The organism is Pseudoponticoccus marisrubri (assembly GCF_001482405.1).
Classification (GTDB): domain Bacteria; phylum Pseudomonadota; class Alphaproteobacteria; order Rhodobacterales; family Rhodobacteraceae; genus Pseudoponticoccus; species Pseudoponticoccus marisrubri.
On sequence record NZ_LPXO01000002.1, the window covers coordinates 1 to 54505 of the forward strand.

Annotated in this window: 56 protein-coding genes (1 of these 56 cut by a window edge); 29 read left to right on the forward strand and 27 right to left on the reverse strand. The window is 66.5% G+C overall.

Annotation, left to right across the window (positions count from 1 at the left end; translation table 11 throughout):
• Nucleotides 1-1295: 1295 nt before the first annotated feature.
• Complete coding sequence (locus tag AVJ23_RS03715; protein ID WP_058860823.1) at nt 1296-2837, reverse strand: helicase HerA-like domain-containing protein; 1542 nt, start codon at nt 2835-2837, stop codon at nt 1296-1298.
• A gap of 434 nt (nt 2838-3271) precedes the next feature.
• Between AVJ23_RS03715 and AVJ23_RS03720 the strand changes: the two genes are divergently transcribed.
• A complete protein-coding gene (locus tag AVJ23_RS03720) occupies nt 3272-3886 on the forward strand; it encodes an invasion associated locus B family protein (RefSeq protein ID WP_058860824.1) in 615 nt (204 codons plus the stop codon).
• Nucleotides 3887-3958: 72 nt separating this feature from the next.
• On the opposite strand, the gene AVJ23_RS03725 is transcribed toward AVJ23_RS03720, so the two are convergent.
• Together AVJ23_RS03725 and AVJ23_RS03730 are read right to left on the reverse strand one after the other, a co-directional pair.
• Nucleotides 3959-4207: a DUF6552 family protein gene (locus AVJ23_RS03725; protein ID WP_058860825.1), complete on the reverse strand. Its 249-nt coding sequence runs from the start codon at nt 4205-4207 to the stop codon at nt 3959-3961.
• Nucleotides 4197-4901 (reverse strand): SDR family oxidoreductase, encoded by a 705-nt coding sequence (locus tag AVJ23_RS03730; RefSeq protein WP_058861249.1) that lies wholly within the window; start codon nt 4899-4901, stop codon nt 4197-4199. Before AVJ23_RS03730 ends, AVJ23_RS03725 begins: the two co-directional genes overlap by 11 nt.
• Before the next feature lie 117 nt (nt 4902-5018).
• Here AVJ23_RS03730 and AVJ23_RS03735 point away from each other — a divergent pair, with 117 nt between their 5' ends.
• Nucleotides 5019-5909 (forward strand): LysR substrate-binding domain-containing protein, encoded by an 891-nt coding sequence (locus AVJ23_RS03735; protein ID WP_058860826.1) that lies wholly within the window; start codon nt 5019-5021, stop codon nt 5907-5909.
• Between the two features lie 17 nt (nt 5910-5926).
• Here the strand turns inward: AVJ23_RS03735 and AVJ23_RS03740 are convergent, their stop codons facing one another.
• A complete protein-coding gene (locus AVJ23_RS03740; RefSeq protein ID WP_058860827.1) occupies nt 5927-6907 on the reverse strand; it encodes a DUF808 domain-containing protein in 981 nt (326 codons plus the stop codon).
• 58 nt (nt 6908-6965) lie between these two features.
• A complete protein-coding gene (locus tag AVJ23_RS03745; protein WP_058860828.1) occupies nt 6966-7331 on the reverse strand; it encodes a DoxX family protein in 366 nt (121 codons plus the stop codon).
• A 204-nt stretch (nt 7332-7535) separates the two neighbouring features.
• Between AVJ23_RS03745 and gap the strand changes: the two genes are divergently transcribed.
• Nucleotides 7536-8540, forward strand: a complete 1005-nt coding sequence (gene gap, locus AVJ23_RS03750) for a type I glyceraldehyde-3-phosphate dehydrogenase (protein ID WP_058860829.1) — start codon at nt 7536-7538, stop codon at nt 8538-8540.
• A gap of 133 nt (nt 8541-8673) precedes the next feature.
• Here gap and AVJ23_RS03755 read toward each other — a convergent pair whose 3' ends face one another.
• From AVJ23_RS03755 to purS, 5 genes are read right to left on the reverse strand one after another with little or no spacing between them, the layout of a single operon-like run.
• On the reverse strand, nt 8674-10008 hold the full coding sequence (locus AVJ23_RS03755) for a sigma-54-dependent transcriptional regulator (RefSeq protein ID WP_058860830.1): 1335 nt from the start codon (nt 10006-10008) through the stop codon (nt 8674-8676).
• Between the two features lie 8 nt (nt 10009-10016).
• Nucleotides 10017-11789 carry a sensor histidine kinase gene (locus AVJ23_RS03760; protein WP_437176746.1) on the reverse strand — a complete coding sequence of 591 codons (1773 nt, stop codon included), beginning with the start codon at nt 11787-11789 and terminating at the stop codon, nt 10017-10019.
• Nucleotides 11790-11826: 37 nt separating this feature from the next.
• Entirely contained in the window at nt 11827-12492 is a 666-nt protein-coding gene (gene purQ / locus AVJ23_RS03765) for a phosphoribosylformylglycinamidine synthase subunit PurQ (RefSeq protein ID WP_058860831.1), read from the reverse strand.
• A gap of 41 nt (nt 12493-12533) precedes the next feature.
• Complete coding sequence (locus AVJ23_RS03770) at nt 12534-13577, reverse strand: alcohol dehydrogenase catalytic domain-containing protein (RefSeq protein WP_058860832.1); 1044 nt, start codon at nt 13575-13577, stop codon at nt 12534-12536.
• 25 nt (nt 13578-13602) lie between these two features.
• A complete protein-coding gene (purS, locus tag AVJ23_RS03775; RefSeq protein ID WP_058860833.1) occupies nt 13603-13833 on the reverse strand; it encodes a phosphoribosylformylglycinamidine synthase subunit PurS in 231 nt (76 codons plus the stop codon).
• 145 nt (nt 13834-13978) lie between these two features.
• Between purS and AVJ23_RS03780 the strand changes: the two genes are divergently transcribed.
• Nucleotides 13979-14161, forward strand: a complete 183-nt coding sequence (locus tag AVJ23_RS03780; RefSeq protein WP_058860834.1) for a hypothetical protein — start codon at nt 13979-13981, stop codon at nt 14159-14161.
• Nucleotides 14162-14261: 100 nt separating this feature from the next.
• On the opposite strand, the gene AVJ23_RS03785 is transcribed toward AVJ23_RS03780, so the two are convergent.
• From AVJ23_RS03785 to purC, 6 genes are all read right to left on the reverse strand, one after another.
• The gene (locus AVJ23_RS03785) at nt 14262-16457 is read right to left on the reverse strand and encodes a right-handed parallel beta-helix repeat-containing protein (RefSeq protein ID WP_058860835.1); all 2196 of its coding nucleotides are present in this window, start codon (nt 16455-16457) and stop codon (nt 14262-14264) included.
• Between the two features lie 96 nt (nt 16458-16553).
• Complete coding sequence (locus AVJ23_RS03790) at nt 16554-18602, reverse strand: right-handed parallel beta-helix repeat-containing protein (RefSeq protein WP_058860836.1); 2049 nt, start codon at nt 18600-18602, stop codon at nt 16554-16556.
• Nucleotides 18599-20590, reverse strand: coding sequence for a right-handed parallel beta-helix repeat-containing protein (locus AVJ23_RS03795; protein ID WP_058860837.1), 1992 nt, complete (start codon nt 20588-20590; stop codon nt 18599-18601). The genes AVJ23_RS03790 and AVJ23_RS03795 overlap by 4 nt, the downstream gene beginning before the upstream one ends.
• A gap of 90 nt (nt 20591-20680) precedes the next feature.
• On the reverse strand, nt 20681-21175 hold the full coding sequence (locus AVJ23_RS03800; protein WP_157772606.1) for a hypothetical protein: 495 nt from the start codon (nt 21173-21175) through the stop codon (nt 20681-20683).
• Nucleotides 21176-21237: 62 nt separating this feature from the next.
• Nucleotides 21238-22629: a trypsin-like serine peptidase gene (locus tag AVJ23_RS03805; RefSeq protein ID WP_058860839.1), complete on the reverse strand. Its 1392-nt coding sequence runs from the start codon at nt 22627-22629 to the stop codon at nt 21238-21240.
• Between the two features lie 67 nt (nt 22630-22696).
• Nucleotides 22697-23458 (reverse strand): phosphoribosylaminoimidazolesuccinocarboxamide synthase, encoded by a 762-nt coding sequence (gene purC, locus AVJ23_RS03810; protein ID WP_058860840.1) that lies wholly within the window; start codon nt 23456-23458, stop codon nt 22697-22699.
• Nucleotides 23459-23638: 180 nt separating this feature from the next.
• Between purC and AVJ23_RS03815 the strand changes: the two genes are divergently transcribed.
• Nucleotides 23639-23953: a DUF1476 domain-containing protein gene (locus tag AVJ23_RS03815; RefSeq protein ID WP_058860841.1), complete on the forward strand. Its 315-nt coding sequence runs from the start codon at nt 23639-23641 to the stop codon at nt 23951-23953.
• 338 nt (nt 23954-24291) lie between these two features.
• Here AVJ23_RS03815 and AVJ23_RS03820 read toward each other — a convergent pair whose 3' ends face one another.
• A complete protein-coding gene (locus AVJ23_RS03820; protein WP_058860842.1) occupies nt 24292-25200 on the reverse strand; it encodes a LysR family transcriptional regulator in 909 nt (302 codons plus the stop codon).
• A gap of 72 nt (nt 25201-25272) precedes the next feature.
• Here AVJ23_RS03820 and AVJ23_RS22145 point away from each other — a divergent pair, with 72 nt between their 5' ends.
• Genes AVJ23_RS22145 through AVJ23_RS22150 form a run of 6 tightly spaced genes read left to right on the forward strand, consistent with a single transcriptional unit; the run spans nt 25273 to nt 29246 of the window.
• Entirely contained in the window at nt 25273-25887 is a 615-nt protein-coding gene (locus AVJ23_RS22145) for an NADPH-dependent F420 reductase (RefSeq protein ID WP_084794276.1), read from the forward strand.
• Nucleotides 25887-26507 (forward strand): glutathione S-transferase family protein, encoded by a 621-nt coding sequence (locus tag AVJ23_RS03835; protein ID WP_058860845.1) that lies wholly within the window; start codon nt 25887-25889, stop codon nt 26505-26507. The genes AVJ23_RS22145 and AVJ23_RS03835 overlap by 1 nt, the downstream gene beginning before the upstream one ends.
• Before the next feature lie 18 nt (nt 26508-26525).
• Entirely contained in the window at nt 26526-27239 is a 714-nt protein-coding gene (locus AVJ23_RS03840) for a type 1 glutamine amidotransferase domain-containing protein (protein ID WP_058860846.1), read from the forward strand.
• A gap of 23 nt (nt 27240-27262) precedes the next feature.
• Nucleotides 27263-28048: an alpha/beta fold hydrolase gene (locus AVJ23_RS03845; RefSeq protein WP_058860847.1), complete on the forward strand. Its 786-nt coding sequence runs from the start codon at nt 27263-27265 to the stop codon at nt 28046-28048.
• 30 nt (nt 28049-28078) lie between these two features.
• Nucleotides 28079-28525 carry a DMT family transporter gene (locus AVJ23_RS03850; protein ID WP_058860848.1) on the forward strand — a complete coding sequence of 149 codons (447 nt, stop codon included), beginning with the start codon at nt 28079-28081 and terminating at the stop codon, nt 28523-28525.
• A 10-nt stretch (nt 28526-28535) separates the two neighbouring features.
• Entirely contained in the window at nt 28536-29246 is a 711-nt protein-coding gene (locus AVJ23_RS22150; RefSeq protein ID WP_084794278.1) for an SDR family NAD(P)-dependent oxidoreductase, read from the forward strand.
• A 193-nt stretch (nt 29247-29439) separates the two neighbouring features.
• On the opposite strand, the gene AVJ23_RS03855 is transcribed toward AVJ23_RS22150, so the two are convergent.
• Nucleotides 29440-29832: a hypothetical protein gene (locus AVJ23_RS03855; RefSeq protein ID WP_058860849.1), complete on the reverse strand. Its 393-nt coding sequence runs from the start codon at nt 29830-29832 to the stop codon at nt 29440-29442.
• Between the two features lie 86 nt (nt 29833-29918).
• On the opposite strand from AVJ23_RS03855, the gene AVJ23_RS03860 reads away from it, so the two are divergent.
• The 10 genes from AVJ23_RS03860 (at nt 29919) to AVJ23_RS03905 (ending at nt 39411) form a co-directional block, all read left to right on the forward strand.
• The gene (locus AVJ23_RS03860) at nt 29919-30455 is read left to right on the forward strand and encodes a TetR/AcrR family transcriptional regulator (protein ID WP_157772607.1); all 537 of its coding nucleotides are present in this window, start codon (nt 29919-29921) and stop codon (nt 30453-30455) included.
• A 210-nt stretch (nt 30456-30665) separates the two neighbouring features.
• Complete coding sequence (locus tag AVJ23_RS03865) at nt 30666-31541, forward strand: DMT family transporter (RefSeq protein WP_058860851.1); 876 nt, start codon at nt 30666-30668, stop codon at nt 31539-31541.
• Nucleotides 31542-31651: 110 nt separating this feature from the next.
• Nucleotides 31652-32890, forward strand: coding sequence for an outer membrane protein transport protein (locus AVJ23_RS03870; RefSeq protein WP_058860852.1), 1239 nt, complete (start codon nt 31652-31654; stop codon nt 32888-32890).
• A 179-nt stretch (nt 32891-33069) separates the two neighbouring features.
• Nucleotides 33070-33978: a DMT family transporter gene (locus AVJ23_RS03875; protein WP_058860853.1), complete on the forward strand. Its 909-nt coding sequence runs from the start codon at nt 33070-33072 to the stop codon at nt 33976-33978.
• Between the two features lie 56 nt (nt 33979-34034).
• On the forward strand, nt 34035-34901 hold the full coding sequence (locus AVJ23_RS03880; protein WP_058860854.1) for a hypothetical protein: 867 nt from the start codon (nt 34035-34037) through the stop codon (nt 34899-34901).
• A 69-nt stretch (nt 34902-34970) separates the two neighbouring features.
• Nucleotides 34971-35900 (forward strand): homoserine O-succinyltransferase, encoded by a 930-nt coding sequence (locus tag AVJ23_RS03885; protein WP_058860855.1) that lies wholly within the window; start codon nt 34971-34973, stop codon nt 35898-35900.
• Between the two features lie 34 nt (nt 35901-35934).
• Nucleotides 35935-36909, forward strand: a complete 975-nt coding sequence (locus AVJ23_RS03890) for an alpha/beta fold hydrolase (protein ID WP_058860856.1) — start codon at nt 35935-35937, stop codon at nt 36907-36909.
• A 72-nt stretch (nt 36910-36981) separates the two neighbouring features.
• On the forward strand, nt 36982-37851 hold the full coding sequence (ppk2, locus tag AVJ23_RS03895) for a polyphosphate kinase 2 (protein WP_058860857.1): 870 nt from the start codon (nt 36982-36984) through the stop codon (nt 37849-37851).
• Between the two features lie 87 nt (nt 37852-37938).
• On the forward strand, nt 37939-38556 hold the full coding sequence (locus AVJ23_RS03900; RefSeq protein ID WP_058860858.1) for a TetR/AcrR family transcriptional regulator: 618 nt from the start codon (nt 37939-37941) through the stop codon (nt 38554-38556).
• A 156-nt stretch (nt 38557-38712) separates the two neighbouring features.
• A complete protein-coding gene (locus tag AVJ23_RS03905) occupies nt 38713-39411 on the forward strand; it encodes an FkbM family methyltransferase (protein ID WP_058860859.1) in 699 nt (232 codons plus the stop codon).
• A gap of 104 nt (nt 39412-39515) precedes the next feature.
• Here AVJ23_RS03905 and AVJ23_RS22155 read toward each other — a convergent pair whose 3' ends face one another.
• Nucleotides 39516-40664 (reverse strand): glycosyltransferase family 4 protein, encoded by a 1149-nt coding sequence (locus AVJ23_RS22155; RefSeq protein WP_169795924.1) that lies wholly within the window; start codon nt 40662-40664, stop codon nt 39516-39518.
• A 184-nt stretch (nt 40665-40848) separates the two neighbouring features.
• On the opposite strand from AVJ23_RS22155, the gene AVJ23_RS03915 reads away from it, so the two are divergent.
• Nucleotides 40849-41871 carry a glycosyltransferase family 2 protein gene (locus AVJ23_RS03915; RefSeq protein WP_058860861.1) on the forward strand — a complete coding sequence of 341 codons (1023 nt, stop codon included), beginning with the start codon at nt 40849-40851 and terminating at the stop codon, nt 41869-41871.
• 148 nt (nt 41872-42019) lie between these two features.
• Here AVJ23_RS03915 and rpsI read toward each other — a convergent pair whose 3' ends face one another.
• Both rpsI and rplM read right to left on the reverse strand, forming a co-directional pair.
• Nucleotides 42020-42520 carry a 30S ribosomal protein S9 gene (rpsI, locus tag AVJ23_RS03920; RefSeq protein WP_058860862.1) on the reverse strand — a complete coding sequence of 167 codons (501 nt, stop codon included), beginning with the start codon at nt 42518-42520 and terminating at the stop codon, nt 42020-42022.
• Nucleotides 42520-42984: a 50S ribosomal protein L13 gene (gene rplM, locus AVJ23_RS03925; RefSeq protein WP_058860863.1), complete on the reverse strand. Its 465-nt coding sequence runs from the start codon at nt 42982-42984 to the stop codon at nt 42520-42522. The genes rpsI and rplM overlap by 1 nt, the downstream gene beginning before the upstream one ends.
• Before the next feature lie 395 nt (nt 42985-43379).
• On the opposite strand from rplM, the gene speD reads away from it, so the two are divergent.
• Nucleotides 43380-43895, forward strand: a complete 516-nt coding sequence (gene speD, locus AVJ23_RS03930) for an adenosylmethionine decarboxylase (protein WP_058860864.1) — start codon at nt 43380-43382, stop codon at nt 43893-43895.
• 84 nt (nt 43896-43979) lie between these two features.
• Nucleotides 43980-44825: a polyamine aminopropyltransferase gene (gene speE / locus AVJ23_RS03935; RefSeq protein ID WP_058860865.1), complete on the forward strand. Its 846-nt coding sequence runs from the start codon at nt 43980-43982 to the stop codon at nt 44823-44825.
• Nucleotides 44826-44878: 53 nt separating this feature from the next.
• Here speE and AVJ23_RS23460 read toward each other — a convergent pair whose 3' ends face one another.
• Both AVJ23_RS23460 and AVJ23_RS03940 read right to left on the reverse strand, forming a co-directional pair.
• Nucleotides 44879-45013, reverse strand: coding sequence for a hypothetical protein (locus tag AVJ23_RS23460; RefSeq protein ID WP_276203205.1), 135 nt, complete (start codon nt 45011-45013; stop codon nt 44879-44881).
• An 84-nt stretch (nt 45014-45097) separates the two neighbouring features.
• On the reverse strand, nt 45098-45493 hold the full coding sequence (locus AVJ23_RS03940) for a PaaI family thioesterase (RefSeq protein WP_099045470.1): 396 nt from the start codon (nt 45491-45493) through the stop codon (nt 45098-45100).
• A gap of 82 nt (nt 45494-45575) precedes the next feature.
• On the opposite strand from AVJ23_RS03940, the gene AVJ23_RS03945 reads away from it, so the two are divergent.
• The 4 genes from AVJ23_RS03945 to gluQRS all read left to right on the forward strand — a co-directional run bounded on the left by AVJ23_RS03945 (nt 45576) and on the right by gluQRS (nt 49352).
• Nucleotides 45576-46358, forward strand: coding sequence for an enoyl-CoA hydratase (locus AVJ23_RS03945; RefSeq protein WP_058861251.1), 783 nt, complete (start codon nt 45576-45578; stop codon nt 46356-46358).
• 123 nt (nt 46359-46481) lie between these two features.
• Entirely contained in the window at nt 46482-47846 is a 1365-nt protein-coding gene (gene trmFO / locus AVJ23_RS03950; protein ID WP_058860867.1) for a methylenetetrahydrofolate--tRNA-(uracil(54)-C(5))-methyltransferase (FADH(2)-oxidizing) TrmFO, read from the forward strand.
• A 13-nt stretch (nt 47847-47859) separates the two neighbouring features.
• Nucleotides 47860-48474, forward strand: coding sequence for a class I SAM-dependent DNA methyltransferase (locus AVJ23_RS03955; RefSeq protein ID WP_058860868.1), 615 nt, complete (start codon nt 47860-47862; stop codon nt 48472-48474).
• Nucleotides 48471-49352 (forward strand): tRNA glutamyl-Q(34) synthetase GluQRS, encoded by an 882-nt coding sequence (gluQRS, locus tag AVJ23_RS03960; RefSeq protein WP_058860869.1) that lies wholly within the window; start codon nt 48471-48473, stop codon nt 49350-49352. Before AVJ23_RS03955 ends, gluQRS begins: the two co-directional genes overlap by 4 nt.
• A 6-nt stretch (nt 49353-49358) precedes the next feature.
• Here gluQRS and hisI read toward each other — a convergent pair whose 3' ends face one another.
• Nucleotides 49359-49721, reverse strand: coding sequence for a phosphoribosyl-AMP cyclohydrolase (gene hisI, locus AVJ23_RS03965; protein ID WP_058860870.1), 363 nt, complete (start codon nt 49719-49721; stop codon nt 49359-49361).
• A 67-nt stretch (nt 49722-49788) separates the two neighbouring features.
• Here hisI and AVJ23_RS03970 point away from each other — a divergent pair, with 67 nt between their 5' ends.
• A complete protein-coding gene (locus tag AVJ23_RS03970) occupies nt 49789-50241 on the forward strand; it encodes an iron-sulfur cluster assembly scaffold protein (protein ID WP_058860871.1) in 453 nt (150 codons plus the stop codon).
• A gap of 183 nt (nt 50242-50424) precedes the next feature.
• On the opposite strand, the gene AVJ23_RS23465 is transcribed toward AVJ23_RS03970, so the two are convergent.
• From AVJ23_RS23465 to ligA, 3 genes are all read right to left on the reverse strand, one after another.
• Nucleotides 50425-50547, reverse strand: coding sequence for a hypothetical protein (locus tag AVJ23_RS23465; protein WP_276203206.1), 123 nt, complete (start codon nt 50545-50547; stop codon nt 50425-50427).
• 105 nt (nt 50548-50652) lie between these two features.
• On the reverse strand, nt 50653-52743 hold the full coding sequence (gene recG / locus AVJ23_RS03975; protein ID WP_058860872.1) for an ATP-dependent DNA helicase RecG: 2091 nt from the start codon (nt 52741-52743) through the stop codon (nt 50653-50655).
• Nucleotides 52740-54505, reverse strand: partial view of an NAD-dependent DNA ligase LigA gene (ligA, locus tag AVJ23_RS03980; protein ID WP_058860873.1) — the 3' portion only. Its footprint extends 472 nt past the window's final position; 1766 of the gene's 2238 nt are visible here — the last part of the coding sequence; its start codon lies beyond the right edge, outside the window — the gene reads right to left on this strand; the stop codon is at nt 52740-52742. Before ligA ends, recG begins: the two co-directional genes overlap by 4 nt.

Consider the following 54505-nt stretch of genomic DNA (forward strand, 5'->3'; position numbering starts at 1 on the left):
CGAGTACTGCTTCCGGGTCTTGCGCTTGATCCCTTTGACCAGCTTGTCGGCCGCGTCCTTGGATGTTCCGGATTTCTGGCTCATCTTCGCTCCTTGGTGCCTGCGATGATCCAGAAATCCTCCGTTACGAAAACCTCAAATCTGTCCCACAGGTGCTGACGTCAGACAGCAGATGATGACGAGGCCGAACTTCCCGTCGAGTATCACATGGGCGCCGCCCTATTTACCGCCACTGTCGTGATGGACACCTTGCTTGAACACGCCGAGATACATGACGTTAATCGGCGCGAAGTACAGGCACAGATTGAGGCAACCTTCGGCGCGATCCCCGGCCATGTTCGCGAGTGGATACGCGCGAAACGCAAGGGTACGCTTCGGTAGGCTCACGCCATTCCAGTTATCGCAGATAGTAGCAGCAAAAGGCCCAAGAAGACCACGCCGGAACTGAGGAAGCCAGAAACTCCACCCCTCCCAAAAATTGACATTCTATGAAGCCGACGCAATCTGACCGGTCACAGTCAATTGCCTTCCTAAACCTATGTTGGCACAGTGCGTATAGAGGATGCTGAATGAAAAGGAGAACTTGTGCTTAGGAAATCGAAAGGAGGCGTATCGACGCTTGCGGGAGTTGCTATCTTGAGCTTGATGGCGGGCGCCGCAGCATCCATGGACTACCTAAACACGGTGGTAACGAACGGACAACGTGACTTCGCCGAAGGTGTTCTTGAGGGATACTTTCTTCAGGTTGATGGTGTTACTATTTGTGCTTCTCCCTACGTGATCGGCAAATACGTCTCCTGTAGCCCAGCCTTGAAGATTGCGGGACGCGTATACCGAGCGCCTTCCCAGAGAGTATGGGTCAAGTCAAACGGTCAGCTTGGCGGTATGGACGTGATTGATGCTCAGGGACGGTTTCGCTGCACAGGCCCTGTCGCGTCGAACGAGTTTCGCGGTCCCGACAGCTATCTGTACTGCCCTTAAAAACGGCATAGTCTCGGATCTTCTGCGTGGCTCCCCGCCATGGGCCAAGCGATTGTACTAGAGATCATCCAGTGTTTGCCGCGCATTGTGCGGCAAGTCCATTTGTTCAGGGCACCCAACATACGGAATGCTTGAGCCCCGGCACGGATCTTCATTCTTGGCACGCGATTACGTGGCGTCATATGTGCCAGAATTAAGCCGAAATCCGGTGCCAGAGAACTCCATAGCCTTTTGAAATTATTAGGCAGCCTCCGCGTTCGAGTCCCTCCGGGCCTACCAGTGCGGGCACCCTACCCTTTGCGCAGCCCAGCGGCTCAGCGGCCCTTGAAGAGTCCGCCCAGCACGCCGCGGACGAGGCGGCGGCCGGTGGTGCCGGTCAGCTCCTTCATCACCATGCGGCCCATGGCCTCGCCGAAGCTTGGCCCCTTGCGCGGTTTGCGCGCGCTGGAGCGGCCGACGCGGGTGCCGGAATAGCGCCGCGCGGTGCGGTACTCGCGGCGCTCAAGCGGCAGGTCCTCCTCCTCGGCCTCGGCGGCTTCGGCCGCAAGGGCGGCGGCCTCGGCCCGGGCGCGCAGGATCTCGTGGGCGGAGTGCCGGTCGGTCGCGGCGTCGTAGCGCGCGCCCAGATCGGAAGCGGCGCGGATCGCGGCGCGCTCTTCCGGGGAAATGGGACCCAGCTGCGAGGAAGGCGGGCGTATCAGCGTGCGTTGCACGATCCCCGGCACACCCTTTGCCTGCAGCATCGAGGTTACCGCCTCGCCCACGCCGACCTCGCGGATCGCGGCCTCGGTGTCGAAATCGGGGTTGGCGCGGTAGGTCTCGGCGGCCATGCGCAGCGCGTTGCGGTCACGCGCGGTGAAGGCGCGCAAAGCGTGCTGGATGCGGTTGCCCAGCTGGCCGAGGATGTCCTCGGGGATGTCATCGGGCGCCTGGGTGATGAAATAGACCCCCACCCCCTTGGAGCGGATCAGCCTTGCCACCTGTTCGACCTTGTCGACCAGCGCCTTGGGGGCGTCGTCGAACAGAAGATGCGCCTCGTCGAAGAAGAAGACCAGCTTCGGCTTGTCGGGATCGCCGACCTCGGGCAGCTCCTCGAAGAGCTCCGACAGCAGCCAGAGCAGGAAGGTCGCGTAAAGCCGCGGCGCCGTCATCAGCCGGTCGGCGGCGAGGATGTTGACCTGCCCGCGCCCGTCCGGGGCGCGCCGCATCAGGTCCGACAGGCGCAGCGCAGGTTCGCCGAAGAAGCCGGTGCCGCCCTGGTTTTCCAGCACCAGCAGGCGGCGCTGGATGGCGCCGATCGAGGCGGTCGAGATCGTGCCGTAACGCAGGGCCAGATTGGCACGGTTCTCGCCGATCCAGACCAGCATGGCGCGCAGATCGGCAAGATCCAGCAGCGGCAGCCCCTCTTCATCCGAGAGCCGGAAGGCGATGTTCAGCACGCCCTCCTGCGCCTCGGAGAGATCGAGCAGGCGCGACAGCAAGTGTGGCCCCATCTCGGCCACGGTGGCGCGCACCGGGTGGCCCTGCTGTCCGAAGAGATCCCAAAAGGTCACCGGGAAGGCGTCATAGGCGAAGGTGTCGAAACCGATCGTGGCGCAGCGCGCCATGAAGGCGTCGTGCAGCTTGTGATCGGGGCGGCCGGCGACCGCGAGACCGGCCAGGTCGCCCTTCACATCGGCCATGAAGACCGGCACGCCGGCTTGCGAAAAGCCCTCGGCAAGGATTTGCAAAGTCACCGTCTTGCCGGTGCCCGTGGCCCCCGCGATCAGCCCGTGACGGTTGGCATAGCCGAGGTCCAGCCACTGTTTTTCGCCATGCCCCGGGCCGCCGCCGCCCACGAAAACGCCATTTTCCATGCCTGCCCCCCGGTTTCGCACCGGGTCAAACATACAACCTTAACCTTTTGATGCCAGTCTGTTTTCGGTCCGGGGCGTCATGTCCTCTCCTGCCCCGGGCGGACTTCCTCCCTGTCAGACTGGCCGCGCCTTCGGGCGCGGCTTTTTTCATTCGTCAGTCTTCCTGAGTTTTTCTCTCATAAGCCTGTTGACCCGCGCGGGCTCTTTGCGTAGCGTCCCGACCAATGACAAAGTCGGCCGGTCCGACAGGGAGTGAAATGGAAAGGGGCTTACGGGCCCCTTTCCTTTTTGGTGCGTCCGACGCCGCCCCGTGGGGCCGGCCCGTGCGGTCCTCCGCTCATCCCGGTGCGGACCGGCCATTTTTGCCCGCTGACACTCCGCCCGGCACATGCTAAGCGCAGTCGCGAGAAATTTCTGGATCTCAGGGGAGCCCGATGACCAAACCGCTTCTTCTTCTTTCCTTGATCGCCGCCCTCGGCACCACCCCGGCGCTGGCCCAGGACGCGCCCGCCGAAGAGGATGCCCCGACCACCGGCACCAATATCGGTGGCGGCCTGGACCTGGGCGAGGATGCCACGGCCGGTGCGCAGCAGCAGGGGCCCAACACCTATATCCGCGACACCTACGATGACTGGTCGCTGCAATGCCTCGAAGTGGCCGAGGCGGATGATGTCTGCCAGATGTACCAGCTGCTGAAGGATGGCGAGGACAACTCGGTCGCCGAGGTCAGCATCTTCCGGCTGCAGAATGGCGGGCAGGCCGTGGCCGGCGGCACCTTCGTCGTCCCGCTCGAGACGCTGCTGACGCAGAAGCTGACCGTCGCCGTCGATGGCGGTCAGGCGCGGCGCTACGACTTCTCGTTCTGCGGCGTGGCTGGCTGCTATGCCCGCGTCGGCTTTACCGAGCAGGACATTGCGCGCTTCAAGGCCGGTGCCGTGGCCAAGGTCACCATCGTGCCGGCGCTGGCCCCCGACCAGAAGGTCGAGCTGGACATGTCGCTTTCGGGCTTCACCGCCGCCTATGACGAGACCTCGGCCCTGCGCCAGTAAGGACATCCCGATACATTGTGAAAGGCGCGCCCCGCCCGGGCGCGCCTTTTTCTTTTGCGGGGGCCCGGCCGCCTACTGGCTCGCCATGCCCACCAGCATGGAGCCGAGCGCCACGACATGGATCAGCATGATCGCCCGGTCGTTCCAGAGCACGCCCACGATCAGCCAGCCCAGCACGCCTGCGAGGAACAGGTAGAGGTTCCACGGGGTCCAGCCGAAACCGGTCGCGGCATAGCCCAGGATCTGGATGACCGAGGCCACCCATTTCACGACAAAGGCCGTCCGGCCGTGTTCGACACGTGCGAGGGTCTCAGACGCCACGGGTCAGCCCCCCGTCGACCCGCCAGTTCTGCCCGGTGACATAGCCGCCGCCCTCGGAGGCCAGCCAGCCGATCAGCGAGGACACCTCGTCTTCGCGCCCGTAGCGGCCCATCGGGATGCGCGCGCGGCGGTCCTCGGTCTCGGGCAGGCTGTCGATGAAGCCCGGCAGAATGTTGTTCATGCGGATGTTCTGCGCCGCGTACCGGTCGGCATAGAGCTTGGCAAAGCTGGCAAGCCCCGCCCGGAACACGCCGGATGTCGGGAAGAGCGGGTCCGGCTCGAAGGCGGCGAAGGTCGAGATGTTGATGATCGCGCCGCCGCCCTGCCCTGCCATGACGGGCGTGACCAGCCGCGTCGCCCGGATCACGTTCAGCAGGTAGATGTCGAGCCCGTCATGCCAGCCATCATCGGTGATCTCCAGAATGTCGCCCTTGGGCCCGTGCCCGGCCGAGTTCACCAGCACGTCGACCCGCCCCCAGCGCGCCATCGCGGCGTCGACGAGCCGGCCAAGATCCGCGACCGACCGGTTCGAGCCCGTCACGCCGAGCCCGCCCAGCTCCTCGGCCAGCGCCTCCCCCTTGCCGGAGGAAGACAGCACGCCGACCCGGAACCCGTCGGCGGCCAGCCGCCGTGCCGCGCCCGCGCCCATGCCGCTGCCGCCCGCGGTGACCAGTGCCACTTTTTCTGTCGTCATGATCCTCTCCATCTTGCTGTCCGATCCTGTCGGATTGCCTCTGTTGTCCCTCAGCTAAGGGCGATAGGCTCTGCGCACCAACCAGAACGGCGATTGCCCGGGTGCAGGAATTCTATCGTGTCGGATGAAAAGCGACTGCCGCCGCTGAACGGGTTGCGCGCCTTCGCCGCCGCCGGCCGTCACCTGAGCTTTCGCGCCGCGGCCGACGAGCTGGGCGTGACCCAGGGCGCGGTGGCCCAGCAGGTGCGCGGGCTCGAGGATCACCTCGGCCTGCGCCTCTTCCTGCGCGAGCCGCGCGGGCTTGCCTTCACCGAGGAGGGGCGCGCCTATCATGCGGCGGTGGCGCGGGCCTTTTCCGGCCTCGCGGAGGCCACCACGGCGCTGCGCGCGGCGCCGTCACGGGTGACGATCAGCGTGACGCCCACCTTCGCGTCGAAATGGCTGATCCCGCGGCTGGCCGAGTTCACCGGCGCCCATCCCGATATCGACCTGCGCATCACCGCGACCGAGCGGATCTCGAGTTTTCATGCCGACGGGATCGACCTGGCCGTGCGCCAGGGCCGCCCGCCCTTCGGCGCCAGCCTGCGCGCCGACCGGCTCTTTCCACAGGCGGTGATCGCGGTCTGCGCCCCGCATCTTGTCGCGGACCGGGCGCTGCCGCTTGATGCCGCGGCGCTGGCGGACATGACGCTCTTGCACGACACCCATGACCTCTGGCCGGCTTTCATCGACGCGGCCTTCGGGCGCGATCCGGGACAGCCCCGTGCGCTGCGCTTCAACCAGACGACGCTCAGCCTCGACGCGGCGCTGGCCGGACAGGGCATCGCGCTGGCCAGCGGCTTCCTCGTCCGGCGGGATCTTGATGCGGGGCGGCTGGTCCAGCCGATCGACTGCGTGCTTGCCGGCGGGCAGGACTTCCACCTGCTGTCACCGCGACAAGGCGTATCGCAGGCGGCACTGCGTGTGCGCGACTGGTTGCTGAGCGCAGCCGGGGACGACCGTCTCTAGGCCCCCCTCAGAGAGGCTCAGGCCGCGGTCTCGCCCTTGGTCCCGAAGACGCGCGCCCAGACCGGGGCGACCAGTTTGGTGCCGATCGGGATCAGGATCAGCCCCACCAGAAAGCCCAGCACGAAGTCGATCGCCGCGGTGATGATCCATTCCAGCGCCGGGCTGCCACCGCCGAAGGCGACAGCCACATGATGGATCGTCTCCTCCGGCCAGTGCCAGCCCATCTCGTGCAGCGAATGCACGATGATCGAGCCGCCGACCCAGAGCATCGCCGCCGTGCCGATGATCATCAGCAGTTTCAGGAAATAGGGCATGACCTTGACGATGCCTGCACCCAGGCCGCGGCTCAGCCCGGTGCGGCCATTGGCGTTCATCCAGAGGCCCACATCGTCCATCTTCACGATCACCGCAACCGCGCCGTAGACCGCCAGCGTGATCAGCACGGCCACCACCGCCAGCGTCGCGGCCTGCATCCAGAAGGTCGTCTCGCCCAGTGCCTCGTCGATGGCGGCCAGCGAGATCACCATGATCTCGGCCGAGAGGATAAAATCGGTCTTGATCGCGCCCTTGACCTTTTCCTCTTCGAGGTGGCCGGGATCCTTCACCGCGTGGCTGCCATCGGGCCCGCCGGAATGGGCGTCATGCGCCGTCAACGCATGCACGATCTTCTCGGCCCCCTCGTAACTCAGGTAACAGCCGCCAAGGATCAGCAGCGGCCAGACCAGCCAGGGCACGAAGGCGGCCATCAGCAGCGCGGCGGGCAGCAGGAAGACCAGCTTGTTGATCAGCGATCCGCGCGCGATGCGCCAGATGATCGGCAGCTCGCGGGCGGGCTTGAACCCCTGGACGTATTTCGGCGTCACCGCCGCGTCGTCGATGATAACGCCCGCGGTCTTGGAGCCCGCCTTCATCGCCGCCGCGCCGATATCGTCGACCGAGGCCGCCGCGATCTTGGCGATGGCCGCCACGTCGTCCAGAAGTGCCAGAAGCCCGCTCATGCTTTGCCCCTTGGATGCCTGCCCTTGCGTGTCGCGGCCACCCTAGTGGCTGGCCCGCTCAGCGCAAGCGCCAAGCGCCCGCCCCGTGCGCCGCAAGCACCAGGCAGCCGCCGGCGATGGCCCAGTTCTTGACGAAGATCGACATCTGCCACGGATCCTCGGGGATCAGGTGGAAGAAGGCCGTGCCGGCGCAGTAGAGCGCGAGCGAGGCCGCCACCGGGCGCACCGCTACGCCAGCGACAAGACACAGCGCCGCGCCGAGATTGTAGAGCGCCGCCGGCCAGACCAGCCAGCCCGGCAGGCCCCAGCCCGCCAGCAGCGCCTGGACGGGCGCGGGATCAGAGACCTTCTGCGCGGCCCCGGCAAGGAACAGCGCGGCGATCAGGAGACGTCCGACAAGCGTGGCAGCGTTGGAGAGGATCATGGACAGACCTTGGCACGGCGGGCACAGGAACAGGGCGACGGCCCGGCCCGCACCCGTTACCGCCACCATCCCGAACGGTTAGCGCAACCGGGTAAAGGCGCAACAGGTTTATCGCTAACACACTGTCATGAAACGTATTTTTTCTTTGCATGTGCAGCATGCCTTTGTATACCGGCGCCAAGCGGCACATTCAGGAGAGCCATCATGACCGTCACAGTCGGAATCAACGGATTTGGCCGCATCGGCCGCTGCACCCTGGCCCATATCGCCGAATCCGCGCGCAACGACGTGCAGGTGGTGCGCATCAACGCCCCCGGCCCGCTGGAGACCCATGCCCATCTGCTGCGCTATGACAGCGTGCATGGCCGCTTTCCCGGCACGGTGACCGTCAAGGACGATGCGATCGACCTGGGCCGCGGCCCGATCGACGTGATGTCCTCCTACGAGCTGGACGCGCTGGACTGGGGCGGCTGCGACGTGGTGCTGGAATGCACCGGCCAGTTCAATGACGGGCAGAAGGCCGACGCGCATCTGCGCAACGGCGCGAAATCGGTGCTGATCTCGGCCCCGGCCAAGAACGTGCAGCGCACCGTGGTCTACGGCGTGAACCATCGCGAACTTGCGCGCGGCGAGACGATGATCTCGAACGGGTCCTGCACGACGAACTGCCTGGCGCCGCTGGCCAAGGTGCTCGACGAGGGCATCGGGATCGAAAGCGGCATCATGACCACGATCCATTCCTATACCGGCGACCAGCCCACGCTGGATCGGCGCCACAAGGATCTCTACCGCGCCCGCGCCGCGGCCATGGCGATGATCCCGACCTCGACCGGCGCGGCCAAGGCGCTGGGCGAGGTGCTGCCCAACCTCAAGGGCAAGCTCGACGGCTCGGCCGTGCGCGTGCCCACGCCGAATGTCTCGGCCGTGGACCTGACCTTCTACGCCAAGCGCAGCGTGACCGAGGCGGATGTCAACGAGGTGGTGGCCGAGGCCGCGGCGGGCCGGATGGGCGCGGTGCTGTCCTACGATCCCGAGCAGAAGGTCTCGATCGACTTCAACCACACCACCCATTCCTCGGTCTTCGCGCCGGACCAGACCAAGGTCGTGGGCGGCCGGCTGGTGCGGGTCATGGCGTGGTACGACAATGAATGGGGCTTCTCGGCGCGCATGGCCGATGTCGCCGCCGCGATGGGGCGCCTGCTGCACTGACCGGCACCGGCGCGGAAGCCGCTTCGAAGCGGCTTCCTGACGCGGTTTCGAAACCGCGTGATAAACGCGTTTGCAAACGCGTTGAGAAACGCCCTTCGAAGGGCGTTTCCCGTTTCAAGGGGCGCGGACCGGGCTAGAGATAATCCGCCCGTTGCAGCCCGTACTTGGCCATTTTCTCGTTCAGCGTCCGGCGCGGCAGGCAGAGCTCGTCCATCACCGCGGCGATCGAGCCCTTGTGCCGGCGCATCGTGTTGTCGATCAGCATCCGCTCGAACGCCTCGACATATTCCTTCAGCGGCTTGCCCTCGGTGGTCATCACCGGCTGCATCTGGTCGTGATCGGACATCAGCAGCGAGGCGATGGTCCCCTGCCCGCGCCGGGATTGCAGCACGGCGCGTTCGGCCAGGTTGATCAGCTGGCGCACATTGCCCGGCCAGGGCGCCTGCAGCAGCTGCGCGGCCTCCTGCGCGCTGACCTTGGGGGCGTCGCAGCCATATTCCTCGGCAAACTGCTCGGAGAGCCGCGCGAACAGCGTCAGGATGTCCTCGCCCCGCGCACGCAGCGGCGGCACGGTGATCTTCAACGCCGCCAGCCGGTAATACAGGTCCGCCCGCAGCGCGCTTTCGCAGGTGCGCCCCTCGTCCTGGAGGTTGCAGATCGCCACGATCCGCGTCTCGGGCGGGTTGCCCTGGTCGTTGATCACCGAGAGCAGCCGCGCCTGCGCGGTGTCCGACAGCACCTCGATATCCTCCAGCACCAGCGTGCCGCCGCGCGCCTCCTCGATGGCGGGCAGGCGCGTGTCGTCGGGCATCATCGGCCCGAAGAGCCGGCGCATCAGCGCATCGGGGTCATGCGCCCCGCAGGAGATCAGCACGAATTTCTTGCCGGCCCGCGTGCCCACCGCGTGCAGCGCGTGCGCCACCAGCGTCTTGCCGGTGCCGGTCTCGCCTTCGATCAGCACGTGCCCGTCGGCCTGGCCGAGATCGAGGATGTCCTCGCGCAGCCGTTCCATCACCGGGGCGGCGCCGATCAGCTTCTGCATGATCTGCCCGCCCTCGCCCAGCTCGCGGCGCAGCGCGCGGGTGTCCAGCGTCAGCCGCCGCGCATTGGTGGCCTTCTTGGCCAGCTCCGACATGCGGTCGGGGTTGAACGGCTTTTCGAGGAAGTCGAACGCGCCCACGCGCATCGCCTCGACCGCCATGGGCACGTCGCCATGGCCGGTGATCATGATCACCGGCAGCGCGCTGTCGGCGCCCATCAGCTTTTTCAGGAACTGGATCCCGTCCATGCCCGGCATCTTGATGTCCGAGATCACGATGCCCGGGTAGTCCGGCCCCAGCGCCCCCAGCGCCTCCTCGGCGCTGGAGAAGGTCTCGGTGTCATATCCCGACAGGGCCAGCCACTGGCTGATCGACTGTCGCATGTCCTGCTCGTCATCGACGATGGCGATCTTCATTGCGTTGGCCATGGCTCTCCTTACTCGGCTGCGGCGGTGCCCGCGTTCAGCACCGGCAGCTGCATTTCAAAGACCGCGCCGCCCTCTTCGCCGTTGCGGGCGGTCAGGCGGCCGCCCAGGTCGCTGACGATCCCCGACGAGATGGCCAGTCCCAGGCCGACCCCGTCGCCGGGCTGCTTGGTCGTGTAGAACGGCTCGAACAGGGAATCGAGATCCTGGATGCCGTGGCCGTTGTCCCGCACGCTCAGCGTCGCGGTCTCGCCGGCGGCGAGGATGATCTCGACCTGCGGGTCATCCACCGACTTGGTGGCATCGAGCGCGTTGCGCAAGAGGTTGACCAGCACCTGCTCGATCCGCATCCGGTCGCCCATGACGCGCACGGGGTCGTCGGGCAGGATCTTGGTGATCTTCACGCGGCGCGATTTCAGCTGCGGCTCCATCATCGACAGGGCCGAGGCCAGCGCCTCGGCCAGGTCCACCGGGCTGAACGCCTCCTGACCCTTGCGGGCATAGCTTTTCAGCTGCTTGGTGATCGCGCCCATGCGCTCGATCAGGTCGTCGATGCGATGGAAGGCGGACAGCGCCTCGTCGGGGCGGTTGCGGCGCAGCAGCAGCCGCGCGCCCGCAAGGTAGGTCTTCATCGCCGCCAGCGGCTGGTTCAGCTCGTGGCTGACCGCGGCCGACATCTCGCCCAGGGCGGCCAGCTTGGAACTCTGCGCCAGGCTCTGCTCGGCCACGGCGAGGTTCTTCTGCACCCGCTCGCGCTCCGAGATCTCGCGCTGCAGCCGGGCGTTGAGCTTGCGCAGCTCGACGCTTTCGCGCTGGAACAGCGCCATGCGCACGGCGGTCTTGCGCGACAGCGCGTAGAAGGCCAGCGCGGCGAGGATCGCAAAGACCATGATCTCGAGCGCCAGCACCGCGTTCACCCGCTCGCGCACGCTGGCATAGGTGGTGAAGGTGGTCAGGGTCCAGCCACGGAACGGGATGCGCCCGTCGATCCGCATCACCGCCTCGCCCTTCAGGTAGGCATCGGCCTCCTGCACGGTCCAGTCGGCGGTGGCGCGGATGGCGCGTTCGATGGCGCCGTCGGCCGGCTGGCGCTCCAGCGCGGCCTCGGGGGTCAGCCCGCGCCAGCGCGGCTCGGTGGCGAGGATGATCATCCCCTCGCTGTTGGTCACCATGACCGCGTCCGAGATGCCCTTCCACGCCTGTTCGAACTTGGCCAGATCCACCTCGACGAGGATCACGCCGACGGTGGAGCCCACGCTTTCCATGCGGCGCGAATAGACGAACTGGTAGCCGCCGGCCTCGCGTTCGATCACCGAGAAGACGGTGGAATTGGCGCGCAGCGCGTCGACGAAATAGGGGGTGGCGCGGTGGTTCTCGCCCAGCCGCGCGCGGTTGGTGGCGGCCACGGTGCGCCCGTCGCTGTCCAGCAGCATCAGCGAGGCGGCGCCGATCTCGTCCACGAAGGAGATCAGCCGCTGGCTGCTTTGCGTGTAGTCCTGGCTGTTCAGCGCGCCGATCAGCGCGGGATCGCGCGCCAGCAGCTGCGGCACAATGGCGTTGCGGCGCAGCTCGGACACGAGGTTGCCGGAATAGAGCGCCAGCCGCAGCTCGGCCCGGTTGCGCGTGGTCTCGGTGAAGCGGTCGGTCAGCAGCCGGTTGGTCACCCAGACCGTGCCCACCGCCGCCAGCAGCAGCACGACAAGCGCGACGCGCACCCGCACCGACAGGGGCGCGGAGCGACGGGCACCGGACCCGGCACCGGACTGATGTTCACTCATGACCATGGCGCGCAGGATACGGGCGGCGCCCGCCACGCTCAAGTCACGCCGCGGCAAGCGCCTCGGCCGTGTGGGCAAAAAGGCGCGCACCGTCCTCGTTGCCATGAGCGGCTTCCGACGCACGCTCGGGGTGCGGCATCATGCCCAGCACCCGCCGGTTGGGCGACAGGATGCCGGCAATGTCGCGCGCCGAGCCGTTGGGGTTCTGCAGGTAGCGGAAGGCCACCAGCCCCTCGCCCTCCAGCCGGTCCAGCGTGGCGTCATCGGCAAAGTAGTTGCCATCGTGATGCGCGATGGGCAGCGCGATCTCGGTGCCTGCGCCATAGCTTTCGGTATAGGCGCTGTCCGCCGTCTCGACCCGCAGGTCCACGGTGCGGCAGATGTATTTCAACCCGGCATTGCGCAGCAGCGCCCCCGGCAGCAGCCCCGTCTCGGTCAGCACCTGAAAGCCGTTGCACACGCCCAGCACGTAGCCGCCCGCCTCGGCATGGGCGCGCACGGCATTGCAGATCGGCGCATTGGCCGCGATGGCGCCGCAGCGCAGGTAATCGCCGAAGGAAAAGCCGCCGGGGATCCCCACGAGATCGACCTTGGGCAGCGCGGTGTCCTTGTGCCAGACCCGCTCGACCGACATGCCGGCCTGTTCAAAGGCCATGGCCAGGTCACGGTCGCAATTGGATCCGGGAAAGACGATGACGGCGGCTTTCATGGGCAGGTCCTCTGGCAGTCTTGTCGGGCCCGATACGGGGCTCAGGCGGTGAAATCGGTGATCACGGCGACACCCGGCGGGGCCGGGCCGTCGAACAGGGCCAGCTCGGCCGTGGCCTGCGACAGGGCGACATGCCGCGCGATCAGCGGGCTGAGGTCGATATGCCCGCCCGCGACCAGATTGAAAAGCCCCGGATAGCGATGCGCCGGCATGCCGCGCGTGCCGTAGACCGCCAGCTGGCCGGAATAGACCACGTCCCAGGGCAGCTCCATGCGCGCGTGATCGCCCGCCGGCATGCCGATCTGGACCATGCGGCCCAGCTTGCGGCAGGCGCGCAGCGCGGCCTCGGTCGTGGCGGGCAGGCCCAGCGCCTCGAGCGCCACATGCGCCCCGCCGCCGGTGATCGCGCGCACCTGCCCGGCGGCATCGCCCGTGCGTGCATCGACCGTGGCATCGGCGCCCAGCGCCGCGGCATGGGCCAGCTTGTCGGCCACCACGTCGACCACGACGACTCGCGCGCCCAGCGCCCGGCCCAGCAGCATGGCCGACAGCCCTACCCCGCCACAACCGAACACGGCCAGCCATTCGCCGGCACGCAGGCCCGCGCGCCCGGTCAGCGCCTGCCAGGCGGTGGTCACGCGGCAGCCGAAGGCGGCGGCCAGCTCGGGAGAGATCGCCTCGGGCAGCGCGGCCAGGTTCTCGTCCCCGTGCGGGACGGCCACGTATTCGGCAAAGGCGCCGGGGATGGTGAAGCCCGGCAATTGCTGGTTGGCACAGATCGTCTGGTGCCCCGCGGCGCAATCCGGGCAGGATCCGCAGGCCAGGATGAAGGGCGCGATCACCCGATCGCCCACCGCCCAGCGCGTCACCCGCGCACCGACGGCGACCACCTCGCCGCAGAACTCGTGGCCGGGCACATGCGGCAATGCGACGTCCGGGTCGGCGCCGGTCCAGACATGCCAGTCCGAGCGGCAGATGCCGCAGGCCAGCACGCGCAGCACCACGCCATCGGGCGGACAGGTCGGGTCGGCGACCGTCTCGATCGCCAGCGCGCCGCGCCATTCCTGCAGAACCGCTGCCTTCATGCCACGCCCCTTTCGAGACCGGGGCTCAGAGCCCCTCGATCCGGTAGCTTTCGATCACCGTGTTGGCGAGCAGCTTCTCGCACATCTCGGTCACCGTCTCGGTCGTCGTGCCCTCGGCCAGGTCCAGCTCGATCACCTTGCCCTGCCGCACCCCCTCGACCCCGTCAAAGCCCAGCGCACCCAGCGCGTGGCGCACGGCCTCGCCCTGCGGGTCGAGCACACCGTCCTTCAGCATCACAAAAACGCGCACCTTCATGCCGGATCCCTCTTGTCTTGCCCTGCCCCGCTTGGAACGACATGCCGGGCGGAAATGCAAGCCGAAAGGCCGAAACGGGCCTTCCACTGGATGACGGCGCGCCGGATGGCTAGGTTGGCAGGGCGACGCGACAGGAGGCTTGGCAGTGTTCGGACATTGGTTGATACGGCTGGCGCTGATCGCGCGGAACCCGCCCTCGCCGAAAAAGGCCATGGTGGTGGGCGCCGTGGTGCTGATCGTGCTGGCCGCCGCGGGGCTCGAGGCGCTGGGGCTCTGGCCCGACTGGGCGCAGGCCGAGAAGATGCCCACCCGGATCATGCGCCCCTGAACCGCTGCCCCTGATGCTCCCCTGACCGGACCGGCTCCCTCGACCAAACGACAGACCGCGCGAGATCCCCCCGCGCGGTCCGATCATCATAGCGTGCCGCCTATTCCTTGTTGCCGCGCCGGATGACGTTGCCGGCATCGGATTCGATCCGGAACGCGCCCGCCGCATTGCCCGACAGGTCATTGTTCTCGAAGGTGCCGCCGGCGCCCTCGCGGATGCGGATCGCCTCGTAGGAATTGTCGTGGATCACGTTGTCCCGCACGATGGGCTGGGCGTTCTCCTTCAGCGACAGCCCGTAGAAGGCGTTGTGATGGATCTCGTTGTTCTCGATCACGCCGCGGCCGTTGTCATGGATGTAGATCGCCGATTGCTGGCCGTCGCGGAACTCGTTGTTCCAGACCACCGGGTTGGCGCGCGACTTGATCTCGAGCCCGGCATAGGTGTTGGCAAAGATCGTGTTGTTCTCGATCCGGGCGGTGGCATTTTCCGTCACCATCAGCCCCACCTGCCGGCCGTTGCGGATCACGTTGCCGGTGATCAGCGGATCATTGGCCCCGGTGACCTGGATGCCGGCCAGCGTGTTGTTGAAGATCGTGTTGTTCTCGATCCGGCCGGTGCCGTCGGTGTTCAGGAAGATGCCCGAGCCGCCGCCGTCGCGCACCGTGTTGCCGCGCACGATGGGGGCCGCGCCCTCCTTGATCTCGATCCCGGCCATGGCATTGCCGAAGATCTCGTTGTCCTCGATCACCGCGCGGCCGTTCTCGAACAGGAAGATCCCGCCCTGCGCGCCGTCATGCACCACGTTGCGGCGGATCGTGGCGCCCTTGTTGGCGCGGATCGCCACCGCGGCCAGCCCCTGCGAAGACAGGTCGCTGTCCTCCAGCGTGACCGAGCCGCCGGCGATATGCATGGCAAAGAAGCGCCCGCCGCCCTGCCGGATGGTCAGGTTCGCCACCCGGCCCGAGGGGGCGGTCCAGCGGATCGCGTTGTCGCCGCTCACGTCCAGCACGATCTGCTCGCGCGGGCCCTTGCCGATGATGGTCAGCGGCTTGTCCACGGTGATGCCCTGCGTGTAGGTGCCGGGATAGACCTCGATCACCGCCTCGGGCGCGGCATTGGCCACCGCCTCGGCAAGGCTGCGATAGGTGCCCCCGCCCGAGGCGCTGACCGTGATGGCGGTGCTGTCGATCCGGGGCGTGGTATTGTCGACCACGGGGGCGGTGCATTCGCGTTCGATCACGCGCCGCGCCATCGAGGCGAAGGTATGCGTGCCGCATTCGTCCAGGTAGGCCTCGTAGCCCGCGCAGCCCAGCGACTTGGCCTCGGTCCAGAGCGCCGAGCAGCTGTTGCGCGGGGTCACGGTGGCCACGCGCGGCGGCTGGGGATCGACCGGCTGGGTGTTCGTGACGGGCGGCTGCTGGGTGACGGGCTGCCGGGTGATGGGCGGCTGCTGCTGGATGGTGGCCGCGGCCTTCAGCACGCGGCTCTGCGGCAGGATCCGTGTCATCGGGATCGCCATGTTGAAGCCCGAGCGGCTGTCGCCGGCATGGTGCAGGCCCACCACGCGCTTGTCCGACAGGCGGATCACCGGCGAGCCGGAATTGCCGCCCAGCGTGTCGCAGGTATGGACCAGCTTGCCCTCGCCCGAGATGGCGGGCGCGGCGGCGGCACAGCCCTCGCGGCTGATATGCATGGCCTGGCCCTGCGGGTGGCCGATGATCCACAGGAACTCGGAATCCTCCGGGTCGGCCTCGGCCAGCTCCAGCTTGCCGTACTTGGTCGAGGGGTTTCCGAAGACGCGCAGCACGGTGTAGTCCAGCTCGCGGTTGGTCTCGACGATCTGCGGGCTGACGGTGTAGCGGTCCACCCCGTCCGAGCGGCCCGGCTGGATGAAGCCCGCCACGAACTGCGCCGCCTGCACGCCGCTGACACGGCCGGTGGGATCGCCATCCATGCCCGGGATGCAGTGATGGTTGGTCAGGATGTGCTGGTCATCCACGATGAATGCAGTGCAGAACCCGGTCTTGCCATTGGTGAACAGCATGTCCAGCCGGCCGATCGGACGGCCCAGCTTCACGATCGGGCTGTTCTCGCCATAGGTGATGATCGGCTCGTTCTGGTAATCGCCGAAGGCCTGTTCGAAGACGATGCCCCCGGCCGTGGCCGACTGGCGCGGTTGAATGAGGATCTTGCCGAAATCGTTCGGATCGAATTCCGCGGGAGCCTGCGCCGCCAGCTGCCCGGCACCAAGGCCCAGGCTGGCAGCAGCGGCGAGTGCTGGTAGAAGAAGGCGCATCTGAATATCCCCGTTGGCATGAATGCTCTCAGGGTACCGCGTGGCACGTGACTTCGCCAAGTAAAGAATACCCTGCCCGGGGGCGTGATGCGCCTGCTACTGCACCGTGTTGTCGCGGCGCACGACATCTCCTGCACCGCCCAGCACGAGGAAGGGCCCGGCCCGGTTGCCGCGCAGGTCGTTGCCGGTGAACACGCCGCCGGCCGCGGTCACGAAGATCCCCGCCCCGTCATTGTCGGTCAGCGAATTGGCGGTCGCCTCGACATGGCCGTCATCCTCGACCCAGAGCGCCGCGCCGCTCTGCCCGGTGACGAGGTTGCGCAGCATCTCGGCCCGCGCCTCGGCGGTGACGAGGATGCCGGTGGTGCCCGCTCGGATCGTGTTGCGCTGGATCGCGGCGCGCGCACCGATGCGCAGCGCGATGGCCGCGACACCGGACTGGCGGATGCGGTTGTCGGCGATCTCGGCCTCGGCCCGGCGCGACACCTCGATCCCGGTATGCGCGGCGGCATTGATCAGGTTGCCGGTGATCTGGGCCCGCGCCGCGTTGGAGACACCCACCGCCGCGCGGGCATTGCGCAGGAAGATGTTGTTGCGGATCACCGCGCTGCTGCCTTCATCAGTGACGAAGACGCCCGTATGGCCATCGTTGAAGCGGTTGTCGCGCAGCTCCAGCGCGCCGCCATCCGTGACCACGATGGCGCTGTCCTCTTCACTGGTCAGGTCGCTTTGCGAGACACGCAGGCTGCCGCCCGCCAGCACCACGGCGACGCGTTTCCCGCCGCTCTGGACGAGGCGCAGCTTCTCGAGGCTGCCGCCCTTGGCGGTCCAGCGGATCAGCACCGGGGCAGCGCCGCGGATCTCGGCCACGGCCCCCTCGCCCGGGCCGGTCAGGGTCAGCGGCTTGTCCACCACCAGTTCCTCAGCGCCCAGAGTGTAGAGCCCCGCGCCCAGCTCGATCCGCCCGCCCGGCGCGGCGGCCGCCACGGCCTGCGCGAGATCCGGCAGGTCGCCGCTGCCATCGGCGGCCAGCCGGATCAGGGCGGGGTCGACCGCCTTGTCCGCCGCACCCGGTGCGGCGCCATCGGGCGCGCCCGTGCCGCCCGGCCCCTCGGGCACGGTGCCGTCCGGGGGCGCGCCCTCGCGCGCGGTGTCGGGCGTGTCGATCACCGGTTGCGCCGTGCAGGCCCGCGTCATCAGCCCCTGAGCCAGCGGCGTGAACAGGTGGTCGGCGCATTGGTCGAGGAACACGGCATAGCCGTCGCAGCCCAGCTCGCGCGCCTCGTTCCACAGCGCGGTGCAGGTATCGCCCGGCGCGGCGCTGTCCTCGGGGGCGAAGGCCGCGACGACGGGGCTGCGCGCCATGATCTGCGACATGGGGATCGCGAAATTCACGCCAGAGCGGCTGTCGCCCGCATGGTGCAGCCCGACCACCCGCCGGTCCGAGACCCGGATCACCGGCGAGCCGGAATTGCCACCCAGCGTGTCGCAGGTATGGACCAGCTTGCCCGCATCCGAGACCGCCGGCAGGCTGGCGGCACAGCCCTCGCGGCTGATATGCTGGGCCTGCCCCATCGGATGGCCGATGATCCAGTAGAGCTCGCCATCCTCGGGCGCGTCCTTCACCAGCTCCAGCGTGCCGAACCGATCGGCGGGCCGGCCGAAGACGCGCAGCACCGCGAAATCGAGCCCGACATCCGAGGCGACCACCGATGGATCGACGGTAAAGCGCTCGGCCCCCGCCTCGCGCCCCTGCTCGACATAGCCGGCCACGAACTGCGCCGCCTTGACCCCGCCCGTGTCGATGCCCGGCACGCAGTGATGGTTCGTCATCAGGTGTTTGTCATCCAGCACGAAGGCCGTGCAGAACCCGGTCTTGCCGTTGTTGTAGAGCAGGTCCAGACGGCCCACGGCGCGGCCGATGCGGCGCGGCGCGCTGTTCTCGCCGTAATCGCTGACCGGCTCGTTCTGGTAGGAGCCGATCGCCTGCTCGAACTCGATCCCGCCCAGCGACTGGCGCGGCGTCACGACGATCTTGCCGAAATCCTCGGGCAGGAAGGCGATGGGCTCCTGCGCCGAGCCAGAGGCCGCGCCCAGCAGCAGCACGGCCAGGGCGCGCGCCAGGGAGGCCGGAAGGCGGCTCATTCCATGTTGTCGCGGCGGGTGAACTTCCCGGCGCCGTCCTCGATGCGGAAGGCGCTGTCGTTGAAGCGCAGGTCGTTGCCCTCGAAGGCGCCGGTGCCCGCCTCGCGCACCCAGACCCCGATCCGGCCATGGCGCAGGATCGACTTGGACAGGTCCACATGGCCGCCCGATTCCACCCGGATGGCCGAGACGCTGGGGCGCACCATCTCCGAATTGCGCACCGTCACGCTGCCCCCGTCCTGCGCGATGATGGCATGCGCGCCATCCGTGAATTCGGTCTGCGTGACGGTGCCACGGCCCCGGTCGCTGAGCAGCAGCGCGATCTTGATGTCCTCGAAGCGGCTGTCCTCCAGCGTCAGCGTCGCGCCCTGCCAGACCTCCAGCCCGGTGGTTGTGGCCTTGCTGACCTCGTTGTCGCGGATCACCGCGGTGGCATAATCCGACAGCGCGATGGCGCGGTCATGGTCGCGGAAACTGTTGCCGCGCATCTCGACCCTGGCATCCTCGCCGGTGACCAGCAGGCCCTGGTCGCCGCCCTCGAAAACATTGCTCTCGAGGAAAAGCTCCGCCTCGTAGCGGGCAAAGACCGCCGCCTCGGTGCCCGAGACCAGCCGGCTCTGCCAGATGGTCAGCTGGCCGGCATCCTGGTAGACAGCAACGCCCTTCTCGCCGGTCTGGCGGATGGTCAGCCCCTCGATCCGTCCGCCCTCGGCCTGCCAGCGCAGCACGGCACTGCCGGCGCCGCGGATCTCGGTCGTGGCGGGATCGAGGGCGCGCAGGGTCAATGGCTTGGAGATGCCCAACCCGCGCACGCCGACATCGTAGGTGCCGGGTTCGATCAGGATATAACCGCCCTCGGGCACCTCGCGCACGGCCGAGACCAGGTCGATCACGTCGCCGCTATTGTCCTGCGCCACGCGGATCACGTTGCCGCCCGTGGGTTCGGGCCGCTCAGGCAGCGTCTCGCCGCCCTTGGCACGGTCCACCGGGGTCTCGGGCTCGGGCGCGGCGCATTGCCGGTCGCTCAGCCGCTGGGCCAGCGGCGCCAGCGCGTGGCCGCCGCAGCTTTCGAGGAAGACCGAGAACCCGTCGCAGCCCATCTCCTTGGCCTCGGTCCAGAGCACGCGGCAGGCATCGGCCACCGGCGCCGGCGTCCTCTCTTCGGGCTCGGGCGGCGTGGCGGCGGCCTGCAGCACGCGGCTGCGCTTCAGGATTCGCGCCATGGGGATGGCGAAATTCACCCCCAGCCGGCTGTCGCCCGCATGGTGCAGCGCCACCACCCGCTGGTCGGTCACGCGGATCACCGGCGAGCCGGAATTGCCGCTGAGCGTGTCGCAGGTATGGACCAGCTTGCCCTCGTCCGAGACCGCCGGGTCGCTGGCGGCACAGCCCTCGCGGCTGATATGCTGCGACTGGCCCATCGGGTGGCCGATGATCCACAGAAGCTCGGCCGCGCCCAGATCGGAGCCGTCCAGCTCCATCCGCCCGTAGCGCGCGGACGGATCGCCGAAGACCTGCACCACAGCATAATCCAGCGCCTCGTCCGACTCGACAGGGTTCAGGTTGACCGAGTAGCGCTCGGCCCCCGTCTCGCGCCCCGGCGTGACATAGCCCGCGACGAACTGCGCCGCCTGCACCCGGACGCCGGAATTGCCGGGGATGCAGTGGTGATTGGTCAGCAGGTGTTTCTCGTCGACGATGAAGGCGGTGCAGAACCCGGTCTTGCCGTTCTCCAGCAGCAGGTCGAGCCGCCCGATCGGCCGGCCCAGCTGGCGCAGCGGGCTGTTCTCGCCGTAATTCGCGATGGGCTCGTTCTGGTAGGACCCGATGGCCTGCTCGAACTGGAAGCCCGAGGTGGACTGGCGCGGCGAGACGACGATCTTGCCGAAATCCGAGGCGGGAAATTCGGCCGGCTGGGCCAGGGCGGACCCGGCGACCAGCGCAAGGGCCGCAAACGCGGAAAGGACGGGGCGAAGGCGTATCGACATGGAAATATCTCGGCTCAAGCGTGATCCGAGCCTACGCCCCCCGCCCCGATCCGCCAAGTCCGGAATACCGCCAACCGCGCCCCGGCAGGCTCACTCCCTTGGACGGATATTGCTGAAGCGCTCGTAATAGACCGTGCGATCCGTCGTGTCGCCATCCCGGATCGTCTGCTCCTGCCGCATGCGCAGGCTCCACCCCAGAGAGGGATCGAAGAGCAGCGTCGCCTCGCTCACATGGTCTTCGCTCTCGAAGCTGTAGTCGATCTCCCAAACCAGATGCCGGTCCGAAGGCGTGTTGTGCAACACCGTGCAGCAGCGCTGTTCGACCCGCATCCGGTAGGTGTCTTCAATGTCGGGCTCATCGTCCCAGTCCCATTCCTCTGACCAAGTCAGCACCTTGCCGTGGCGCAGCGGGTAGAAGCTGCCGCCCGTGGCATTGGTGATCGTCACGCGGGTGGCATAGTCCAAGCCCGGCAGGTCGTCACCAGTCAGGTTGATGCCAGGGCGCAACGCGTCGTCACTGTAAGAGGCCGTGACATATTTCAGCCCGTCGCGCTGCAGGCTGTCTGGGAACTCCTGACAGGACACCGTCCCAGCCTAGGCTGGCAGACGCCGCCCCGTAAACCCGCACGGCGGAATCAGCCGGCCCCTCAGTCGGGCCAGGCCCATGTGTCGGCCTCGGCGCGGTCCAGCTTGTCCTTGGCAATGCGCGCCAGTCCGCGCGTCTCGAAAGCCACCTTGTCCGCCGCGGCGACATTGTCCTGCATCCGGGCAAGAATGGCCGGCCCGGCGGCGGGATCGGTCAGCTCCCAGACCTCTGTCTCCAGCGCGACCTGCGCGAGATCGGCATCCTGCAACCCGGCAAAGGCCGCCTCGCGCTGCGCCAGCGGACCTTCGAGAAAGCGCAAATAGCCTTGCCAGATCTCGCGCGCGCCGTCGGCACTGGCCTCGTCCAGCGCCAGTCGGGCGACCTCGCGATAGGTCTGCAGGTCCAGCAGGTGCAGCTCGGCCGCCTCGCGCGCTTCGAGCAGTTGCATGGACAGCTCCACCGCCGCATCCTGCAGGGCCGACAGCGCCTCAGCCTCTTGCGCCGCGCACAGCGTGCGCGCCTGTTTCTGGCCGATCGCGGCCAGCGGGTGGTCGGCGCAGGTCTCGATGAAGGCGCGAAAACCCTCGCAGCCATGCGCCTCGGCGGCCTGCCACAGCATGTCGCACTGACCCGCCGGCGCCGGATCCACCGGGGCGGCCGCTTTCAGAACCCGGCTCTCGGCCAGGATCGCTGCCATCGGGATGGCGAAATTGTAGCCCGTCCGGTTGTCGCCCGCGTGATGCAGCCCGATCACCTTGCGATCGGTGACGCGAAAGACGGGTGACCCCGAATTGCCGCCCAGCGTGTCGCAGCTGTGCACCAGCTTGCCCTGCGGCGAGACCGCCGGGTCATCGGCGGCACAGCCCTCGCGGCTGATATGCTGGGCCTGTCCCTGCGGGTGGCCGATGATCCAAAGCACCTCGCCATTTGCCGGGGCGTCGGCCGCGATCTCGACCGTGCCGAAGCGGGACGCGGGATCGCCGAAGACCCGCAACACCGCATAGTCCAGCGGCTGGCTGGACTCGACCGGCTGGACCGAGACCTGGAAGGTCTCGGCGCCGCGCCCATGGGCGCCGTCGACATAGCCCGCCACGAACTGCGCCGCCTGCACGCCGCCCCCGTCCAGCCCGGGCACGCAGTGAAAGTTGGTCAGGATGTGGTTCTCATCCACGATGAAGGCGGTGCAGACACCGGTCTTGCCACTGGCATAGAGCATGTCCAGCCGCCCCACGGGCCGGCCCAGCTGCCGCGGCAGGCTGGTCTCACCATAGGTCAGGATCGGCTCGTTCTGGTAGTCACCGAAGGCCTGTTCCAGCACCAGCCCGCCCGCGCCCGCGGATTGCCGCGGCGCCAGGACGATCTGGCCGAAATCGGCCGGGTCGAACTCGACCTGCTGGGCGGCCCCCGCGCCGGCAAGGCAGGTTGCAAGACAAAACGACAGGAAACGTGACACTCTGGACCCTCCGGCTCTGACCGAGCCGGAAGATGTCAGGTTTTGCCCGCGCAGGGAAGCCGCCCGATCAGTTGATCAGCTTGGGCTTGGCCATGTGGGTGGCCTGCTTGGGCATCACGCCCAGCCGGCGCGCCACCTCGGTATAGGCGTCCGACAGGTTGCCGAGATCGTGGCGGAACACGTCCTTGTCCAGCTTCTGGCCCGTCTCGAGATCCCACAGCCGCATGCTGTCGGGCGAGATCTCGTCGGCCACGATCAGGCGCTGGAAATCGCCCTCGAAGACGCGGCCGATCTCGATCTTGAAATCGACCAGCCGGATGCCCACGCCGAACATCAACCCCGACATGTAGTCGTTGACCCGCAGCGCCAGCGCCACGATGTCGTCCATGTCCTGCTGGCTGGCCCAGCCGAAGGCGGCGATATGCTCCTCGGTGACCAGCGGATCGCCCAGCTTGTCGTCCTTGTAGCAGTATTCCACGATGGGCCGGGGCAGCGGCGTGCCCTCCTCGATGCCCAGCCGCTTGGACATGGAGCCGGCGGCATAGTTGCGCACGATCACCTCCAGCGGCACGATCTCGCAGGCGCGCACCAGCTGCTCGCGCATGTTCAGCCGCTTGAGGAAATGGGTCGGCACGCCGATCCCGTTCAGCCCGGTCATGAAGAACTCGGACAGGCGGTTGTTCAGCACGCCCTTGCCCTCGATGACGTCCTTCTTCTCGGCGTTGAAGGCGGTGGCGTCATCCTTGAAATACTGCACGATGGTGCCCGGCTCGGGGCCTTCGTACAGGATCTTGGCCTTGCCTTCGTAGATCTTCTTGCGCCGTGCCATCGGGGCCCTTTCCCAAACAACGAAACCGCGCCGAAGCGCGGGTGGCGCAGACATAGAGCAAGCCCGCCGGCGCTGCAAGCGCGCCAAGCGCCCCGGCTGCGGCACCGCATCCCCTTGCGCAACGGGCGCCGGGGCGGCATATCCGGATCGGAGAGATCATTTCCCGAGGGAGCCCGAGACATGACCACCTTTGACGACCGCGAAAGCGCGTTCGAGAACAAGTTCGCCCATGACGAGGACATGAAGTTCCGCGCGCAGGCCCGCTGCAACAAGCTGCTGGGCCTCTGGGCGGCCGAGCTTCTGGGCAAGTCGGGCGAAGAGGCCGAGGCCTACGCGCGCGAGGTCATCAAGGCCGATTTCGAGGAGGCCGGCCACGAGGACGTGGTCCGCAAGGTCGCCGGCGACCTGGGCGACAAGTCCTCCCCCGAGCAGATCCGCGCCAAGATGGCCGAACTGCTGGTCGTGGCCAAGGGCCAGATCGTCAAGGAAGCCTGAGGCCCCGGTATATACGGTTCAAAGCCCCCCGCAGAGCGCTGCGGGGGGCTTTTTTGGTTGGTGGATGGAGCAAATTCGGCGGGGAGCCGCCATTCGCTGCGGCGGCGATCCGATCACCCGCAAAAGGTGTAAGCCGACATTCGGAGCGGACCAAGGTCGAGGCTTGTTCTGCACCGCCGCATGGCTGCTTCGAGCCCAACTTGACCAATTCTGCGATTCAAATGAACGTCCGCTTCCAACTCGATTACGCCGCTTCGAGCGCCTCTTGGGGCCTCATTTTGCAGAAAACAGGGAGCCTGTTCTATTTCGCCCAAAGGGGTTCGACACACATCGTTCAGCTACATTACCAATCGCTCAATCACCCAGCGATGTACTGCGCTCTTGCTGTGTCGTTTGTGACTGAGGATTGAGATATCGAACGGCCGTATGGTGATCGGTGGTTCGCGGTAGTCCAGGCCGAAATAACTTGCATGATGGCGCACGAGGTTTGTGGGCAAGGTGCCAATGAAGTCGCTGTTTGCCAGAACAGACAGCGCCGGCAGAAACGATGGAATGGCAAGGCAGACCTGCCGCTTCAGCCCCTGCTGTTCGAGCGTGGTATCCACAACGCCCCGCATCGATCCGTCGCTTGAGACGAGGATATGCCCCTCGGCGGCATAGGCCTCCGGCGTCAGGGGCGCATCGAATATGGCATGCCCCCGCCTTGCTGCGACCAGATAGCCTTCTTTGCGAATAAGGCGGGCGTCAAATTCGTCGCCCACACCCGCAAAGTAGCCCAATGCCAGGTCGAGCGTTCCGTCTGCCAAAGCGCGCAGGCTGTCTGATCTGGTCAGCGACCGAACAGAAAGGCGAATGCCCGGCGCGTCATGGCGTATGTTCGCCATTGCCCTCGGCAAGAGCGTGGCAATCTCTCGGTCAGACGCGGATACCCGCAGGGTGATCTCTGCCATGGCGGGATTGAACTTTGTGGGTCCAGATAGGGCCGACTGAATGGCATCCACGGCGGCACGGATGCTGGGTTCAATCTGAACTGCGAAGGCCGTGGGTTCCAAGCCGTGCGGGCGACGCAGAAACAACTCATCCTCAAAGACCTCGCGCAACCGGCGCAGCGTATGGCTGATCGAAGAGTTCGTGAGCCCCAATTCGCCCGCGACGTCAGAGGCTTTGCGGGTGCGCATGAGCGCCAGAAAAATCAATAGGACGGTAAGGTCCAGCCTTCTGATTTTATTCTCATTGTATTCTGACATGAACCGTTTTCAGTTTTATCACACTGTTCCGATCCATATGTCCTGCGCCATGGCAAGGCAAGGAGCGACGATATGAAGATTGGAATCATCGGACGGGGCAGCGTCGCATCGGCGCTGGCCAAAAGTTTTGCAGGCCACCATGACGTTCGGCTGGGTGTCCGGGCTGCCTCTGACCCATCGGAGGCCCCAATCGGCGCCGTCGCACTTTGGTCAGACGTGCTTGTTCTGGCAACGCCGTGGGGCGTCGAAGCAGAGGTCTGCCAAGCGATTGCAGATCACGTCGCAGGCAAGCCTGTGATTGACGCGACGAACCCTGTGGGCATGCGAAACGGCAAGCTTGATCTGGTCCATGAAGGCCCGCGCTCTGCCGCAGAAGCCCTGCAAGCCCGCTTGCCAGACGCCCATGTCGTGAAGTGCTTCAATCAGATCGGGGCGGAGTTCATCGACGACGCTGGCAAACTGTCCGGCACACCGGTGATGTTCGCCGCTGGTGACGACGCGGCGGCGAAAAACATCGCGCTCAGCCTTGCGACCGACGCCGGATTTGAGGCCGTCGACGGCGGGCCGCTGTCGAATGCGCGGCACCTAGAGTCGCTGGCGATGATCTGGATCTGGTCCGCCCTCAAGGGACCGCTGGGGCGCACCTTCGGCTTCGCACTGTCTCACACAAAATCAAAGGACACGTAATGGAACTCTATCACTGGCCCATGTCTCATAACGCGCGCAAGGCCCGCGCTCTCGCCCGCCATCTCGGTGTCGAGGTCGAAGAAATCGCCCTGTCGATGCAGGACAAAGACCACAAGGCCGACAGCTTTTTGGCGATCAACCCGATGGGCCAAGTGCCTGCGATCAAGGACGGTGACTATTCCGTCTGGGAAGCGAATGCCGTTCTTATCTACCTTGCTGCGCAATCGCCGAATGACCTGCTGGGGCAATCGGCGCAGGAATGGGGCCACATCACCCAATGGATGACGTGGCAGTCGGTCGAGCTGTCACCGGTCGTCGTCCCCTTGCATGTCGAGAACTACTTCAAGCGCGTCCGTGGCCTGGACGCGGATGCGGCCAAACGCGACGCGGCGCTGGCCAAGCTGCGCGTCTTGCTGAAGGTGCTGGATGATGCGCTGGTTGGCAAGGATCACCTGGTGGGCGGTCGCCTGACCGTCGCGGATTTTGCCGTCGCCGGTGATTTCACCCACGCGAAGAACGCGAACTTCCCGTTTTCCGACTTTCCGAACGTCGCGCGTTGGCTGGCGGGTATCGAAGCCTTGCCTGCTTGGGCCGACACCACACCCCCGACACTTGGCTGAACCCAGAAAGGAACACCCATGACGAAACATATCTTGATGCTGGCCTCCAATCCGGCGGTCTCACCTGTGACTGGGTGGCCCATCGGCTTTTGGTGGGCCGAGTTGAGCCACGCCTACGACGTCTTCAAAGACGCGGGCCACGACGTGACAATCGTGTCGCCCGATGGCGGCGAAATTCTTGCCGACGGCTACTCCGACCCCGAAGACGACAGCGGATATTCTGTCGAGGACACGATATCGCTCGCGTTCAAACAGGACCCCGCAAAAATGGCGCTCTTGCAGAACACGCCCGCTTTGGCTGACCTCAACACGGCGGATTTCGACGCGATCTTCGTGGTGGGCGGGCAGGGCCCGATGGTCACGATGATCGACGATGCCAAAACCCACAAGGCGGTCGCGGATTTCTACGAGGCGGGCAAGGTCACGGCAGCGGTCTGTCATGGCACTTGCGTATTGTTGAAAACCAAGCTGTCCAATGGCGACCTTTTGGTGAAAGGCAAGCGCTGGACGGGGTTCGCAAATTCCGAAGAGGAATATGCCGAGAACGCTGTGGGCATGAAAATTCAGCCGTTCTGGATCGAAACCGAGGCGCGCAAGATCGCGGACACGTCCTTTGAGGTTGGCGGCCCGCTCGAGGAGTTCGCGATCCGCGACGGGACCCTGATCACGGGCCAGCAGCAGGTCTCTGCTGCCGCTGCCGCCCGCGAAGTCAACGCAGCGCTGGGGTCTTAACCTACGCACACAGGAGAAACAGGATGAATATTCTCAAACCCCTCGCAGTTGCGTCCGCCGTTCTGGCGGGTCCGGCTGCGGCTGAAAACATCGTCATCGTCCACGGGGCCTTCCAATCCGCTGCCGACTGGGCAGATGTCGAAACTGCGCTCAAAGCGCAGGGTCATGACGTCACTTTGGTGGATTTGCCGGGACGCAATGCCGAGGGCGCTGCTGCGCAAGCGGTTACCCTCGACGACTACGTGGCGACAACGCTGGAAGCCATAGCAATGGCCGAGGGGCCCGTGGTTCTGGTCGGTCACAGCTTTGGCGGAATGACGATCTCTGCCGCCGCCGAAGCCGCGCCCTTGGACGTCTCTCAGCTTATCTATGTCGCGGCCTACGTCCCGGAAAGCGGGGAGAGCATGGAAGCGCTCGCGTTAAGCGACAGCAACAACAGCTTCACCGAGGAAAGCTTCGTCATTGCGCCGGACTATTCCTATGCCGAAGTTCTGCAACGCGACCGCGCGGCGATCTTTGCAAACCAAGGCACCGAAGATGAGCGCGCGGCGATTGTTGCCGGGCTGATCCGGGAACCCCTCGCGCCTATTGCAACGCCGGTGACGTTGACCGACGACGCGTTCGGGTCCGTGCCTCAGGCGTACATTCGGACCCTTCAAGATCAGGCCGTTTCGACGCCGCTGCAAACGCGAATGATCGAACGCGCCGGGATCGAGCGGGTCATCGACATCAACGCAGGCCATGCACCCCAGACCACTCAGGTTGACGCGTTGGTCGCGGCGATCTTGGAAATGGCGGGTGGCGCATAACGCCCCCGCCTTGAAGGAGAAGGAAAACGAATGGCACAATGGCCGCTCATGCTGGCAGCGCTTGTGACCGGGGCCCTGGTTCCGCTTCAACTGGCCTTTAACGCTCAGTTGGGCGGCGTGACGCGCAACGCCTTCACCGCAAGCCTGATCGTGTTCTTGGTGGGGGCGCTGGTTCTGACAATGATCGTTGCCGCAACCCGGCCGACCTTGCCGACCGCGAGCGAGTTGGTGGCGGCACCGACAACCGTCTGGCTCGGCGGGGCGATCGCAACAGGCTATGTCGTTGCGATTGTCGTGCTGACGCCAAAACTTGGCGTCGGGCTGACAACCGGCCTCATTCTGGTCGGCCAAATCATGACCGCGCTGGTGCTGGACCATCTCGGTGCATTCGGCAACGCACAACATTCGCTGAATGCCGGTCGCTTGGCGGGGCTTGCTTTGATGATTGCGGGCATTGCGACGATCAAAATGTACTGAGGAGAAAGCAATGTCGCAGAAAACGGTATTGATAACAGGCGCGAACCGAGGGCTGGGTGCGGCGTTTGCAAAAGAGGCGCATGATTTAGGCTACAGGGTTGTCGGAACCGCGCGAGATGCGTCGACGCTCAAGGCTGATCATGTCGATCGACCTTACGCGTTGGACCTCAGCAAGAAGAAAAGCATTGCCCAAGTTTGCTCTGAGATACTCGCCGACGGGCTGGAGATCGACCTTCTGATCAACAACGCAGGCTTCAACCCCAAAGACCGGAAAGACGATCCCAACTACTTTCAGTCGACATTCAGAATCGAACATTTTGACGCTTCAAATGTCGCCGAAAGCCTTTGGATCAATGCATTGGCTCCTATGACGCTGATCTCTCGGCTATTGCCAAACCTGACCGATGATGCCGTCGCGCTCAACATCTCTTCCTGGCTTGGCTCAATCGGCGGAAAGACAAGCGGTGGGCACTATGGTTATGCCGGGTCAAAAGCCTTGCTGAATATGTTCACGCGGGCAGTTGCGCTTGAGTTCTCTGATACCAACAAGTCTGCCGTAGCCCTCAACCCCGGCTGGATGCGTACCGACATGGGTGGATCCAATGCGGAACGCACGCCGACGGAGGTCGCGCGGGCCGTGTTTGCATTGTGGAGAGGTGGCAAACTGTCTGCGGCCAACGGCAAATTCCTAAACACTGATGGATCAATCCATCCTTGGTAGCCACCAGAAATACGAAGTCGATAGTGCATGTCTTGTTTGCGGTCATTCGTTCAGCCGCAGCGAACGAGCACTTTGTCCGCACTGTCGACCTTCATCATCTGAAAATGCTGCGCGATGGACGAATGGCCGGTCTGGAGAAGCTGCACAGCGGCATTCGGCCAGGGACGGAACAGCAGGTCTGGGCCGCGGGCGACTATGCCCTTGCCTTGTTCTCCAACCAAAGGACCCGTGCCAACATTGGCAACAGGGCAATGCAGGCGGTCAAGAAGACAGCGATACCCCATGGCATAAGCGGCATCCCGACAGCCCGGGCACGCGGCGCCAGCAGATAAAATCCAATCGTGACCGCCATGATCAAATCAAACCATACCTGGTTCCCGGTCAGGTCCGTGGTGTGGTTGATCCAGAACTGGATCAGACCGTCTTGCGAAACCTGATAAAGCGAAAATGCCAGAAAGACGGCACCCAGAACCGCGGGAACCACCCACCGCATGAGTGCGGACACTGTCTTCTCCTGGGCGATCAGCAGGATGGTTCCGACGCACCCGGCATAGGCGAGAACGGGCAGGATTTGCAGCAGTGTCATGACATTCAACCTTTTCGTGTTTGGACTTCGATAAATGAAGCGGTCGCTACACTATGCAAATTTGTAGCAAGTGCTACAAGAAGAGCATGGCACGGCAGAAAATGAACAAACAGGCACTGCTGTCCGATCTTGCGGATCATGTCTTGGAGTATGGGCTGAACAACGCGAGCCTTCGCCCAATGGCAGCGGCAGCAGGAACCTCAGACCGGATGCTTATCTACCACTTCGGTAGCAAGGACGCGTTGATAGTTTCTCTGCTTGAGCATCTCGCAGCGCGCATGGAGGTTGGGTTGGATGCGGCTTTGCCGGCAGAGCGACTCGAGACGGAGGGTGCACTGATCGCGCGGGTAATGGAACAGATGCGATCAAAAGCGTTTCAACCCTATACCCGTGTTTGGCTGGAAATTATTGCTGCAGCTGCGCAGGGCAACGACGCGCACCTTAAGGCTGGTCGTGCCATCATAGACCTTTATTTAAACTGGCTCTCAGTCCGACACCCGGAGGGGGCAGCTGGTGCGGCTAAGGCTCTTACTATTATCGAAGGCTGTCTCGTTATGGATGCGGTCGGGCAAGAGCGTCTTGTCGACATGCTCTGTGACACCGACGGTCGATCAGAGTACTGAATCCGCCTTGCTAAGTGTATCGAGCGCTATTTCTGAACTAATCTATGTGGTCCGCGAATGTCCGAAATACGGGATGCAATTGCAGCACCAACGTGATGTATTCAATGGCAGCTAAGGGCCGTCCACTGCCCGCGAGACCCTCACACCCCCACCCCTTGCCCTTTCCCCTCCAAGGTGAACAGATGCGGCGTGTGACGGGAGGGAGATGCGATGAACGACACGCTCAAGGCCTGTTTGTGGATGACCGGGGCGATTGCCTCCTTCACCACCATGGCGGTGGCGGGGCGGGCGGTGAGCCTCGATCTCGACACGTTCGAGATCATGCTCTACCGCTCGCTGATCGGCATCGTGATCGTGCTCTCGGTGGCCAGCCTGGCGGGCACGCGGCGCCATATCTCGGCCAACAAGCTGCGCCTGCACGCGGTGCGCAACCTGTTCCATTTCGCCGGCCAGAACCTGTGGTTCTTCTCGATCACCGCGATCCCGCTGGCGCAGGTCTTCGCGCTGGAATTCACCCTGCCCTTCTGGGCCATGGCGATGAGCGTCGTGATCCTGGGCGAGAAGCTGACGCCCAACCGGGTGCTGGCCGCGGCGGTGGGCTTCATCGGCATTCTCGTGGTCACCCGCCCCTCGCCCGAGACGGTGCAGTTCGGCCAGCTGACCGCGGCGCTGGCGGCGATCGGCTTTGCCGGCTCGGCCGTGTTCACCCGGCTGCTGACCCGGACGGAGAAGATCACCTCGATCCTGTTCTGGCTGACCGTGATGCAGGCGGTGTTCGGCCTTGTCTGCGCCGGGATCGACGGGGCCATCGCGCTGCCCGAGCCTGCCAGCTGGCCCTGGGTCGTGGTCATCGCCTTTGCCGGGCTGGTGGCGCATTTCTGCCTGACCACGGCGCTGTCGCTGGCGCCGGCCACCATCGTCATGCCGATCGATTTCGCGCGCCTGCCGGTGATCGCCATCGTGGGCATGCTGCTTTATGCCGAGGCGCTGGACCCGTTCGTCTTCCTTGGTGCGCTGATCATCTTCGCCGCGAACTACGCCAATATCTGGTACGAGACGCGCCGCCGCCCGGCCCCGGCAGGTTGACGTCGCGTCGGATCGGGTCAAGCTGACGTCCCGTCAAAATTGACGCTTTTGTGACAGCCTCTCTACCTTGCGGGACAGGAGACATCCCGACACTCAGGGACGAGGGACATATGCAGAAGAACTTGACGGCGGCCGCCTTCCTGGCCGCCAGCGCCGGCGCATCCGCCGCCGGCGGGATCGATCGCGCGGCCAATGATTACGGGCTGCTCTTCCAGGACGGCGCGCAGCTGAGCTTTTCCACGACGCTGGTGAACCCCAGCGTCTCGGGCAGCTACCCCGCCGCGCTGGGCGGCGGCGAGACCGGCAACATGTCGCAAACCTATGCGACGGTGAGCGCGGCCTACAAGAACGACCTGACCGACCGGCTGGCGCTGGGCATCTACATCAACGACGCCTACGGGGCCGATGCGCTCTACCAGCAGGGGGTCTATACCGGGCTGCGCGCCGAGTGGGACAGCACCCAGAGCGCGGCGCTGCTGCGCTACCGGATCGGCGGCGGCGTCTCGGTCTTCGGCGGGCTGCGCTATGTCGAGAGCCGGGCCGACATCGCCATCCCGGAGCTTCTGGTGCGCGCCGCGGTGGGCGATTTCGCGACCGAGCTGGCCGCCGATGCCGCCGCCGCCGCGGCCGCGGGCGATCTGGCCACCGCCGCATCGCTGGGTGCGCGCGCCGCGACGCTGGGGGCCGCGGTCAACCCGGCCACCAACCCGCTGGGCGATCCGGGACTGAACTACACCGCCTCGGGCGAGAAGCGCGGCGACATGGGCTATGTGGCCGGCATTGCCTACGAGATCCCCGACATCGCCTTCCGCGCCGCCCTGACCTGGGAGAGTTCGATCGAGCACGCGTTCGAGACGCGCGAGGTGCTGCCGACGCTGGGGCTGAACGGCACCGGTACGACCGAGATCACCATGCCGCAAAGCGTGGCGCTCGACCTGCAGAGCGGCGTGGCCCCGGGCACGCTGGTCTTCGGCGGGGTGAAATGGACCGAGTGGTCGCAATGGGAGGTGCGCCCGCCCGGATATGAATCCGTCACCGGCGACCGGATCACTGGCTACAATGACGACATCCTGACCTGGCGGCTGGGCGTCGGACGGCAATTCTCGGACCAGGTCTCGGGCTTTGCGCAGGTGAGCTACGAGAAGAGCCATGGCGGCGTGACCTCGCGCCTGTCGCCCACCGATGGACGGCTGGGCCTTGCCCTGGGTGGTCAGGTCGAGACCGACATGGTCAAGATGCGCGGCGGGATCGAATATGTCTCGCTGGGCGACGCGACCGACAGCAGCGGGACCGAGTTCTCGGGCAACTCCGCCATCGGGGTCGGGCTGTCCTTCACCATGAAGTTCTGAGGCCGGAACCGGGCGCGCAAGCCGCTTCGAAGCGGCTTGGAAGAAGCGGTTTGGAAACCGCTTCACCACGCGATTTGCAAATCGCGTCAGGAAGGCCCTTCGAAGGGCCTTCCCCCGGCCCCGGCCAATGCGCAATTTCCGGATCGCGCCCCCGGCCCGAGCGGTGCTAGGGGACTTCCATGACACAGACCTCGCTTTCCCCGCGCGCCTGGGCCGAACTGGTCCTGCTGGCGCTGATCTGGGGCGGTTCCTTCCTGGCGATCCGCACCGCGCTCGACGAGATCGGGCCGCTGACCTCGGTACTGTTCCGCACCGGCCTCGCCGCCGTGATCCTCTGGCCCGTGGTGCTGGCCCGGCGCCTGCCCCTGCCGCGCGAGGCGCGCATCTGGGCCGCGCTGCTGGCCATGGGGATCCTGAACAATGTCATCCCCTTCTCGCTGATGGCCTGGGGCCAGCTTCACATCCCCACCGGCCTGACCTCGATCCTGAACGCCACCACGGCGATCTTCGGCGTGCTGGTCGCGGCGGCTGTCTTTGCGGACGAGCGCCTGACCGCGCGCAAGGCGGCCGGGGTGGGCCTGGGCTTTGCCGGCGTGGTCACCGCGATCGGCCCCGCGGCGCTCCTGGACATCGACGTGACCTCGCTGGCGCAGCTGGCCGTGATCGCCGGCACCTTCGCCTATGCCTGCGCCGGGGCCTGGGGCCGGGCCCGGCTGGGCGGGCTGCCGCCGCTGGTGGCTGCGGCCGGCATGCTGAGCGGATCGACGCTGGTCATGCTGCCGCTCACCCTGATGACCGAAGGCGTGCCGCGGCTGGATCTCGCCCCCGCCACATGGGCCGGCATCCTCTACTATGCCGGGATCGCCACCGCGCTGGCCTACCTGCTCTATTACCGGGTGCTGGCCATGGCCGGGTCCGGCAACGTGATGCTGGTCACGCTGATGATCCCGCCCACCGCCATCGGGCTCGGCGCGGCAGTGCGCGGCGAGGATCTCAGCCCCTCGGCCTATGCCGGCTTTGCCCTGCTGGCACTGGGGCTGGCGGTGCTGGACGGGCGGCTGCTGCGCCGGCGGCGGCAACGGGTTTGACGCCGGCCCGCGCGGCCAGTAAGCCATGCCCCGACCTGGCCGAAGGACCGCCGCCCATGCTCTACCCGACCGCTGCCGACTGGCGCGCCGCGCCGCGCAAACGCGTGGTCCTGTTCGCCATGTCGGGGCTGGGCAAGACCCATGTCTCGACCCTGCTGCGCGCCGAGGCCGAGTGGTTCCACTACTCGATCGACTACCGCATCGGCACCCGCTACATGGGCGAGTACATCGCCGACAATGCCAAGCGCGAGGCGATGAAGAACCCCTTTCTGCGCGACCTGCTGCGCAGCGACTCGATCTATATCGGCTCCAATATCTCCTTCGACAACCTGACCCCGGTCTCGACCTATCTCGGCAAGCCGGGCGATCCGGCGCGCGGCGGGCTTGCGATGGAGGAGTACCGCCGCCGGCAGGCCCAGTTCGAACGCGCCGAGCGGCAGGCGCTGCTGGATACCGAATATTTCATCACCCGCGCCGAAGACCTGTACGGCTACCCGCATTTCATCTGCGACACCGGCGGCAGCATCTGCGAATGGGTCGACCCCGAGGACCCCGAGGATCCGATCCTGACGGCGCTCTCCTCGGTGGCGCTGATGGTCTGGATCCGCGGCTCCGAGGCGCACACGGCCGAGCTGATCCGCCGCTTCGACCGCGCGCCCAAGCCCATGGCCTACCGGCCCGATTTCCTGCACGCCGCCTGGGCGCGCTACCTCGACGAGACCGGGCTGGCCGAGGCAGAGGTCGACCCCGATGCCTTCATCCGCTGGACCTATGCGCAGGCGCTGGCCCATCGCCAGCCGCTCTACGAGGCGATGGCGCGCAACTGGGGCGTCAGCGTCGCGGCCGAGGACATGGCCGAGATCCGCTGCGAGGCCGATTTCACGTCGCTGATCGCCGAGGCCATCGCCGCGCGCACGGCATAGGCGGCCGCCCGGCTTGAACCGGCCCCGCGCTTGGCCTATCTAGCGGCCTCGCCAGACAGGAGCGCCTCAATGCCGATCAAGCTGCCCTCGGACCTGCCCGCCTTCGACGTGCTCACCCGCGAGGGCGTCATGGTCATGTCCGACGAGATGGCCGCCCGGCAGGACATCCGCCCGCTGCGCATCGGGCTGCTCAACCTGATGCCCAAGAAGATCCAGACCGAGACACAATTCGCCCGGCTGATCGGGGCCACACCGCTGCAGATCGAGCTGCACCTGATCCGCATGACCGAGCACCAGACCCGCAACACCGCCGCCGCGCATATGGAGACCTTCTACCGGCCCTTCGCCGAAGTCGAGGCCTCGGGCGAGCGCTTCGACGGGCTGATCATCACCGGCGCCCCGATCGAGCACCTGCCTTTCGAAGAGGTCACCTACTGGGACGAGCTGACCCGCGTCTTCGACTGGACGCAGGCCCATGTGCATTCCACCTTCGGCGTCTGCTGGGGCGGCATGGCGATGATCCACCATTTCCATGGGGTGGCCAAGCACATCCTGCCGCACAAGGCCTTCGGCGCGGTGCGCCACAGCAACCTCGCGCCCGCCTCGCCCTACTTGCGCGGCTTCTCGGATGACATGGTGATCCCCGTCTCGCGCTGGACCGAGCTCAAGCGCGACGAGATCGAGGCCGCCGGCCTGCCGATCCTGATCGACAGCGCCGAAAGCGGTCCCTGCCTGGTCGAGGACCCGGCGCATCGCGCGCTCTACATCTTCAACCATCTCGAATATGACAGCGGCACGCTGAAAGAGGAATACGACCGCGACGTGGCGGCCGGCACCCCGATCAACGTGCCCGCCAACTATTATCCCGGCGACGATCCCAGCCTGCCGCCGCAGAACCGCTGGCGCAGCCATGCGCATCTGCTCTACGGCAACTGGATCAACGAGATCTACCAGACCACGCCCTTCGACCTATCCTTGATCGGAACGCAACAGGCATGAGGCGCGCCCGGGCGCGGCGCAGACGGTGAGACGGATGGTTGTCAATCTGGGGATCGGGCTGGCCGTGGCGGCGCCGGCCTCGGGCGGGGTCGCGCTGGACCTGCGCGCCAGCCGGGCCGAGCGCGCGGCGGAAGACCGCTGGCCGGCCAAGGGGCAGTTCGTCGAGATCGCCGGCACGCGGGTGCATTACGTGCAGGCCGGCGACGGCCCCGACGTGGTGCTGTTGCACGGCGCGGGCGGCAATCTGCGCGATTTCACCTACGGTCTGACGGATGCGCTGACGCAGCATTACCGCGTGACCGCCTTCGACCGGCCCGGGCTGGGCTATACAGGCCGCGCCTCCGAGGCCTATGGCGGCGCCTTCAACCCGCGCGCCGAGAGCCCGCAGGTCCAGGCCGCGCTGCTGGCCGGTGCGGCGCAGGCGATCGGGCTGAAACGCCCGGTCGTGGTGGGCCATTCCTTCGGCGGCGCCGTGGCCATGGCCTGGGCGCTGGAGCACGAGGCGGCCGCCGTGGTCAGCCTCGCCGGTGCGATCATGCCCTGGCCCGGCGGGCTCGACGCGCAGTACCGGCTGATCGGCTCGCGGCTGGGCGGCGCGCTGGTGCCGCCGGCGGTGACCGCGCTGACCGACCCGATGTCCACCGCCGAGACGGTGGGCCGCATCTTCGCCCCGCAAGCGGTGCCCGAGGGCTATCTCGCCCATGTGGGCCCCGGCCTGACCCTGCGCCGCGCCACGCTGCGCGCCAATGGGCGGCAGGTCAACGTGCTGCGCCCGGCGCTGGAGCAGATGTCGACCCGCTACGACACGCTGGACCTGCCGGTCGAGCTGCTGCACGGCACGGCCGACACGATCGTCGGGCTGGACATCCATTCCCGCGGCGCCGCCGCGCTTCTGCCCGATGCCGCGCTGACCGTGCTGGAGGATGTGGGCCACATGCCCCACCACGCCCGCCCCGGCGCCGCGCTGGAAGCGATCCACCGCGCCGCACGCCGCGCCGGGCTGCGCTAAGCGCCTTACCCCGTTTGCCTTTGCGGGCCTCGGGTCCCATAGTGCGTGTCACGGCAAGACACGAGGCCCGCAATGACCCTGCCCTTCGACGGCGCCATCAGCTCCTACCACCAGTCCGATGCGCCCAAGGCGGTCCGCGAAGCGATCAGCCGCGCCGATCGCGACGACATCCTCGACACCGCCTATCCCTATTCCGAGGAGATGAAGCGCAAGGCCTATGACAAGGAAATGGCCCGGCTGCAGATCGAGCTGGTCAAGATGCAGGCTTGGGCCAAGCGGTCGGGCCACCGCATCGCCATGGTCTTCGAGGGGCGCGACGCCGCCGGCAAGGGCGGCACGATCAAGCGCTTCCGCATGAACCTCAACCCGCGCGGGGCCCGCGTGGTGGCGCTGGCCAAGCCCTCGGACCGCGAGGCCACCCAATGGTATTTCCAGCGCTATGTCGACCACCTGCCCGCCGCCGGCGAGATCGTGTTCTTCGACCGCTCCTGGTATAATCGCGGCGTGGTCGAACACGTGTTCGGCTTCTGCTCCAATGCCGAGCGCGAGCATTTCTTTGCCCAGGCGCCGAATTTCGAGCAGATGCTGGTGGACGAGGGCATCCACCTGTTCAAGTTCTGGCTGAACGTGGGCCGGGCCGAGCAGCTGCGCCGCTTCCTGTCGCGCGAGGCCGACCCGCTCAAGCAGTGGAAGCTCAGCCGCATCGATGTCGAGGGGCTGTCGCATTGGGACGCCTATTCCGCCGCCATCCAGGAGACGCTGGCCCGCACGCACACGCCCTCGGCACCCTGGACGGTGATCCGCTCGGATGACAAGAAACGCGCCCGGCTGGCCGCGATCCGCCACGTGCTGACCCATCTGGATTACGCGCGCAAGGATCCCAAGGCGATCGGCATTGCCGACCCCCAGATCCTTGGCGGGCCCGAGATCTGGACCTCGTGAGCGCTGCCGCGACGGCAGCGACCCTTTCCAAACGCCGCCCGCGCCGCATATCTGCAATGTTAACCACGGCAACATGAAAAGGGGCGCATGCCCAAACGCGGCTATCATCACGGCAATCTCCGGCAGGCGCTGGTCGACGCAGCGCTGAAACTGATCGAGGAGAAGGGCCCCACCGGCTTCACCCTGTCCGAGGCGGCCAAGCAGGCCGGCGTCACGCCGGCGGCGGTCTACCGCCATTTCGCGGGGCGCGAGGACCTGATCGCCGAGGCCGCCCGGCAGGGCTACGAGATCTTCGCCGACGTCATGCAATTCGCCTATGACAAGGGCCAGCCCTCGGCGCTGGCGGCCTTCGAGGCCACGGGCCGGGCCTATCTTGCCTTTGCGCGGAAATATCCCGGCCATTACATCGCGATGTTCGAAAGCGGCGTCAGCGTGAACCACTCGCCCGAGCTGGCCGCCATCTCGGCCCGGGCGCGCGGCGTTCTGGAGAAGGCGGCCGAGGAACTGTCGCGCCACATCCCGCGCGAAAAGCGCCCGCCCCCGGCGATGTTCTCGGCCCATATCTGGGCGATGAGCCACGGCGTGGTCGAGCTCTTCGCCCGCAACTCCCCCGGCACCCAGTCCCCCTTCCCGCCCGAGGACCTGCTGGAAAGCGGCATCGGCGTCTACCTGCGCGGGCTGGGCCTGTTGCCGGCGGACGGCTAGGGTTCGGGCCGGATCGTGCCGCGACGCGCTTACGCCCTCCATCTCCCGGCGCCTTGACCGGCTCGTGCCACAGTCATATTACACGGGAACGCGGGTCGCGTGCCCCGGCCGGATCGGGACAATGGGCCTCCGTCCCAAGGCGCAAAGGTGACTTACTTGAAATCGACCCCCAACCCCGCCAAGCAGGCCTATTACCACTTGATGTCCCACCTGCCGGGGCGACGCGGACTGCGCTACCTGCGCAAACACAGCCTCAGCCGCCGCGATGATGTCAACGCTCTGTTCGACGCCGCGCTCGTCGAGGCCAGCGGCAAGACATGTATCGATCTAGGTGCCAACATGGGCGTATTCGCCACGCGAATGGCCAAACACGCGGGGCGCGTCTACGCCTTCGAGCCTGACCCGTGGACGGCACAGAAACTCCGCGAAAACACGGCCGGTTTCGACAATATCGAGGTGATTGAAGCCGCCGCTGGGGTCGAAACGGGCAAAATGCCGATCTATCGCTCGGCAAAGTTCGACACCGATCCCCGCAAAGGCTCGCTGTCCTCCACGTTGCTGGCGGACAAATCCAACGTCACCCCTGAGACCGCCGCCATGGTCGACGTGATCGACTTTGCCGAGTTTCTCTCCGGGCTGCACAGCGACATCGCCATCGTCAAGATCGACATCGAGGGCGGGGAGGTCGCATTGCTTGAGCATCTTCTCGACCACCCGGTGATCTCGCGCATCGGATATATCTTTGTCGAGACTCACGAGACCAAGCTGCCACGCGACTTGGTCGCCCGGTCGCGTGCCCTGCGCCGCCGCGCCCGGCAGCTGACCCATCCCCGGATCGACATGGACTGGATGTAGGTCGCCGCGCCCGGCCCCAAAGACCGGGTTCCGGGCGGGACCGGCATCCGGTCCGGCAGGACCGGCCTTCAACCTCGGCGGACCGCCCGCCCGGTCCGGCGCGCTCAACCGACGATGCCGGCATAGATCTCTTCGATCCGCGCTAGGTGGCTGTCCAGCGAGAACAGCTCGCGGCAGCGCGCCTGCGCTGCCCGGCACTGCGCGTCGCTCGCTTGGGGATTGGCCAGCGTGTCCAGCACGGCTGCGGCGAAACCCGCGGTGTCGTCCGGCGGCACCAACCGCCCGGTCCGCCCGTCCTCGACGATTTCGAGGTTGCCGCCTTCACGCGTGGCCACCACCGGCACGCCGGCCAGCCCGGCCTCTATCAGCGTCCGGCCCAAGGCTTCCCGCCGCGCCGGGGCCACCAGCACCGACAAGCCCGCGAGGAGCGGCACAAAAGGCCGCTTCGGTCCGATCAGCAAGACGCGGTCCTCGAGACCCAGCTCGGCAATGCGCGCCCGCACGCGGCTTAGCTGCGGCTCGTTCAGCGCGCCGAACATCGGGAACCGGACCGTGCCGCTATACTCGGCCGCCACCCGTGCGGCGATCTCCACAAACAGCTCCGGGCGCTTGCGGTCCGAGAAATTGGCAGCAAATCCGATCACCGCGGCGTCCGGCGGCGCGCCGATTTCGGCCCGCAGCGCCGCGCGTTGCGCGGGATCCGCCTGCTGCTCCACCACGAATGGATTGTACACGACACGTGCATGGGGCCTTAGCGGCCCGGGCAGGCTGTCGCAGGTAAACCGCGACACCGCGATGAAGGCATCCGCGCGACGTCCCCAGTCGGTCATGTGGCGGCCCGATGCGGGCGTGCGTTGATGCCAGACGTGGCGCGTACGGCCCTGTGCTGTGGCGGCGCTCCAGATCAGATGATTGCGCATGTCGTGGCTGTGCACAATGTCGAACTGCCTCGTTTCCAGAACCGGCGCCAGCCGCCGCTGCGCGGCACGGCGCGGCCACCACTGCCGCCAAGGCGCCCGCAGCTTCGGCGCAGAGACATCCGGAAGCTTAATCCAGTCCTCACCGCGTTCGCGCAGGTGCGCCTCCAATGCTCCGCCGGTACGATGCAGACCAAGCACGACCTCGAATCGCGCGTCCCGCAAAGCCGCCGCCAGCAAGAGCGAAGACATGTGAGAGCCGCCGACACTGTCGCCGGTATAGGGAAACAGAATCCTGAGCGCGGTCACAGCCACCCCTTTCAGAAGTTTGGACACCCTCGTTGTTAGTGCAAGCCACGCTTGCACGCCAGCACGCAGCCCCAAGCGTGCGGGATTGCCTAAGTACCTGTGCCTTGCGACCGGTGACGGGCGACGGGCGATGGGTGACATTCGCGCCGCCACCGCCTAGGGTCGCGGCCCAAGCCCTATCCGGGGCGAACGCGACACAGGGTCCACCCGCATGATCGATCACGCCACCGCAACGGACGTTGAAATCCGCAACAACGACCTCTCTGCCGCCCCCGGCTTGCCGCTGGTGCTGGTGGTCCGAAACGAACGTTTTCTGTTGCCGGATTTCCTGGATCATTATCGCGCGCTCGGGGTGGAACGCTTTTTTGTGCTCGACGACGCCTCCGACGACGGCACGCCCGACTTTCTCGCCACGCAGCCCGATGTCTGCCTGCTGGCGTCGTCGTACCGATACGGCGACAAACCCGATCCCGACAGCCTCCCTCCCGCGCTGCGCGGCAAACCCGACACCCGCATGATCCATGTTTGGCGCACCGGCTTGATGAACCGATTCTGCGCTGATGGCTGGGCGTTGCAATGCGACGCGGATGAATTCCTGCTGCTGCCCTCGAAAACCCGGCTGCCCGATGTCATCGCACGCCTCGAGGCCGAACATGCGCGGGGCGCCTGGGGCGGCATGATCGACCTCTACCCGCGCAGCATCTCCGACCTGTCCGCTTATGACGAGACGGGTTTCGTGTATCCCAAGGCCGCTTGGTTCTTTGATGGCGTCCGACATTTTTCCATGCGCAAGGGCAAGCCGCCCCGCCACCACTATGTCGGCGTGCGCCACAGGCTTGACGTCGCCTTCGCGGACAAACCCGACCTGTCACGCTTTCAAAGTCTGAAACTGCGCCTGCGCGGGGCACGCAAGTCGCCCTCGGGCACGCTGGTCAAGCCGATCCTTCAGCGCTGGTCCGCTAGTGCCTACTATCTCAACAGCCATGTCACCACGCTGCCGCTCAGCTGTTCCATGCTCCTGCCACTGCTTCACTACCGGTACACGCCGGGAATGTTGCGCAAGCTGGAATGGGCGCTGGAGGCAGGCGGTTATTCGAAGGGCAACGCGGATTACCAGCGCGTCGATGCCATGCTGGCCCGGATGCGCCGGGAGCAGGCCAGCTTCATGTCGCCTTTATCGGTCCCGCTAACCGGCTTCGACAGTCTGCGTCAAACCTGCAACGCGATCTACTGACTCCGTCCGGGCAAGACTCGCAATACCGGACCTCTCGAAGCCATTCGCCTCTGATCGACGACCGCGCCACGAAAAAGGGGCCCCGAAGAGCCCCTTTCCGATACGTTTCGCCAGATGTGCCGGGTGGGTATGCACCCGACCTCCCGGCTTAACGCTTCGAGAACTGGAACGAGCGGCGGGCCTTGCGGCGGCCGAACTTCTTGCGTTCCACCACGCGGCTGTCGCGGGTCAGGAAGCCGGCGGCCTTCAGCGGCGCGCGCAGCGAGGGATCGTAGAGCTGCAGCGCCTTCGAGATGCCGTGCTTGACCGCGCCGGCCTGGCCGGTCAGGCCACCGCCCTTGACGGTCGCCATCACGTCGAACTCGCCCTCGACACCGGCGATCTGGAAGGGCTGGCGCAGGATCAGCTGCAGCACGGGACGGGCAAAATACTTGTCCATCTCCTTGCCGTTCACGACCACCTTGCCCGAGCCCGGCTTGATCCAGACGCGGGCCACCGCGTCCTTCCGCTTGCCCGTGGCATAGGAGCGGCCCAGCTCGTCACGCACCGGCTCGCGCGGGGTTTCGAGCTCTTCGGCGCCCTGCACACCGCCCAGGTCCTCGGTCACGGCCTTGGCCAGTTCGTCCAGCGAAGAAATCTGATCAGCCATTATTTCGCCACCCGGGTATTCTTGGAGTTCTTCGATTTGACGTCCAGAACCGTCGGGTTCTGGGCCTCGTGCGGATGCTCGGCACCGGCATAGATGCGCAGGTTGGTCAGCTGCTTGCGCGCCAGGCGGTTGCCCGGCAGCATGCGCTTGACGGCCTGGAAGACGACCCGCTCGGGATGTGCGCCCTCGAGGATCTGCTCCTTGGTGCGCGACTTGATCCCGCCGGGATGGCCGGTGTGCCAGTAGAAGTTTTCCTGACGCTTGTTGCCGGTCAGCTGGATCTTGTCGGCATTCACCACGATCACGTTGTCCCCCATGTCCATGTGGGGCGTGAAGGACGGCTTGTGCTTGCCGCGCAGACGCTGGGCGACGATCGAGGCGAGGCGGCCGAGAACGATGCCCTCGGCATCGATCACGATCCACGACTTCTCGATGTCTGCCGGGGTCGCAGAGAAGGTTTTCATGTTATCACCCGTTCGATTGAAAGGGCCGCGCCCCGCAAGAGGCCCGGCCCGAAATCCGATTGCGGGGTTATACAGGCGCCGATTTTCCAGTCAAGCGCGGAATGCGCAGGAAAACACAACAAAACCAGAGACTTGAAAATACGGTACCCAGATACCCCACATTCTTCACCCCGTCTTCACCCACAGGACAGCCCCGCACAACCGTGACATTTCGGCAAAACTTCACCGCCGACGGAATTTTCTCTTGATCGACTCGGGGTCGGGTCATAGGTGGGCCTCACTTTCGGAACCGATCCCAACCCGTACGCCCTGCCGCCAACGCAGGGCGCCATTGTCTTCGGGGGGCGCTAAGGAACCGACTGGAACGCACTGCTGGATTGAGAGAGGAGCATGTCATGAAGGACATCAACCTCTTCCAACTGGGGTACGGTCTGGAGACAGGCGCCCACGAGGAAGACACCACCCGGGGTCTCGCCCCCGCACCCGTGGCCCCGCGCGACGTCATGGATGACGACCGCGAGGATCACTTCATCCGCGATGGCGAAAGCGTCTATGCCGGCAATCACCTGATCATCGAGGTGGTCAATGGCGACGGGCTGGATGACGAGGCGCGCATCCAGCAGGCCTTCCGCGACTGCGTGGACACCTGCGGCGCCACGCTGCTGCACATCCACACGCACAAGTTCTCGCCGCAGGGCGTCTCCGGCGTGGCCGTGCTGGCCGAGAGCCACATCTCCGTGCACACCTGGCCCGAGATCGGCTATGGCGCCTTCGACGTGTTCATGTGCGGCGACGCGCGCCCCTGGCTGGCGGTGGACGTGCTCAAGGCCGCCTTCGACACCGATGACGTGCGCGTCAAGGCGCTGCGCCGGGGCGAAGGCCTCGTGGACGGCGCGACGCTGGCGGCCTGATCCGCCGGGTCCGACCCAGATCCTGACGCCCCGGCCCGCTGCCGGGGCGTTTTACGTTCCAAGACCCAGCTCACGGAGGCCCCGATGTCCGACTGGATGCAGGAAAAGCTTCACCCCCATCACGCCCAGGCGCTCAAGCTCGACCGCGTGCTCTATGACAGCGAGACCGATCACCAGCGCCTGAAGGTCTTCGAGAACGGCACCTTCGGCCGCGTGCTGACGCTGGATGACGTGGTCCAGACCACCGAAGGCGACAACGCCATCTACCACGAGATGCTGACCCATGTGCCGATCCTCGCCCATGGCGCGGCGAAACGCGTCTGCATCGTGGGCGGCGGCGATGGCGGCATGGCGCGCGAGGTGCTGCGCCATGACAGCGTCACCCATGTCACCATGGTCGAGATCGACGCCGGCGTGGTCGAGTTTTCCAAGGAGTACCTGCCCACGCTCAGCCAGGGGGCCTTCGACGATCCGCGCCTGAGCCTCGTGATCGACGACGGTGCGGCCTTCATGAAGACGACCGAGGGCGGCTTTGATGTCATCATCGTCGACAGCACCGACCCGATCGGCCCGGGCGAGGTTCTGTTCACCGACACGTTCTATGGCCATGCCAAGCGCGCGCTGGCCCCCGGCGGCATCCTCGTGACCCAGAACGGGGTGCCCTTCCTGCAGGCCGAGGAACTGACCAACACGATGCGGGCCTTCCAGGCGCTGTTCGCGGATGCCACCTGCTACATGGCGACGATCCCGACCTATGCGGGCGGGCCCATGGCCTTTGGCTGGGGCACGGACGGCACGTCGCGCGACACCCCGCTGGAGACGCTGCAGGACCGCTTTGCCGCGGCCGGGCTCGATCCGTTCTACTACACGCCCGAGGTGCACAAGGCGGCCTTCGCCCTGCCCGCCTACGTGGTGAAATGCCTGCCCTGAGCTGCAAAACGCCCCCGACCCGGCGGATCGGGGGCGCCTGTACGGTCGCGCACCTACTTGCGGATCATCCGCATCAGCCCGCGCGCCACTTGGCGCTCGGGACTGCCATGGGTCCGGCGCGGATGGCCGTGATGGCGCGAGCGGGAAAAGCCACGCACCGCGCGGCGAATCATGCCTCCGAGATTCATCTGCTGTCCTCCTCTGGGCCTCGCGGCGCGGGATGCGCCGCCTGTCTTCCCGGGAACGCGCCCGGGGCCCGGCCGTTCCACCGGCTAGCGGGCCGGCGGGATGGCATAGGTCAGGCTGGCATGGGCCACCGGTTCGGGACTGCCCTCGCTGAACAGCAGCACATCGGTCACCGACAGCGACCGACCCAGCTTGAGCACCCGCGCCTCGGCCAGCACGTCGCGGCCCGCCGCGGGCTTGCGCATGAAATCGATCGAGCAATGCGTGGTCACGGTCAGCGCCTGCCGGCCGATCCGCGCCATGGTCGCCACATAGGCCGCCACGTCGGCCAGGCTGAACATGGCCGGCCCCGACACGGTGCCGCCCGGGCGCAGGTGCCGCTCGTCGCCCAGAAGCCGCATCACCAGCAGCTCCTCGTCCAGCCGGTCGATCGCGAACATGCCGCGCACCTGCGGAAACACCTCTTCGAGGAATGCCGCCATTTCCTCTGCCTCGATCTTCAATGCCAAGGGCCTGTCCTTTCGCTTTTGGCGCAGCTAATCTCGCCCCGACATGGAGGACAAGATGCAACTTCTCGACCGCAGTGACGCGGGGGGCATCGCCCACCTGCACCTCAACGCCCCGCAAAAGCTCAACGCCCTCTCGGACGAGATGCTGGCCGCGCTGCAGGCGCAGATCGACGCGCTGGCCGAGGATCGCGAGACGCGCGTGGTGATCCTGTCCGGTGCGGGCAAGGCCTTCTGCGCGGGCCATGACCTCAAGCAGATGCAGGCCGGCCGGCAATCCGAGGATGGCGGGCGCGCCTATTTCGCCGATCTCTTCAGCCGCTGCGCCAAGGTAATGTCGGGGCTGCAGCGCCTGCCCCAGCAGGGCCTCGCGCAGGTCCACGGCATCGCCACCGCCGCCGGTTGCCAGCTGGTCGCCTCCTGCGACATGGCCGTCGCCGCCGAGGGCACGCGCTTTGGTGTGAACGGGGTGAATATCGGGCTCTTCTGCTCCACCCCCATGGTGGCGCTGACCCGCAACATCCCCGCCAAGCGCGCCTTCGAGATGCTGACCACCGGCCAGTTCATCGAGGCGCAGGAGGCCGAGCGCCTTGGCCTGGTCAACCGCGTCGTCCCGCAGGACGCGCTCGAGACCGCAACGCGCGAACTGGCCGAGACCGTGGCCGCCAAGCTGACTGCCGCGGTCAAGATCGGCAAGCAATCCTTCTACGACCAGATGAGCATGGATCTCGACGCGGCCTATGCCTTCACCGGCGCCAACATGGTCGAGAACATGCTGTGGCGCGACACCGAGGAAGGCATCTCGGCCTTCATCGAGAAGCGCAAGCCCGACTGGGCCTGACGGGTTTCGGACGTTTCGGCGAGATCCCTGCCCGAAACGTACGAAACGGACAATTTGCCGGCGGAGCGCGGGAGCGCCCCCTCCGCCTTTCCATCGACGCAGAGCACGCATAGATCGGAACCCATGACACAGACACTTCATATCGTCGGCGGCGGCATGGCCGGCTCCGAAGCCGCGTGGCAGGCCGCACAGGCCGGCATCCAGGTGGTCATCCACGAGATGCGCCCCAAGGTTAAGACCTTCGCGCATCATACTGAAAAACTGGGGGAAATGGTCTGCTCCAATTCCTTCCGCTCGGATGATGACGAACAGAACGCCGTGGGGCTCCTGCATTGGGAGATGCGCGCCGCCGACAGTCTGGTGATGGCCTCGGCCGACCGCAACCGGCTGCCCGCCGGCGGCGCGCTGGCCGTCGACCGCGAAGGGTTCTCCGAGCACATCACGCAGATCCTGCGCAACCACCCCAACATCCTGATTTCCAACGAGGAAATCACCGATCTGCCGTCCGAGGGCCAGTGGATCTTCGCCACCGGCCCGCTCACCTCGGACGCGCTGGGAGCGGCGATCCGCGCCGAGACCGGCACCGACCGGCTGGCCTTCTTCGACGCCATCGCCCCCATCGTCTATGCCGACAGCATCGACATGTCCGTCGCCTGGGAACAATCGCGCTATGACAAGGGCGAGACCGAGGCAGAGCGCCGCGCCTACCTCAACTGCCCGATGACCCGCGACCAGTACGAGGCCTTTATCGACGCGCTTCTGGCGGCCGAGAAGACCGAATTTCATGAAGGCGAAACAGCCACTTACTTCGATGGCTGCCTGCCGATCGAGGTCATGGCCGAGCGCGGCCGCGAGACGCTGCGCCACGGGCCGATGAAGCCCATCGGCCTGACCAATGCGCATGATCCCGAGACCAAGCCTTATGCCGTGGTGCAGCTGCGCCGCGACAATGCGCTGGGGACGCTCTACAATATCGTGGGCTTCCAGACAAAGATGAAGTACGGCGCGCAAACCGCTGTTTTCAAGACGATTCCGGGGCTCGAGAATGCCTCTTTCGCGCGGCTTGGCGGCATCCATCGCAACACCTTCCTGAACAGCCCCACGCTACTCGACGCGCAGATGCGCCTGCGCTCGCGCCCCAATATCCGCTTCGCCGGCCAGGTCACCGGGGTCGAAGGCTACGTGGAATCCGCCGCCATGGGCCTGATTGCCGGCCGTATGGCCGCGGCCGAGCTGCAGGGCCTGCCCCTGCCGACCGTGCCGCAGGACAGCGCCCATGGCGCGTTGATCCACCACATCTCGGGCGGGGCCGAGGCCAAGACCTTCCAGCCGATGAACGTGAATTTCGGCCTGTTCCGCCCGCTGGACGGCGTGCGCGGTGGACGCAGGGGCCGGCGCGACCGTTACAAGGCCTATACAGATCGGGCCAAGGCCGCGTGGCAGGGTTGGCTGGGCCAACAGGGGCTTGACGGTCACGCCGCGGAATAGGACCCTTGTGTGCATGACGGATGACACGGACAGCTTCTTCGACAAGGTCTACAAGACCCGCGACAGCGACGGCACGCGCGCACTTTATGACGATTGGTCAACGCGTTACGAGGCAGAGGTGGCACAGCAGGGCTATGCCACCCCGGGCCGCTGCGCGCAGGCGCTGCACGCCTTCCTGACCGACCCGGACGCGCCGATCCTCGACATGGGCTGCGGCACCGGCCTGTCCGGGCTGGCGCTGCGCCTCGCCGGGTTTACCACGATCGACGGGCGCGACCTGTCGCCCGGGATGCTGGAAGAGGCCCGCAAGAAGGAGGTCTATCGCGACCTGTCCCCCATCGGGCCCGACGACCCGCTGCCCGAGGGGTACAGCGCGATCTGCGCCATCGGGGTCATCGGCGCAGGGGCTGCGCCGCTCTCGGTGCTCGACCGCATTGTCGAGGCCCTGCCATCCGGTGGGCTGACGGTGTTCTCCTTCAACGATCACACGCTGCAGGATCCGGCCTATCACGGCCGGGTCGAGGCGCTGATCGGCGAAGGGGTGCTGCGCGAGCATTTCCGCGAAGACGGGCCGCACCTGCCCGGCATGAACATGAACGCCACCGTCTACGTGCTTGAAAAAGTGTGACATTCACCACGCGTTTCGCCCCGTCCCCGACCGGCCCGCTGCATCTTGGCCATGCCTTTTCGGCGCTGCTGGGCTTCGACCTCGCGCAGGCCGAGGGCGGCACTTTCCTTTTGCGCATCGACGATCTGGACCAAAGCCGCGCCCGCCCGGAATGGGAGGCGCAGATCAAGGATGATCTGACCTGGCTTGGCCTGTCCTGGCCCGAGCCCTGCCGCAAGCAATCGGAGTGCCACGCCGAATATGAGGCCGCGCTGGACCGTTTGTGGCAGATGGGTCTGCTCTACCCCTGCCGCTGCACGCGACGCGACATTCGCGAGGCGCTCTCCGCCCCGCAGGAAGGCGCGCCGATCGAGGGGCCGGACGGGTTGGTCTATCCGGGCACCTGCCGCGCGGAGCGGGCCGCATGGGTCGGGCGGGGCCGTCCGACCAACAGGACGCTGCGCCTCGACATGGCCGGCGCATTGGAGCGGATCGGCGTGACCGACACGCGCCCCTTGCGCTTCGAGACCTTCATGCAAGACCTGAATGACGCGCCGCAAAACCCTGAAAAATCACGTGAAGAAATCTTGAGCGGGATCGGCGACGTGGTGCTGGCGCGACGCGATGCGGGCGCGGCCTATCACCTGGCCGTGGTGGTGGATGATGCCGCGCAGGCGGTCACGCATGTCATCCGCGGCGCAGATCTGCACGACGCCACCTTCATCCACACCATCCTGCAGGATTTGCTGGGCCTGAGCCGCCCGCGCTACCTGCACCACCGGCTGATCCGTGATGCGGCGGGCAAGCGGCTGGCAAAGCGCGATGATGCGCGTGCCATTGCCACTTATCGCGACCAAGGCCTCAGCCCACAGGAACTGCGCGCCATGATCGGGCTTTAGGCCCGGTCAGTCGACCATCGGTTTCATCAGCTCCACCTCATCGCCATTCGTGACGGAGGTATAGAAGCAGGACCGACGGTTCGTGTGGCAGGCAGGCCCCTCCTGCCGGACGATGGCCAGCAGGCAGTCGCGGTCGCAATCGACGCGCAGATCGATCAGCGCCTGGGTGTGACCCGAGGTCTCACCCTTGATCCAGAAGGCCTGGCGCGAGCGGGACCAGTAGGTGACCCGCCCCGTCTCGAGCGTCTTGCGCACCGCATCGGCAGTCATCCACGCCATCATCAGCACCTCGCCCGTGCCCTCGGCCTGCGCGATGCAGGGAACGAGCCCGTTGGCGTCATAGACAAGCGTGTCAGGATCGAAAGCCATGGAAAATACCTTTTTGCATCAGCGCGGGCTGCGCCTATGTAAGGGGAAGACGCGTGGAGGAAAACCCATGTCCGGCGAGACCGACCTGATCAAGCTCTATTCCGGCCGCATCCTTGAACTGGCCGCAGACATCCCCCGGACCGCGCGTCTGGAGGCGCCGGATGCGACCGTCAAGAAGCGCTCGCCGCTCTGCGGCTCGACCGTGACGGTGGACCTGACGCTGCGCGACGGCAAGGTGACGGAATATGGCCAGGACGTGAAGGCCTGCGCCCTGGGCCAGGCCGCGGCGTCGGTCGTGGGCGGCGCCATCATCGGCTGCACGCCCGACCAGATCGCCGAGGCGCGCGAGGCGCTGCGCCGGATGCTCAAGGAAGACGGGCCGACCCCCGCGGCCCCCTTTGACGGGCTGGAAGTGCTGCGCCCGGCCGCGGCCTACAAGAACCGCCATGCCTCGATCATGCTGGCGCTGGACGCAACAAGCGAGGCGGCCGACCAGGCACAGGCGACCCAGACCGCCTGACCCACCCGCTTTGACAGAACAAAAAAAACCGCCGCACTCCCGGGGAGGAGGCGGCGGAAAGGCGCGTGTTGCGTTTGGGGACACCGGATCAGAGCGGCTCCAGGCAGGAAAACCGTTGGGACAGGTCCGGCCGTCGGGACAGAGACGGGCCGGGATCCGGGGAAGTGAACACGCAGGCAGAAACTAGAGAAACGCGGGCAGGTGAAGCGTGCCGAAGAGGATGACGACGAGGGACAGGGCACCAAGCGCATCCTGCCAGAGCGTCTGTTGCTGGCGGCTGAGCACGTCCTTGACGGTGTCGATCATGGCCTTCCTCCTCTCGGCGCTGCTTGTTGCACCTTTGTTCTCATATTCTTAAGCCCCTGTAAAGAACTTAATGAGAACATTTGAGAACAAATTGGAACGGACGCGTCAGCCGACCGAGATCAGGTTGATCGCCTCGTCCTGCCGCATCAGCCAGAGCAGCAGGCGCGCCGCCTCGCCGCGCGGGCCGGTCAGACCCGGATCGTCCGACAGAAGCCGCCGCGCATCGGATTGCGCCACCGCCATCAGCCCGGCCTGCCGTTCCAGATCCGCGACGCGGAAGCGCGGCAGGCCCGACTGCGCCACGCCGATCAGGTCGCCGGCGCCGCGCATCTCGAGATCGACCTCCGAGATGCGGAACCCGTCCTCGGTCTCGCGCAGGGTGGTCAGGCGCTTCATGCCACCCTCGCTCAGCGGCGGGGCATACATCAGCAGGCAGGTCGAGGCCGCGGCGCCGCGCCCGACCCGCCCGCGCAACTGGTGCAGCTGGGCCAAGCCGAAGGTCTCGGCCCGCTCGATCACCATGATCGAGGCGTTGGGCACGTTCACCCCGACCTCGATCACCGTGGTCGCCACCAGCACGCCGGTGCGCCCCTCGACGAAATCGGCCATGGCCGCGTCCTTCTCGGCTGGGGGCATCTGACCATGGACCAGGCCGACCACGCCCTCACCAAGCGCCGCGCGCAGGGTCCGGAACCGGGCCTCGGCGGCCATCAGGTCGGAATTCTCGCTTTCCTCGACCAGCGGGCAGACCCAGTAGGCCTGCCGCCCCTCGGCCACGGCCCGGCGCAGGTGGTCGACCACCTCCTCCATCCGCTCGACCGAGGTGAGCGCGGTCTTGATCGGCTGCCGGCCCGGCGGCTTCTCGTTCAGCACCGAGACATCCATGTCGCCATATTGCGCCAACGACAGGCTGCGCGGGATCGGCGTGGCGGTCATGACCAGCACATGCGCGCCGGCGCCCTTGCGGCCCAGTTCCAGCCGCTGGCGCACGCCGAAGCGGTGCTGTTCGTCGACGATGGCCAGCCGCAGATCCGAAAAGACCACGTCCTTCTGGAACACCGCATGGGTGCCGACGAGGATCTGGATCCGCCCCTCGGCCAGTGCGGCCAGCTTCGCGGCCCGTTCGGCCCCCTTGTCGCGCCCGGTCAGCAGTTCGAGCACGACGCCCGCGGATTCGGCCAGCGGCTGCAACCCTTCAAGATGCTGGCGGGCGAGGATCTCGGTCGGGGCCATCATGACGCCCTGCCCGCCCGCCTCGACCGCGACCAGCAGCGCCATGAAAGCAACCAGCGTCTTGCCCGCCCCCACATCGCCCTGCAGCAGCCGGTTCATGCGCTCGGGCCGGCCCATGTCATCCGCGATCTCGCGCATGGCGCGGTGCTGGGCGCCGGTCGGCTCGTAGGGCAGCGCCGCCAGCACGCGGTTGCGCAGCCGGCCGTCCCCCGCCGTGGGCGTGCCGCGATTGCGCCGACGCGCCTGCCGGGCCAGCGCCAGGGTCAGCTGGTGCGCCATCAGCTCGTCATAGGCCAGACGTGCACGCGCCGGGGCGGTGGCGGCGAGATCGGCATTGCCCTCGGGTGCATGCACCGCGCGGATCGCCGCGGCCCAGCCGGGCCAGCCTTCGCGCGCCACCTGCGCGCCGTCGATCCATTCCGGCAGCTCGGGTAGACGGGTCAGCGCATCGGCCATGGCCCGCGTCATCACGCGCTGCGTCACGCCCGAGGTCAGCGGGTAGACGGGTTCGAACCCCGGCAGCGTGTCGGCCTCGTCTGGCGGCAGGATGTGATCGGGATGCACCATCTGCGGCACGTTGTCGAAAAGTTCCACCCGCCCCGAGACCACGCGCCGCGCGCCGGTCGGCAATTGCCGCGTCAGGTAGTCTGCACGGCCGCGGAAAAAGACCAGCTGGAACCGCGTCTCGGCATCGTCGACCTCGATCCGGTAAGCGCCACCCTTGTTGCGCGGCGGCCGATGCTGCCCGACCGTCACCGTCACGGTCAGCGTCGCGGGCAGCTCGGCCCCGCGCAGCGTCGGGCGCAGCCGCCGGCCGATCCCGGAATAGGGCAGCGTCATCAACAGGTCGCGCGGCGTGTCGATGTCGATCTGGTGCAGCGCCTGCGCCGTCTTGGGGCCGATCCCGTCCAGCCCCTTGAGATCCGCGAAGAGCGGCCAGAGCGCCTCGGGCCGTCCGCTCATCCGCCGATCAACTCCAACCAGCCATCCTCGTCGAGGATGGTCAGCCCCAGCTCCTGCGCCTTCTTCTCCTTCGATCCCGCACCCGGGCCCGCGACCACGATATCGGTCTTCTTCGAGACCGAGCCCGAGACCTTGGCGCCAAGGCTCTCGGCGCGGGCCTTGGCCTCTGCCCGGGTCATCTTCTCGAGGCTGCCGGTGAAGACCACGGTCTTGCCCGCCACCGGAGAGCCGTCATCCGCCGGGCGTTCGGCCTCCTGCGGGTCGAGCAGCGCCACAAGCCGGTCGATCGAGGCGCGCTCAGCCTCCTGCGTCATCGCGGTGACCAGCGCTTCGGCCGCGACGGTGCCGATCCCGTCGATGCCCACCAGCTCGTCCCAGGCGGCGCGCGCCTCGGACGGGGTGTCGGCCCAGGCGGCCTCCCGCGTCTCCTTGATGCGGGCGCGGCGCCCCTCAGCCTCGGCCTTGCGCCGCTCCTCGGCCTCGGCCGCGTCGGCGCGGCGATGCGCCTCCATCGCCGGCTGCGCGGCGTCCACGGCATCGACCAGGGCCTGCCAACGCAGGTAGTGCCGCGCAAGATCGTTGGAGGCCACCTCGCCCACGTGACGGATGCCGAGCGCGAAGATCAGACGACCCAGCGCGATCTCGCGCCGCTCGTCGATCGCGTTGAACAGGTTGGCCGCCGATTTCTCGCCCCAGCCCTCGCGGTTTTTCAGCTGTTGCAGGCCCTCGCTGTATTGCTCGCGCAGGCGAAAGATGTCGGCGGGCTCGCGGATCCAGCCATCAAGGTAGAACTGCTCGACCTGCTTGGCACCCAGCCCCTCGATGTCGAACGCGGCGCGTGAGACGAAATGCTTCAGCTTTTCAACCGCTTGCGCCGGGCAGATCAACCCGCCAGAGCAGCGGCGCACGGCATCGCCCTCCTCCCGGATCGCGTCCGAGCCACATTCCGGGCAGGTCTGCGGAAAGGCATAGGGTACGGCATCGTCGGGGCGTTTCGACAGGTCGACATCGGCCAGTTTGGGGATCACGTCGCCGGCGCGGTAGACCTGCACCCAGTCGCCTTCGCGGATGTCCTTGCCGTCTCGGATCGGCGCGCCCGAGCTGTCGCGCCCGGCGATGTAATCCTCGTTGTGCAGGGTCGCGTTGCTGACCACGACGCCGCCGACGGTCACCGGCGTCAGCCGGGCCACGGGGCTGAGCGCGCCGGTGCGGCCCACCTGGATGTCGATCGCTTCCAGCCGGGTCCAGGCCAGCTCGGCCGGGAACTTGTGCGCGATCGCCCAGCGGGGCGTGGTCGAGCGGAAGCCCAGCCGTTCCTGCAGCGACAGGTCGTCGACCTTGTAGACCACGCCGTCGATGTCATAGCCGAGTGTCGCGCGCTGCTCCTCGATCCTGGCGTAATGGGCCAGCATCGCGTCGGGATCGGCGCAGCGGGCGGTGAGCGGGTTGGTCTGGAATCCCAGCTCGGCCAGCCGCGCGATGGCCTGCATCTGCGTTTCGGCCAGCGGCGCCGAGAGTGCGCCCCAGGAATAGGCGAAGAAGCGCAGCGGCCGGTCGCGGGTGATCGCCGAATCGAGCTGGCGCAGGGACCCGGCGGCGGCGTTGCGCGGATTGGCGAAGGTCTTGGCGCCCTTCGCGGCCTGCCGCTCGTTCAGATCGGCGAAATCGGCGTGGCTCATGTAGACCTCGCCACGCACCTCCAGCAGCTCGGGCGCCCCCTTTAGCCGTTCGGGGATATCGTCGATGGTGCGCGCATTGGCGG

What these genes read in the sequence shown, in the direction of transcription:
- AVJ23_RS03715 (WP_058860823.1), bottom strand. Translation starts at nt 2,837, where the DNA reads ATGGAAAATGGCGTTTTCGTGGGCGGCGGCGGCCCGGGGCATGGCGAA.
- AVJ23_RS03720 (WP_058860824.1), top strand. Translation starts at nt 3,272, where the DNA reads ATGACCAAACCGCTTCTTCTTCTTTCCTTGATCGCCGCCCTCGGCACC.
- AVJ23_RS03730 (WP_058861249.1), bottom strand. Translation starts at nt 4,901, where the DNA reads ATGACGACAGAAAAAGTGGCACTGGTCACCGCGGGCGGCAGCGGCATG.
- AVJ23_RS03740 (WP_058860827.1), bottom strand. Translation starts at nt 6,907, where the DNA reads ATGAGCGGGCTTCTGGCACTTCTGGACGACGTGGCGGCCATCGCCAAG.
- AVJ23_RS03745 (WP_058860828.1), bottom strand. Translation starts at nt 7,331, where the DNA reads ATGATCCTCTCCAACGCTGCCACGCTTGTCGGACGTCTCCTGATCGCC.
- gap (WP_058860829.1), top strand. Translation starts at nt 7,536, where the DNA reads ATGACCGTCACAGTCGGAATCAACGGATTTGGCCGCATCGGCCGCTGC.
- AVJ23_RS03755 (WP_058860830.1), bottom strand. Translation starts at nt 10,008, where the DNA reads ATGGCCAACGCAATGAAGATCGCCATCGTCGATGACGAGCAGGACATG.
- AVJ23_RS03760 (WP_437176746.1), bottom strand. Translation starts at nt 11,789, where the DNA reads ATGGTCATGAGTGAACATCAGTCCGGTGCCGGGTCCGGTGCCCGTCGC.
- purQ (WP_058860831.1), bottom strand. Translation starts at nt 12,492, where the DNA reads ATGAAAGCCGCCGTCATCGTCTTTCCCGGATCCAATTGCGACCGTGAC.
- AVJ23_RS03770 (WP_058860832.1), bottom strand. Translation starts at nt 13,577, where the DNA reads ATGAAGGCAGCGGTTCTGCAGGAATGGCGCGGCGCGCTGGCGATCGAG.
- purS (WP_058860833.1), bottom strand. Translation starts at nt 13,833, where the DNA reads ATGAAGGTGCGCGTTTTTGTGATGCTGAAGGACGGTGTGCTCGACCCG.
- AVJ23_RS03785 (WP_058860835.1), bottom strand. Translation starts at nt 16,457, where the DNA reads ATGCGCCTTCTTCTACCAGCACTCGCCGCTGCTGCCAGCCTGGGCCTT.
- AVJ23_RS03790 (WP_058860836.1), bottom strand. Translation starts at nt 18,602, where the DNA reads ATGAGCCGCCTTCCGGCCTCCCTGGCGCGCGCCCTGGCCGTGCTGCTG.
- AVJ23_RS03795 (WP_058860837.1), bottom strand. Translation starts at nt 20,590, where the DNA reads ATGTCGATACGCCTTCGCCCCGTCCTTTCCGCGTTTGCGGCCCTTGCG.
- purC (WP_058860840.1), bottom strand. Translation starts at nt 23,458, where the DNA reads ATGGCACGGCGCAAGAAGATCTACGAAGGCAAGGCCAAGATCCTGTAC.
- AVJ23_RS03815 (WP_058860841.1), top strand. Translation starts at nt 23,639, where the DNA reads ATGACCACCTTTGACGACCGCGAAAGCGCGTTCGAGAACAAGTTCGCC.
- AVJ23_RS03820 (WP_058860842.1), bottom strand. Translation starts at nt 25,200, where the DNA reads ATGTCAGAATACAATGAGAATAAAATCAGAAGGCTGGACCTTACCGTC.
- AVJ23_RS22145 (WP_084794276.1), top strand. Translation starts at nt 25,273, where the DNA reads ATGAAGATTGGAATCATCGGACGGGGCAGCGTCGCATCGGCGCTGGCC.
- AVJ23_RS03835 (WP_058860845.1), top strand. Translation starts at nt 25,887, where the DNA reads ATGGAACTCTATCACTGGCCCATGTCTCATAACGCGCGCAAGGCCCGC.
- AVJ23_RS03840 (WP_058860846.1), top strand. Translation starts at nt 26,526, where the DNA reads ATGACGAAACATATCTTGATGCTGGCCTCCAATCCGGCGGTCTCACCT.
- AVJ23_RS03845 (WP_058860847.1), top strand. Translation starts at nt 27,263, where the DNA reads ATGAATATTCTCAAACCCCTCGCAGTTGCGTCCGCCGTTCTGGCGGGT.
- AVJ23_RS03850 (WP_058860848.1), top strand. Translation starts at nt 28,079, where the DNA reads ATGGCACAATGGCCGCTCATGCTGGCAGCGCTTGTGACCGGGGCCCTG.
- AVJ23_RS22150 (WP_084794278.1), top strand. Translation starts at nt 28,536, where the DNA reads ATGTCGCAGAAAACGGTATTGATAACAGGCGCGAACCGAGGGCTGGGT.
- AVJ23_RS03855 (WP_058860849.1), bottom strand. Translation starts at nt 29,832, where the DNA reads ATGACACTGCTGCAAATCCTGCCCGTTCTCGCCTATGCCGGGTGCGTC.
- AVJ23_RS03860 (WP_157772607.1), top strand. Translation starts at nt 29,919, where the DNA reads ATGGCACGGCAGAAAATGAACAAACAGGCACTGCTGTCCGATCTTGCG.
- AVJ23_RS03865 (WP_058860851.1), top strand. Translation starts at nt 30,666, where the DNA reads ATGAACGACACGCTCAAGGCCTGTTTGTGGATGACCGGGGCGATTGCC.
- AVJ23_RS03870 (WP_058860852.1), top strand. Translation starts at nt 31,652, where the DNA reads ATGCAGAAGAACTTGACGGCGGCCGCCTTCCTGGCCGCCAGCGCCGGC.
- AVJ23_RS03875 (WP_058860853.1), top strand. Translation starts at nt 33,070, where the DNA reads ATGACACAGACCTCGCTTTCCCCGCGCGCCTGGGCCGAACTGGTCCTG.
- AVJ23_RS03880 (WP_058860854.1), top strand. Translation starts at nt 34,035, where the DNA reads ATGCTCTACCCGACCGCTGCCGACTGGCGCGCCGCGCCGCGCAAACGC.
- AVJ23_RS03885 (WP_058860855.1), top strand. Translation starts at nt 34,971, where the DNA reads ATGCCGATCAAGCTGCCCTCGGACCTGCCCGCCTTCGACGTGCTCACC.
- AVJ23_RS03890 (WP_058860856.1), top strand. Translation starts at nt 35,935, where the DNA reads ATGGTTGTCAATCTGGGGATCGGGCTGGCCGTGGCGGCGCCGGCCTCG.
- ppk2 (WP_058860857.1), top strand. Translation starts at nt 36,982, where the DNA reads ATGACCCTGCCCTTCGACGGCGCCATCAGCTCCTACCACCAGTCCGAT.
- AVJ23_RS03900 (WP_058860858.1), top strand. Translation starts at nt 37,939, where the DNA reads ATGCCCAAACGCGGCTATCATCACGGCAATCTCCGGCAGGCGCTGGTC.
- AVJ23_RS03915 (WP_058860861.1), top strand. Translation starts at nt 40,849, where the DNA reads ATGATCGATCACGCCACCGCAACGGACGTTGAAATCCGCAACAACGAC.
- rpsI (WP_058860862.1), bottom strand. Translation starts at nt 42,520, where the DNA reads ATGGCTGATCAGATTTCTTCGCTGGACGAACTGGCCAAGGCCGTGACC.
- rplM (WP_058860863.1), bottom strand. Translation starts at nt 42,984, where the DNA reads ATGAAAACCTTCTCTGCGACCCCGGCAGACATCGAGAAGTCGTGGATC.
- speD (WP_058860864.1), top strand. Translation starts at nt 43,380, where the DNA reads ATGAAGGACATCAACCTCTTCCAACTGGGGTACGGTCTGGAGACAGGC.
- speE (WP_058860865.1), top strand. Translation starts at nt 43,980, where the DNA reads ATGTCCGACTGGATGCAGGAAAAGCTTCACCCCCATCACGCCCAGGCG.
- AVJ23_RS23460 (WP_276203205.1), bottom strand. Translation starts at nt 45,013, where the DNA reads ATGAATCTCGGAGGCATGATTCGCCGCGCGGTGCGTGGCTTTTCCCGC.
- AVJ23_RS03940 (WP_099045470.1), bottom strand. Translation starts at nt 45,493, where the DNA reads ATGGCGGCATTCCTCGAAGAGGTGTTTCCGCAGGTGCGCGGCATGTTC.
- AVJ23_RS03945 (WP_058861251.1), top strand. Translation starts at nt 45,576, where the DNA reads ATGCAACTTCTCGACCGCAGTGACGCGGGGGGCATCGCCCACCTGCAC.
- trmFO (WP_058860867.1), top strand. Translation starts at nt 46,482, where the DNA reads ATGACACAGACACTTCATATCGTCGGCGGCGGCATGGCCGGCTCCGAA.
- AVJ23_RS03955 (WP_058860868.1), top strand. Translation starts at nt 47,860, where the DNA reads ATGACGGATGACACGGACAGCTTCTTCGACAAGGTCTACAAGACCCGC.
- hisI (WP_058860870.1), bottom strand. Translation starts at nt 49,721, where the DNA reads ATGGCTTTCGATCCTGACACGCTTGTCTATGACGCCAACGGGCTCGTT.
- AVJ23_RS03970 (WP_058860871.1), top strand. Translation starts at nt 49,789, where the DNA reads ATGTCCGGCGAGACCGACCTGATCAAGCTCTATTCCGGCCGCATCCTT.
- AVJ23_RS23465 (WP_276203206.1), bottom strand. Translation starts at nt 50,547, where the DNA reads ATGATCGACACCGTCAAGGACGTGCTCAGCCGCCAGCAACAGACGCTC.
- recG (WP_058860872.1), bottom strand. Translation starts at nt 52,743, where the DNA reads ATGAGCGGACGGCCCGAGGCGCTCTGGCCGCTCTTCGCGGATCTCAAG.